Source organism: Legionella fallonii LLAP-10 (assembly GCF_000953135.1).
Lineage (GTDB): Bacteria > Pseudomonadota > Gammaproteobacteria > Legionellales > Legionellaceae > Legionella > Legionella fallonii.
The window spans coordinates 3,343,187-3,400,857 of the sequence record NZ_LN614827.1 but is presented as its reverse complement, the minus strand read 5'-3'; the positions used below and the strand labels follow the sequence as shown (position 1 = coordinate 3,400,857).

Sequence of the window (57,671 nt, the reverse complement as noted above, 5' to 3'; positions counted from 1 at the left end):
GATGGGCTAGAGCTAGTACAACGAAGCAACATACTCATTACCTTACAAAGAGCTCTTCTCCGTTATTTGGAGCAATTTCTTGCTACTTTATTGCCCGAGTTTTTTGATTTAACTGCGGATGAAAAAGTAAAAGCAAAAGAACAGCATAAAAAAGAGTTAGATCAACACTTGGCAGGTTTAACCAGTGAAGAGATTTACACGATATTTGCCACAGATTTTTCTGACCTACGAGCCTCTATAAAACCTCACTTTCACACTGCTAAAAAAGCGCATCAGCAAGTGTATTGCTTTGATGATTTGAGCGGAATGGTTGCTGCGTTAAAACTTAATTTAGTCGAAGTAGCTCCAGGTTTTGGAACAGATCTAAAATTGGGTAGCCGAACTGAACCTTCTTTAAGTGAGAAAACAACGATTAGTTTGCAATATGATAATCAGAGTTGGCATGTAGCAACTGATGAAATGAACTTAGATTTCATTAATCGTGTCGATAGAAAATTGAAAATGTCTGTTAATCAGGGATTTCAAGCGAAAATAGAAATTGCCGCTCCAACAGAGTCGGAGTTAGAAGCGATTGCGGGAACAAAGATAAATATTCGTAGCAAAATTGTTGATAACCCTGGCGGGGGGGATTGTGCATTTTATGCTTTTGCAATCGCTCTAATTAATATCATCAAAGAGGAAAATGTTTATAAAAATAAAAAAATGTTCGAGCGATGGGTTGCATTAGATCCTTCAATAGCAGAACATTTTGGGGCGATTTGTTCTTTTAACTTTAACAGACCTAATAATGAATTATTATATCAATTACAGCGTTCACTAAGAACAATAACTCATTTTAGTCAGCTCAATGAATTAAAAAGAGCATGCTGTGATCCTGAAAATTATACCGATCCTAACAATCCATATAAGATTATAGTTGGTAACAGTACGTACATTAAATTCGCTGAGTTTTATTATAACCTTCAGACCGACGCACGTTTTAATGAGCTTGCTGACTCAGATGCAATTCTTCGTGCAATTTTGAGAATTAAGAGAGGTGACGTTAGAGAGAATTTTGAACATTTAATTCTGGTCCCAGTATTTTTGTCGCTAATCTATGGCGGGGGTGTTGCTCCTAAATCCATAACTCTTGATAGATTGCCAATTAATAGAGCACCTGTAGTTGAAGCTATGGCAGCGATTACTCAAGATGCTTTTTGGGGGACTCATCTCAATTTAGATTATTTAGCCAGAGCGTTTGAGGTGAATTTCCACCCCTTAGAAAATCTAGTGCCTGTTCAAGAGTTCAAAGGAGATGTTCGGGGACGCCATACCGTTACAATTAATAATGTGAACAACGCTCACTGGACTACTGAGGTGACGTATGCAATTGAGTTAAAAGCGCTGATTCCGAGTTTGCGAAGGGTAACCGATGGAGCTAAATTGACCTCTGGTGAAGAGACTGTAGACACCTCTTTACTCTTTGAGCAATCTCAAAAAGGGGGTAAGGGAAATCTTAAAGACAGTCGAGCTATAAAACAGGTCAGATTTTCTTTAACTGCAGAGCAGTTTGAATTGGAGCGATTGGCTGAAAAGAAAGAGCAAGAGAAACTGGAACAAAACGCAAAATTACTGGGATTGGAATGGAGTGAAACTACTGAAAAAACAGCAGCGATGTCTGAATCTGAAAAACGATCAATAGAGTTTTTAAGAGACGTTGCTACAAAAGCCGCTATTTCTTATATTAATTATAGCAACAGCATTTGGTTCTCTTTATTTCATAGACATGGTAATACTGGAAGAGTAAGAGCTCGAGAGTTTCTTACTCAGTTTCTGATGATTGATAGTTTTGATGAGGCAAAGTTTTTTTTAGTTTCTTTTTTATCCAATACTAATAACAATGGCAATACTTATCCTCATTCATTTAGAACTATGTTATTAAATGAGTTATTAAAGGATCCTAAACCAACATTGCAATATACTTCAGAGCATTTTGATGAAATATTAGACGAAGTATCTAATGTTTTAGACGTCAATCTAGAGTTGTTAGAATGTGCAATGTAAACAGTAAGTGTTCGCGCAATGGTGTTCACTTAAGGATGTGTCGCTCGGATTAGATGAAGTCGTAATCCGGACTACGTTATAAAAGCTTAAGTGGACGACATAAACATTTAGGGAATAGCACTGGTTTAAAGTAGGTTGGGCCAAAGCCCAACAAAGAACGCTCTCAATTATTTTTTGAAGAACAGATTGATGACTTTTGTGTCAAAAAAGCGAATATAGGTGGTAGTAGTGAAATAAAAATTATCCCATAAATGACTATGGAAAAATGCTCTTTTACTACAGGGAGCGAGCCTAAGAAGTACCCAAGGCTTAACAGGCTACCAATCCATAATAAGGCACTGATTAAGTTGTAAAGGGTGAAATGAATAGAGTCCATTTTTCCTATGCCAGCTATAAATGGGGCAAAGGTGCGTATTATAGGTAGGAATCGTGCAAAAATTATAGTTTTACCACCATGCTTTTCATAAAAAGCATGAGTTTCTTCTAAATGTTTTTTATTGAGCAACCGAGAGCTTTTTGCGGTAAAGATGCGTGGCCCAATAGCTCTACCAACCAAAAAATTGACTTGGTTACCCAATATTGAAGCTAAAAAGAGTAAGGTGAGTAAAATTAAAATATTAAGTGAATTGCCTGGTTGAGCAGCAATACTCCCTGCGGCAAAAAGCAATGAATCCCCGGGTAAAAACGGAGTGACAATGAGCCCTGTTTCACAGAAAATGACAGCAAATAATATCAAGTATGTCCAAAATCCATAGAGTGAAACAAAACTGTTTAAGTAAATATCGATATGCAGAATCATATCGAATAGATGGTGAAGGTAGCTCATTTTTCCTCTGAGTTATACAAGAAATCTAATCAGTTTCGATTGGGACCAAACTGGCATGTTGTTTATAGCTATTATTAACGAATTTTCGTAATATGTCTAAATAAAAGGGAAAAAGTAGCAAAACCGATATATAATTTATAGACTTAATATATATTTTTCTTCGGTTGATAGATATAGGATTTTGGTCATCATTGCCATGCAATGAAGAGAGCATAAATGAAAATAGAATCACGGAGGATACAAATGAGAATTTGGCAATCAATTGTAGCTGCTGCTTTATCACTACTTTTATTAACTAATGCAAATGCACTGACCACTAATATCATTAATTTTCCTCAACTAGTACAAGCCGTTGAGAATGGCGATGATGTGAGGGCTATTATTCACTTTGATAATTGTCTAGTAACTGAACCGGCAATTCAAACTCAAGTGATGAGAAGGCTAGAAGGGGCTACAACACGATTTAATTTTACTCACTATTTTCATGCCAAAGACAGCATTAATAATCAATTCATCGATACTGTAACCACGTCCATGAAAATTTCTATAGAGCATCCATCAGGGGAGTTTTTAACTCTAACTGGTCGTTTAAGTGTTTTTGAGGATAACACAGCGACTCTTCATGTGGATTTTTTTGATCCTATTTTGAAAAAACAACGATTAGTTGTTGATTGGCTTTGTAATATTAGTAACGGTCAAGATAACAATGGTTTGGTGTTATTTAATTTTTCATAAGATCTTTTAGAGGTCTATAGAATATCGTTTCGATAACTAAACGATGACACTTTCAGTTTTACTTTATGCAAAATCTTAAGGTTCATTAATAAAACCTTAAGATTTTATTAAGACTAGTCTGTTATAATTTCGCGCATTATTCTCAAAATTTATTAGGCGCTATGAAATTAACTGACAACAGCAAAAAGAAATTATTGGCTTCTGCTCAGGCAGTATACTTGGCTTATACTGCTCTCGATTTCTTTAAAACCAGAGTATTTAATACCGCTTCCAGTGGAATGAGTCTTGAAGAGTTATGTAATCAGGCTATAGCGAACCAAACATATGATCAAGTTGTCTTAATTAATAATGTTAATTATCGATTAGTTTTGACTCCCGGAAACAATAATACCTTCAACGTTCAATTGTCTCGTCCCCTAAACGTAGTTACAAACTCAGTAGTTAAAAAAATTGCTGACTATGACGATGAAGAAGTGCTTAATTTACTAGCCAATCAAGAGTTTATCTTGGAAGTTCCTAGGGCTGGTGGTAAATCGGTAGTAAGCAGTAGAATTAATGAGCAGTATGTAATAGGTGGTATAGGAAAAGTCGATTTGTATCGTACTCACCTTGTAACCTTGCATAATATTATTGAAAAAATTCAGTCAGAAGAAGATATTAGTGCTTTATTAGTTGCTTTAGCTACTGGTACAGGGAAAACCTTTGTTCAAGCTCTTTGGATGCTGATTTTATCTCTCTCAGATAATAATGGGGTCTTTGCTATTCCAGGTAAGTTAGTCGGGCAATTCAAAAAAGATTTAAAGCGTTTATTACCGGATAATTTTGTTACTAGCATACTTACCTTAGGGGAAAAAGAGCCGGATTCTCAAGCCAAAGCGGCAATGAAGTCTATGGCGCAACCCTCTGGTAAAAAGAGCATAATTATTGGTTCCGCGGAGCATCTTCTCGATGAACATTATCAGGAGCTAATCGATGCAGATCCAGAGCAGACGTTTTTAGTATTTGATGAACAACATTTGATTATGCAAGTAGAGCGTCGCCGAGTTCGTTTAATTGAATTAGCGAAACAAAAACTATCGATGTTTTTAAGCGCTACTCCTAATAAAGAAACCTATGAGTTATCTGGTAATAAACCAGTGGCTATCATGTCCAGCGGTCAAAAGCAGCAAGCAGGCCAAGGGCAATTCCCTCGATTATTAACTCATCATGCACGCAATGTTTCTGATAGAAATCAATTGAAAGATTTTCGTTTTTGGACGGCTGATTTTTGGAACACTATATTCAATGGTATTTTGCTGAGCTTAACTAACTCCATTCAAGAAGAGCAAAGCTCTGCTGCCGTGTCTTTAGTTGAAGACTTACCTTTTTATTATTATCGTAAAGAGAGTGAGGAAAATGTACGTTGGCGTTTTCAGGTTCCTGCAGCAAGAAAAATGCTTTGTATCATTGATGATAATGAAGACTTAGTTAATTTTTGTCATGCTTTAGAACAACCTTACTCAGATAAGAGCATCGTATACCGTAATGGTAACCTAATTGAAAGAGAAGACGTTGCTCGTTTTTTTGGAATACCTGATGCTGAAGCTGAAGTAGTTAGTGAGGATAAGAGGGATAAAAGAAATAATTATTTGAGCTCATTAAAAGAAGATGAATATGAGATTGGCAATAGCTTAATGAATAAAAGCTTGAGGCAACAATTGCGAGATAACATATTTCATAATCTGATTGAATATGTTTTGACTGATATTACCGGACTTGATGAGATAGAACATAATCGCTTGCGTAAGAAGGACATGAAGGCTTTTAAACAGATGGTGATTAGTCAATTTGCATTAAGAACAGCAGACTATTATCAACAAAAATTAGCAAAGGAAATTGATGCAGATGGGGCTCATGCTTTAGGTGAGTTACTCGCTGGTTTATCTAAAGTGATGAACAGTATGCTCAATGGGACTTTTACAGGTTCTCCAGAGGAAAATGAGAAAGATTTAGAAGATTTTATTGATAATTGGTCTTTATATGATGGCTTAGTGAATAAAATAAAGCGGAAAGATGACCGATTTTCCAGAAATTTTGCGACTTATACCGATTCTCACTTAATAATGGGCTTGATGGCCGGGATGAGTGATGCAGAAACTCCGGTGAAAGAATCATGTCCATTTTCTGGATTAGAGCAGAGAACTTATAATTTATACGATCATAATGGCATCCCAGTCAGTGACGCAAAAAAAAGAAAACATACTTCTTTAGAAATTTTGAACGATACCTCTTCTGAAACTGCATTTACTCCCAATTATTTAAATATTTCAGAAGAAGTCGCGGACAATTATGTTAGGCTAGGTTTTATTGGCGTCTATGTTAGTAACAAAAAAACAGAAGGATTTAGTGATAGAAATTTACATACTGTAATTAATATTGCAGAACATAGATTAAGTCCTACTAATAGCCCTGAGACACAAATTCAGGGAATAGGCCGAAATCGTGGCTTAGATGACACTATTGAACCTGCTTATATTCATAGTTTAGGGCGAGGTGAGAATGGGGTATTTGATCTGGATAATTTGCAAAGTGATGATTATTATCCCGCATTATTCAAATCTCAAGAACAATTCAATGAAGAATCTATTCAGATTTTGGGACAGAATGTTAGTAAAAAAATAATTGCTTGGATTCATGCCAATCAAGGTGAGGACGATACGTTAAATCCGGAGCATTTAAAACGACATGTATTGAAGTATATTGCTCAGGCTCTTCGTGAAATAAATAATAAAAACAGCCACCAACTTGAGCTTAGTCGTGCGCAATTGACTCGCGTTGTCAGTTATGTGATGGAAGGTATTAATCAGGAAATAGAGCGTATTAATAAACCCTATAGCATATCAATATTCATTTCTTTCTTAGGTCATATACTTAATTTTCTCTCTGAGTGCTATTACGCGGTGAAACGGATACCGGCTGCTTGGAAGATGTATCAGTATTCCTGGTTCGGAACAAGAACCGCCGAGCAACATGAAACATCGCCAAAGCATGCGGATGATGTTTATATAAAAATTCTGTCAAAAACAAGCTTTAAAGATATTATTTCCAATTTGTCTTCAGCATTGGAATTTAATAATTGGCTAGTCCGCAAAGTCACTGGAGTAACATCTCATATTACAAAGAACTTAGAGTCCTATGTGAAACAAGAAGTATTAGATGAGTTTGCAATGCATCAGAAAAAATGCATTGAGCCGCTTCTAGTTAAAATGGTTACTGACTCTAAAAAAGAAAAAGTTGCTGCTGCCTTAGCTGCTTTTCCTCACTTAGTCACTTTACTTAAGACTAATACGAAAACCATAACGGCAATTTTAGCCGGTGGCGGGGCTCAATTTGAAGCGACTGTACTCGCTTTGTTACAACAAATTCCAGGTTTAGATGATTTGTCTATTAAAGACATCGTAAATTATCCTAAGAGCCTGTTGCAAATTCAGGGCGTATTAGCTCGCGAACCAGAAAAAACTCTACTTCATAATCCTAAATCTCAGGCAGAGTTATCTCTTCACTTGGGAAATTATTTAAAGGGAGATTTTCTCAAACATCTCTCTTCTTTTATCACTTATCCAAATGTGAAACGTATAGCTCAGGCTCTTGGTAAAGAACAGAATGCTCAATTGTTCGTGCATCATTACCTGACCAAGATAATTAATGAAGAGTTAGAAAGTTCTCCAGAGTCTTTATTATCTGAATTAACGAGTTACTTTAAAATTGATGGATGTGAGCGACTGGATGAGGCGGTAGAAAATTTATTAAACGAATTCAATACGCTACAACTAGAGACTACCGGGAATTTACTCCAATCATTGGATGAAGCGCGCCTTGTTCGATTGAGTACTCTCATTCAGCAACAGCTAGTCCCTGTACTCGTGAATACTTATCCTTTGGAAAGTCGAGACAAATTATTCAATGAAGCCTCTGATCTCTTGAAAATTAAACAATTAATCAAGGAGCATGGAAAGGAATTATTGGCTATGATGCAAAATAATAAAGAAGAATTACCCCGCTTTATTTTTTCAAAACTTTGTTCTAGCCCTTTACCTTCGCCTATCGATATACCCAAGCAGATTGAGGAGAGTAAGGCATTTTTTGCCCAGAAACTACAAGAAATTATGCAAAAAAGCATTACTAGTCTTTTAGCTAGAAAATTGTTTTCCTTTACATCATGGAGTTTAAAACCGGAATATTTGTATGATACGGCTGTTGCTGATTTATTACGTAGTGACGCTTTTCTTAACACTATTTCAATCATGCTTCCTTATGACCAATGGTTGCAATTAAAGACTAAAATAACTGAGGATCAGAGAGAAATGTTGCCTGTGGCTCGAGCCTTAATTGATAAGGCCAAAGCAAATGGGGCGTCTGAACTGTCTTCTGAGGACTTATTGGAGTTATTAAATAAACACTTCGATACTGAATATTTGGGGTCTGAACAAGCATTGACTCGAACGACTCAATCGTTGAGTGGCTTTGCTGCGGAGATTGCTGCTAGTCCTTTGGCTGCATTAGATCCGGCGGTACAAGGTAAATATGCGCAATTAGTATCGCATCGCTTACTGCCTATTTTGGCTAGTTTTATCAATGATGATGTGAATAAAGAGCAATTTCTTTCTATGTCAAAAGATGATAAGACATTGAATGAGTTCATTATCAGAAATTCAAATATATTGGGCACACTTTGGGAACAGGATAATGAGCAGAAAAAACAAACCGCACTGACGTTAATCAATCAATTAGTCCCTGAAGAATCAAAATTCGTTTTGAAAGACATTGTTCATCCCCAAACGAAAGCAGCTGACTCTGCTGAAATATTAGCTAAAGAAGTGGAAAAAATTAGTTTAACTGCTTTTTTTAGAGGTTCTGCTTTTAGCGATTTGATGAAGGATGTCTTAAATACTCAGGATTTCTCCTTGTTAATGGCTTATATTAATGTTCCAGAGCATGTGGCTTTGCTTGTTGATAAAATGTTGGCTCAAGGTATTTCTTCTTTGGATAAACAATCCATTTTTGAGATTATTAGAACTAGTGATCCTAGTCTGAGTGCAATTACTCCTATGGATGAACGAGCTGACTCTTTAATGGATTATATTGAGTCACAGATAAGGCAATCTGAAAATGCTCTTGATACAACTAAGGTGATTGCATCTGTGGCTAATAGTATGACACCTATACTATTTCACCAGCGATTTATTGCTGTCATTGATGAAGTAATAGGATTTCTTGACGAACAGGACATTACAGTATTGTTTGAGGCGATGAATAAAGCAAAACCTGCAGAAGAAGCGAAGCAGTTGTTGGCCTTTATCGACGTGATCAGAAGACAGGATAAAGAGGCGTTGATTAACCAGTTTTTAGTACTACCGGAAGACGTAAAAACGGATGCCCTAGAAAAATTGCCTGCTAGAAAAATGATGGAGCAGATTAAAGATCTTTTTGAGGAAGTTCTAGATTGCCATTGTTATTATCATCAACAAGATCGCAAAGGGCTAGAGGGAAGAGATACAGATCCTAAACTGATTAATAGAGTCTCTGAAGAGTTACGTGACATTAGAATAGGTAGTGACTATAACTTTTTTAGCGGTTTTTCACGAAAAATATTTTATATTCAAGGTATTAAAAATGGAATGGCCGCTGCGGGGCAAGTCAATGCAGATTCCAATCAGCACATTGTTAAAGCGTTGCAACGAGTTAATTCACACATTTTACGACCCTTATGGTGGGGTACTAATGTTTCAAACTTTACGTATTCATTTATTAAATTCTGTCGTGATGTCGTTGATGGAATAGTTGCTGGATATTTCGCTGTCCTTAATGGAGTAAAAGCCACACTTAATTTTATAAGTGGAACTAATTATTTTAATGTTTCAAGTAAGAATCTTGATAGCGAAGATTATAATAATACAGCTTTTGACTATGCCGCAGCAATTAATGAGCTTGAACCATTAAATGCTGAGCAGGTTAAAGAGCATGATTGTCATTCTGATGTAGTGATCGAATTGGAACAGTTTGTAACAAAAAGACCATCTCGCCCCGGATTTTTCAAGGATGTTGCGGAGGTTATTCCTGTAGAGACAGAGGAAAACGTAGAAGAGTTGAGTTTTAAAATTTAAGCGATCTTCTCCGCCTATTATGTTGTCATCCTGAGTACAGCGAAGGATCTCCCTCAAGGCGCATTGTGCCGCGCTCAGGGGAGCCTTCGGCGCAAGTTTCTGGATGGCAACGGTATTCTTAAATTAATGTCAGTTTCGGATAAGAATGTTACCTACATGTGAATCGTTCGTGCTGGTGAGATGCTAGACACTAGCCTCCTTATCCGAAACTGACGTTAATTTTACGGTAGAAAGTAAATTGGGCTCTTGAGTCAATAAAAGGTATGTTGGGTCAAAATGCCTCATGGCTGTTAGGTTAAGAACTAAAAAGCTATCTGAGGCCCTCTCCCTAACCCTCTCCCGCGATTTATTATCGATTTCCAAACATAACTCCTTGCGCGGGCGAAGGGACTTTTCGTTCTATCGACGTATTCCTCCACTTCTTATCCTCTGCCGCGATTCATTATCGATTTGCAAAAGAAACTTGCATGGTTGAGGGGACTTTTGGGGGCATTGAAGTACTATTTCTCTTTTTATTCCCTCTCCCTTGAGGGAGAGGGTTAGGGAGAGGGGGAAATCTACCTCATTTATCCCTTGAGCTGGCATTTATAAGTCAAAATGATTCAACCTATTTTGGCACTCAGACTAGTGGCGAGATTAATGAGCGAGCTTAGTCCCATAAAGTCTGTCGCCGGCATCTCCCAAACCAGGAACTATATATCCGTGTTCATTTAATTCTGTATCTATAGCTGCTGTGTATATAGTGACATCTGGATGTTCTTCGTGAAAGGCCGCAACACCCTCAGGGGAGGCAAGTAAACAAAGGAATTTTATTGATTTAGGATTCATCGCTTTGATTTCTTTGACTGCTGCAATCGCAGAGTTTCCAGTTGCGAGCATGGGATCAACAACAATAACATCTCTATCTTGAGTGTGTTCGGGGAGTTTAAAATAATATTCAACAGCTTCTAAGGTTTTGGGATCCCGATATAAGCCTATATGTCCTATTCGAGCAGTAGGAACTAATTGTAACATGCCATCTACCAGACCATTGCCTGCACGTAATATAGAAACAAACACTAGTTTTTTACCTTTTAAGACAGGAGACATCATAGTCGCTAATGGAGTTTCAATTTCTTCAAATTCTATCTCTAAATCGCGAGTCACTTCATAAGCGAGTAACATGCTGACTTCATGCATTAGTGTGCGAAATTTAACAGTACTTGTGTCCTTTTTTCGCATAATTGTTAGTTTATGTTGAATGAGGGGATGAGTGATTACAACAACACCTGGGTTATCCATTATTACTCCTTTTGAAATCTCAAATTTTTATCGTGATTATCCTAAATGCAGTTCAAGGCCTTTTGCTCATAACTATCTAATTTCCCCTTAACTCAATACCTAGGTCAATGACCTGGCCTCCTTTAAAAAATGGTTCCATCGCTAATGATTTGGATGGGAGGAGTTCCTTGTACTCGCTTCATTTTGGCAATGCGACGACCTGCCTCCCAGGTGCCTCCTTGTAGGATTTTGGCTAGGGGTAGGGAATAGCTATCCATATGTAGCTGTTTTCTGATTAGTACAGCAATTTCGTCGAGCAAAGAGACCGTTAATGCTCGCCATTCGACTATGGCTTCGGAGCCTGGATCTTGTGCTTGAAGTAAAAGATTTTTATTTTTTACCTGTAATAGTTCGCTATCAATGAGTAATCCCCCATTCCTATATTCGGGTAACCCCGTAAGCTGTTCTAAATCAGTTACTTTAATCCCTGCTTGCTCAAGTGGTTCAATGAGAGAGTAAGATAGCCATTGTGATAGTTTATGAAAAGGGACATATTCAGAGCCCGGGGTGTTTGTTTTCAATGCATTATGAATCCATACATCGCCTAAAGATACATCATGAAATGTTAATCGTACCGGCCATATGTCGCTAAAGGCATTTAGAACGGCTTGAAATAGTGTTGTTGCTGAAAGCGTGTTATGGGTATTTAACGAACTAACATAAGAATAAAAGTTCCCTAATCGGCCTTCGTTACCGAAATATTGAGACTTTTGTTGCAACGTAGCACCTAGACGATTGAGTAAGGCAACACGTCCTTTAACTCCTTCAAGAGGATTAGTTGGGGTGACTTGAAATCCTTGCAGTAAATCGTGTTCATTGAAGTTCAGTAAGCCTTGAGCATCAACGCATAGAGGATTTTTTGAGTCATGGCTAAAAGCACCACTTTGGTAGAGTGCTAAACTGGCAAGAGCCAGCCCTTCGGAACGGCTGTATTCTTTATTCGTTTCTTTATCAAAATAACGCCAAGATGAACCTGCTCCAGCATCCAGAAACACACTGATGATCACTAACTCATAAAGGATTTTCCCCAATTCATCAGACGAGAGCGATGATAGTTTATTTTGCATCGCGCTAATTCGAGCTACATTTCCCGCTTCAAAGTGTCGCCAACGACTATGGTAGGGAATATTAAAATCAGGATATTGTTCTTTAATTACATCAATAACAAAAGAGGCGGTGGATGTCATTTTTTCTAAATCGAGAGCAAAATGCTCCAATTGATCTTGTTTCGCCAGATCTAAAATACGGTGGGCTTGTAAGCGTATTGTTTTGGGATCACGTATTTGCGTTAACACTGAATCCACTGGTTGTTCTTCTTTATTCATTAAGACCCCGTCCTTTGGGTTTTGCCAACTCGTTGATATCCACAATCGCATCGGCACAATAGTAACCTGCAGCCATTTTAGCATCAATCTCAACTTGGGCATCCAAGGGGATAAGCTCATCAGGGATTTTAACTCGTTCTACGACATTGATTCCTGAACGTTGCAGCGACTCGAACTTCATATTGGACATGGATACAAAACGATGAATTTTAGTAATGCCTAGCCAGTGCAGTATGTCGGACATTAACTCTTGAAAGCGCATGTCTTGGACTCCGGCCACACATTCTGTCCTTTCAAAATATTTGGCAGCGGTGTCTCCTCCTTGCTGCCTTTTGCGTGCGTTATAGACTAGGAATTTTGTTACTTCACCTAAGGCTCTACCTTCCTTGCGGTTATAGACAATAAGGCCCGCACCGCCTTTTTGAGCGGACTCTATACATAATTCAATTCCATGAACAAGATAAGGTCTACAGGTACAAATATCGGAACCGAACACATCCGAACCATTGCATTCATCATGAATTCTACACGTTAATTCAACTTTAGGATCATGAATGGTAGTTACATCACCAAAAAAGTAAGCGGTTAAACCTCCTATGGGGGGTAAAAATACATCCAAATCAGTGCGTGTGACTAATTCAGGAAACATTCCTGCTGTTTGTTCAAATAGGGTACGTCTTAATAATGACTCTGAAACCTGGAAGCGTTCGGCAATGCCTGGCAAATACCAAACAGGTTCTATGGCTGCTTTAGTAACGACTACATCTCCATTTTCACTCAAGATTTTACCATCAGGCTTTAATCGACCTTTTTGCATGGCGGTATGCAATTCAGGAATATTTATATGTGCTCTGGTCACGGCTATAGTAGGCCGGATGTCATAACCAGCTTTGATTTCATTGGCGAAGACTTCAGCAGCAAGATGGCCCCACGGATCGAGGGAAATGATTTTTCCGGGTTCACTCCATTGATGATGAGGACCTATAGCGACAGGAGGGGTTGTGTTGGTTAGATCCGGGACGTGTTCTGGATCAAGTACTCCTGCAGCTACAGCAAGAGCACGATAGACAGAGTAGGAGCCAGAGTGAGTTCCTACTGCATTACGGTTTTTTATATTAGTAAGAGAAGCTATAACCGGCCCGCGCTCTTTAGGGTTTTCTGCATACCATTTGATTTTTAATGGTGCCGCGGTGTGGCTGGCAGGATGAGACGACAACACAATGTGTCCCTTATGTTTTTTCTTTAAATCATCTGGTGTCATAGTACTAATCCCTATAGTTTCAATGCACTAAATATGGCGCTTCTTGCTTTATCATAACAGAAGAGATTGTTGGGTAGAAGCAACTTACCATATGTGTTTTAAGTGGGAATGTGTTTTAAAAAACAGAACAAATTGAAAATAAATTGATTTGTTTGTCTATAATTTATTAAGTATAGTCGATTTTTTATACTAAATATTGTGATTTTGAGTGTTGATTAAATTTTTTGCACATAGCTGTCGAAGTGTTGTCGATTTAGTCTGTGATCCAACCTACGGTTGCTGGCTTGGAGTACGAAACCTTATTCAAAGGAAGATGGTAAAGGGCGTTGTATTAATAGGGTGTGATTAATGGTTAAGAGGGGTTTTTTAATAATTAGGATTGGGTTGTTCATTTAATGCCTAATAAGAGTGATTGGTTACTTAAATTCATAACATATGGTGTTGGCTGTATTACTGTATTTCTTGGTATGGCAGTAATAATTGGTTGGCACTGGCATCTTTTGTTTATTGTCCAAATAAGTCCTGATTGGATAGCAATGCAATACAATACCGCTATTTGTTTTATATTGGGCGGTTTATCACTTATAGCACTTAATACCTCGGCAATAAAAATAAGTCGAGTGCTTACTTTTTCGTTATTAATTTTATCGGGACTTACCGCATTACAATATTTTCTCAATCATGATTTGGGTCTAGATAGATTATTTATTAGGCTCTTTTTTACGACACTGGTGCACCATCCCGGTCGCATGGCTCTTAATACGTCTTTATCATTTTTATTTATTGGGCTAATTCTTTTGTGGTTTACTAATCCCTACGCAGTGAGCGAAAAAAAAGCCGAAGTAAGCATTAACTTAATAATTATTGGTTTTATTCTTATTCTACTAGTCAATTTGATCGCAGCATTTACTATGCATTATGGGATTCCCAATAGCATGAAAATGTCTTTCAGTACCCAATTAGGATTCTTTATCTTAAGTTTAGGTTTAATTTCATTGACTTATCAAAATAGAATGGGGGAAAAAAGAAGCTTTATTGCTCCCATATTAGTTATCTTTGTTTTTCTCGTGATCAGCTTATGTGGTTGGCAATCTCTAGTAAAAAGTCAGTATGATTATCTTAATAAACTATTGCAGTTAAAAACACAAAGTATCAGTGATTATCTGAGTGTTACGATGCAAGAACGCGCTTCTTCGTTTTTACGAATGAGTTATCGTTGGATGACTCAGAACAATACTCTTGAGAATGCATGGCGTGCCGATGCAACTCATTACATTAAGGATCAACCAGGATATGTCGCTATTGCCTGGGCAGATAAAGACTATATTGTTCGCTGGATAGTTCCTGAAACAGGTAATGAGCGGATGAAAGACTTTAATCTAATGCGGGATCCTAAGAGTCGATTAGTGATTGAAAAATCATTAGCTCAAAGACAACTACAGATGAGTCACTTAGTCAATTTCATAAAGGGAGATAGGGGGATTATGTTACTCAGTCCCCTATTCAAAAAGGAACAGTTCGACGGATTGATTATTGGAGCAATCAATACTCAAATTATGATGTCTCATTTACTCCATAGCTCGTTGATGAATGATTATGAATTGAAAATTTATTCGGATGGACAGTTACTTTATGACTCAGAAAATAAGGACTTCGATTTACATAAAAATTGGACGAAACGAATGGAGTTACTTTTGTTAGGCCAAACTTGGCAAATTGAACTATGGCCCTCTGATCAATTGTTGCAGCAAATTATGGGCTCTTGGTTACCATTAGGGACTTTGCTCGTAGGAATTTTTATTGCCTTACTAGCAGGACTCCTCATTCGAGTGCTGCAACAGGTGAGAGATCACTCCGCTAAACTCAATGATATTAGTTTTGAGTTGGCAGATACTAATGAGCGATTAAATGGGATTTTGGAAGGTTCCACTGATTTAATTGCAGCCATGGATTTAAACTACAATTTCATTGCTTTTAATAATGCGTATAAAGAAGAAATCTATAAATTGTTGAAAGTGAATTTACAAAAAGGGATGAATTTTAGCGTTTTAATGGAGAAAATGACTCCTGAAAATCGAGAGAAATCATTTTCACTATGGCAAAAGGCACTTCAGGGGCAGCCTTTTACGGTTATAGAATCATTTGATGATAAACGGTTTAGTGACCTTGATTTTGAAATTCATTTTAATCCCATTTGTAATGCACGAGGGGAATTGGTAGGAGCCAGTCATACCACCACTAATATTTTCTATCGATTACAAAATGAAAAGAGATTAAGGGCATCGAAAAAAGAACTAGAGCAAATGGTTCTAAATTTAGAAAAGCTAAATAGAGAGTTGGGTTTTCTGGAAGAGTTGATGAGTGTATTACAATCCAGTGATTCTCGAGATGAGATGATTCGACCCATATCTACATTTATCAAAATGATTTTATCGCCTACTTCTGGCGTTATTTATTTTATTGATAGTGACAATGGCAATATGCTTAAAGAAACCTACTGTTGGGGAAGTCCCATTTCTCACCAAACTGAAATCATGAAATCAGATTGCTGGGCTTTATTACGTGGCAAAATGCACCAAGTCGCTCGTAATGAAAAATTAGTTGTTTGTGAACATGTAGGGGCTGATCTGGAACAGATAGCGGTTTGCATTTGTCACCCCTTGTATGCTCAGGGACTCATGTTTGGTTTGATTTATATGGAAATAGATGTAGAAGAAGAGTCCTTGAGCAATCGGTTAATTTATTTATTCCAAATTTTAGCCGAACAAATTAGTCTAACCCTTTATAATATTAATTTAAGAGAAGAATTAAGATTACAAATAACTCATGATGCCTTAACAGGGTTATACAATAGACGTTTTTTCGAAGAGTATTTGGAAAAAGAACTTCTTACAGCAGAGCGTACTTCCTCCTCCTTTTCTATAGTGCTAGTTGATATAGATCATTTTAAACGAATTAATGATAAGTATGGCCATGTTGTTGGGGATAAAGTGCTGCAATCAGTTGGTCTTGAATTACATAATCAATGCCGAAAAAGTGATGTTATTTGCAGATGGCAAGGAAAAGAATTTTTACTCTTTTTGCGTGAATCATCTCTTGATGATGCTGCTTCAAAAGCTGAATTGATGCGTCAGTCTATAGAAAACCTGATTATAGAAACTGATGGTGAGCGTATGGCAGAAATTACCATTTCTATTGGGATTGCTGTTTATCCCCTTGATGGTAAAGATTTAGATGATTTGATCATCCATATTAACGAGGCACTTTATATGGCTAAAAAGCAGGGAGGAAATAGGGTGAGTATTTGCGGCGAAAAGGCCAAAAAGAGAAAGAGAGGGGGAGCTTAATTGAACCGAGCTTGGAATCCCATTATGATGAAGTCTATTATTTAGGGAACGCGTTATAATGACCACTTTAATTATTTGTTTGCTTATTGCTATTATTTTACCTTATTTAGTCAAATTACCTGTCGGGCATGCGATGCAGAAAGCCAGGGGAGGCTACGATAACAAGCATCCACGATTACAACAGGCTAGCTTACAGGGATTTGGAGCTAGAGCCGTTGCGGCGCATCAAAATTGCTTTGAATCATTGACCGTATTTTCAACCGCTGTTTTAACTGCGTTGGTAACCAATCATGTTTCCTTAGCCATTCAGGTTTTGGCAGTTATTTATATTGTTTCGCGCTTTACTTATGTCTTTTTATACTTAATGAATTTGGCTGCTTTAAGATCAACAGTTTGGTTTATTGGGACAATTTGTTGTATTGCAATCATGTCCTTATGTCTTTCTTAGCATAGGGTTACATGACTATTACGGTCATTCAGCGCGCAGCGAAGGATCTCCTGTAAAACGCATTGTGCCATATTCAGGAGATCGTTCGTCGCAAGCACCTCGGATGACAGTATAGGTTGGCCTCTCTTGGCTCAACCTACAATTATTTCTATTTCCAGGGCGTTAGTTGGGTTGAAAAAGGGGATAGGCTAAAGAGTTTCTGTTCCTCTTCTTCTTCAGCTTGCTTAGAAAGTACATCCACCCCTTGAGCTACTTCATTTTTTGTTACAGGCTTGTCTTTATTAGATGGTTTGGGTTCCATAGATAAAGGGGATGGTGCAAAATTTTTAGTTTTGGAGTTATCGTTTTGTGCCTGTAGTTCCGGACGAGGGGTGGGTACTAAATTATTTGCTAGTCGCTGGATAAACGCATCATATAAATCTAATTTCGGTAAATTAATGCTCAGCGACCGTATGTTGCCTTTCTCATCTTGGATTATGTTGACACAATCGTCAGATAAGTGATTTTGCTCTTTGAATTCATTGAACTCTTTAAGGATAGCATTCATGAATTTTTTTAATTCATTTCTTTGCTCTTTGGATAAGGAATTTGGATCACATTGTAGGCTAAGGGTTAGCGTCCTCGATTTACGGTCGTTATTAATGACTAATAGACCTGTAGCAACTAACTCTGCAATTACTTCCGGATTGAACTTTTGCTCTTCTGTTTTAGATAGGGAGTCAAGTTCTTGGGCACTGTATTCTTCTTCTCCTTCTCCTATTATGAATTCCATCTCTGCATCAATAGTATGATGTGCCTCATGGGTTAGCGATTTCTCTTCACTAAGAGCTGCTTTTTCCTCTGATTTGTCAGCACTTCCACTACCACCACCGCCACCACCGCCTCCTCCATGGCCAGAACAGCGACGAACTGGAGCAATTTCTTTAAAGCAAACTCGGCAGCGTGTTCTAGCTGTTTCAGCAGCAGTCTCTTTTTTTTCTGTTTCTTTGTTTAATTCTTGCAGAGTTAGAGCTGTTGAGGTTTTTGGTTTTTCTGCTGTAGCCGTTTCAGTTCCAGTCGTTTCTTTGTTTAATTCTTGCAGCGTTAGAGCCGTTGACGTTTTAGGCTTTTCTGTAGGGTGTGGCGAAGATAAGGCCTGATGTTTGTCTTTGCGCATAGTGAATTTCCACATATAATTTAATATAGATTGATACAAAAGTGCTCCCATTATAAGGGGATATTAATCTTGCTAAAAAAATTAGGAAAAGATTTACAATAAAATTACAAAAAGATGACAAATGGGTAATAGAGTCAGTTTAGGCTAATTGGTTTATTAAATAACAAGTCCATTTGTTTTTTTATCTCATGTTAAGGGCAAGTATTAGATAATTTAGTTGCATCAGGCCATGCTCACTAGTAATGATTGATTGTCTTTATCTCTTTGTGTATAATTTTTGAATTATTTTTGCTTTGTGAGATAATGGGCGATGCCTAAATTAAATAAAATTCTGCAAACAATAGATGACGAATTTGAAAAAGAGAAAGAAAAAAGATTATTTGGTATTTCTGTTAAAGCTACTGATACCAGACAATTACAGATTGCGAAACTACAAGAATTACCTCACAAAAAACAAGCGGAAATCTGCGCACAATTTGCCATTCTTTATAATGAATATCAGAATTTTCCTAGTACGAGAGATAAGCAAACGTATAAAAAATTACTAGGAACGTTGGAGTGGATAATAAATACTCAAGGAACTTTTCTTTACGTGACAATGAAATCATATGAGGAACATCTTGAGAAGACGAAGCCTGTTCATAAAGAAGATGATGCCTATAAAATATGGGATGAAAAAAGAGGTTTGATGGAAAAAGCTATCTCAACTTTGTTGAAATACCAGGAGGATGTGCGCAAGGAATGTGATGAGACCGGAGAAGCATTCAACAATCTTATCGCAATGGAGAAATCCTTTGCCAATGGTAAAAAAGCATTAGAATCTAAGTACATTCAAATGTATTCCTCTAAAATGGAGCTTTTGAAACAAGCTCATAACCAGAATGTGCCAAAAGAAGCAGATGATGAATTAATGAAGCAATTAGATACACTCTTTTTCGAGGAGTACAATGAGCGGTTTTTAGCAAGAGAGCTAGAGCTAACGGATCTGCGTTTGAGTATTGAAGATAGGAAGAAAAATCAGGATAAATTTGCGCTTGAGACATTGCTTACTGCTATCCAAAATACTTTGCTCTTGTTTACGAGCAAACCTAATAGCGATGATTCTCGAACAGGTCTTGAGATTCTAGAACAAGATAAAGATGGATGGTTTGCTAAACTTATTATTGACTTTGTTAATTTTTTCAGAACAATTGGTGCCCAAAGTCCTGAACATGCAGAAGCGATTAGAAGAGATACTCAATGGCAGTTTTGGAAACAACCAAGACATCAAGTGCTTTCTGCAGTTAACCAGAGTGTTTTGCATAAGTCAGAACAATCTACCGTACAAGACGATTCAATATCACTGAATTTATCTAGGTAACATGCACTTGGATAGACAGTTGCGGGCGCCAGAGGCGCCTCGACGATTATGGATTTACCTCGGATTTTATTAACTCACGCAGTTCTTGGGTTGTTTGCATGGAGCAAAATTTGGGCCCGCACATAGAGCAAAAATGAGCTACTTTTGCACTTTCTTGAGGTAGCGATTCATCATGATAGGTGCGTGCGGTATGCGGATCTAGTGAGAGATTAAACTGATCTTCCCAGCGAAATTCAAAACGTGCCTTGGATAGTGCGTCATCATGGGCTCGGGCAGCCGGATGCCCTTTGGCGAGATCAGCGGCATGGGCAGCAATTTTATAAGCGATTAATCCTTGCTTCACATCTTCTTTATTCGGCAGGCCTAAATGTTCTTTGGGAGTCACATAGCAGAGCAGTGCAACCCCATACCATCCCATCATGGCCGCACCAATGGCGCTGGTAATATGGTCATAACCCGGCGCAATATCTGTGACTAGCGGGCCTAAGGTATAAAAGGGCGCCTCATGACAATAATGCAATTGTTTTTCCATATTCTCCTGCAATAAATGTATAGGGACATGGCCAGGACCTTCTATCATGACCTGCACATCATGCTGCCAAGCTTGCTGTGTCAGCTCTCCTAATGTACGTAACTCCGCGAATTGAGCTGCATCATTTGCATCGGCAATACAACCGGGTCTTAATCCATCACCAAGAGAAAAGCTTACGTCGTAAGCACTCATAATCTCGCACAGTTCTTGAAAGTGAGTATAGAGAAAGTTTTCTTGATGATGAGCTAGGCACCACTTGGCCATAATAGCACCGCCGCGAGAAACAATTCCTGTGACTCTCTTCGCTGTTAATTGAATGTAGGACAACAGAACGCCCGCATGAATAGTAAAATAATCGACTCCTTGTTCGGCCTGCTCAATTAAGGTATCACGGAATAAGTCCCAACTTAACTCCTCTGCTATGCCATTAACCTTTTCCAATGCTTGATACAGAGGCACCGTACCTATCGGAACAGGAGAGTTACGTATTATAAAGTCACGTGTGGTATGGATGTTTTTACCGGTAGACAAATCCATTACGGTATCTGCTCCATAATGGATGGCGTGAAGCAGTTTTTCCACTTCATCTTCTACAGAAGAGCAAACGGGAGAATTGCCGATATTCGCGTTAACTTTGACTAAAAAATTGCGTCCTATGATCATGGGTTCCAGTTCGGGATGATTAATATTGGCTGGGATAATGGCCCTACCTTGGGCTATTTCATTACGGACAAATTCTGCTGTAATTAAAGAGTTTCCCTGTCTGTTTTGATTTTCCCTTATTGCCGCAAATTCCATTTCGGGAGTGATGATCCCTTTTTTAGCATAATGCAGCTGTGTGACATTAAAGCCTTTCTTTGCTTTTTGGGGTTGGCGCTGTAGCTGGGAAGCTTGTTGAGCTATTGTCTCTTGTTCTTTCGCATTGAGAGTTACTGATTTGGAGGAAGAGCACTCTGTATCTTGTCTTAAATTAATCCATTGGGAACGTATGTCAGGTAATCCTAGGGTAATGGTTGCTGAATATTGAGGATCTGTATAAGAGCCCGAAGTATCGTAAAGACATAAAGTGCTGGAGTCACTTAACGACATTTCCCTCATGGGAACGTGTAAGTGAGAATGAATAGTACCTGGAATGTAGATCTTTCTTGAGCCAGAATATGAGAAATGAAATTGATTTTTAGTATGCATGTAGGACTCCTATGATGGAAAAATTACAGGGGCCGAGTAAGGAATAAAAATCAATAAATGTCTGAGTTAGATGCAATAAAACTTTTATCGCTTTCATACCCAATAGAATAATTTCACATTCCCTACGCAGGCATTAACCTGTTCAGGTTCAAAGGGACTATCTCAACCTTGCGGTACCCCTAGTGAACAATCTAGGGAATTAAATCACAAATTTATTAGATTAGCGAAAGATATTTCTCAGCAAATTTTATAGCTCTTTTCCCTTAAGGAGCGGGGATTTCTTTATTTATGGTGCCACAATAGAGATGTAAGACGTTATATGCGGAGTTTTTATGCGAAATGCCGCTAATAATCAGATATTGTTAATATTTTGTTAAGAATGAGTCCTTACAATTTGTCGTGACAATATTTTAAAAAAGAGGGTTTCTATTATGGCTAGAGAAAAAGGAGAGCATACTAACGTTAATGGAACTAATAACACAACAGATTCAAAACCAAATACTTATTTTGGTTATACTCCAACTCAAATTAAAGGCACTGCATGGGATTGTGCAAATCTTGCTACGGTGACTTTTCTAACCAGCACAAGTATTGCTGCATTGCAGAGTCCATTTAAGGCATGGATTCTCAATCTCTCTAAAGATGGTTCATTTTCATCTGCTTATAAGGGTGGAGTTTTTGGTTTTGTGCGAGCAGCTTATTCTGGCTATACAGCTTCTTTATCAAGCTCTGCAATCAGAAGCGCTTATGTTACTGGAGCAAAAAATAATAGACCTGTTGAGCTCATGACTGAAGGCATGGCTAAAGAAGAAAACCTAGTTGTTAAAGACGAGGGGCTAAAAAAAGCACTTTTCAGAGCTAAAATGGGCTATGTCACGGTTGCTGCATTGGGCGAGATTTTTGTAACTCAGATTCCTGAATCCTTATCTTTATTGAGAAAAATACCAAGACTTCTTCCTCCGAATTTTAAATGGTATACACTAAATAATGCGTATCAGCTCATGTCTGGTGGTTTTATGGCAAGATATTTGTCTGGTGTAGTGAGTTTTACTTCTCTGTGTATTATTGAAGATCAAATCGCAGAAGCCTTACCTATAAAAGATAAGAAAACAAAGCATTTTATGGCTGGGGCATTAAGTGGAGCAATAGCTGCTACTTGTTCGTACCCTTTTGCTGCCTTTAAAGATTATACCTTGGTGCGTGCAACTGTTAATAATGGTAAATTAGTTAACAAAAAAGCTACTAGCATCATAGTTGATATGACAAAACAGTTTTGGACTAGTCCTAAAGAGGTAGCTAACTCTGTTGTAATCCACGCTTTAAAGCAATTGCCTTTGCGTATCGCATTAGTCGCCGGAATCTTTGGTACAGTAGGATTCGTTAACGAAACCTGTGGTCCAGCACCTTTAGACGAAGTTATCCCTGAGCGTTTTCGACCCTCCTCAACAAGAAATCAGAATTGTTTTTTTAGCAACTCTTCGTCGTCGGTAGTAATTGAAGAAGTCGAGCCAACTAAAGAAGAGGCTGTAGAACAACGTCAAACTGGTCCGAAATAGACGACTCATCTCTTTTTATGACTTAGAGTTTTTTGTTCCAGGAGAAGAAGGGACGTTACTGTGTAGCATCATAAGAAGGTGTTTTTTTGTGTCAATTAATGTACAATCGCCGCTGTTATCTGGATGCCGTGCAGCGGTTGATGTGTCTAAATTTATTTAAGGACCTCGTGATGTTTCGTTTTTTTTATAAGCCTGCTAAGGAGGTTCTGAAGGATACAGGTGTAGTATTAGCTTCTACTGCAATAGGGGGCGGTATCTATACTTTGGGACAGATGACATATAATTTTAGTGCCAATCAGCTCAGTTTTTTTAATGATTATCTTGGAAACTCTTCTATAAAAAGCCGTCAACAGACATCTGACAAGCGATTAGAAAAATCGCTATCCAATACCTTATAAGTTATAATGACTTTATTACATGAACGATTATCGGCCAACTTATTTTGTTGGGCTGGACTACGTAGCAGCAATCTTCCTATTACTTCGAAATACAATATTCCATCGGTTCGTCTATTTGTGTTATTTTAAGAAATAAATTTTTATTTCTTTATTTAATGTAAAAACAGATATTTATGAAAAAATTTATAAACTTGTAATATACTTTAAAACAAATAACTCCATCTATAAGGTGCTTATTATGAACATGAAACAATACATTGTATCGCTTTCTTTAGTTACCCTAGTAAGTACTTCATCCTTTGCTACCACCCAGGAGGGAGAAGAGGCCTATAATCAGAAACATTATGAAAAAGCATTTATTCTCCTTTCTCCTGAGGCTGATAAAGGTGATGCCAAGGCGCAATATTTATTAGGTAAAATGTATTATAACGCGCAAGGCGTGGCCTATAGTGCAGAAAAAACGGAACAGTTATTACTTGCTGCCGCTAATAAAGGAAATGTTGATGCTCAAGTACTGTTAGCCGCATTTTATTGGTATCTTAAAACGCCTGAAGGGTATAACAAAGCCTTTTCCTGGTATCAAAAAGCAGCCAATCAAAATAATCCTGATGGAGAGTATGGTCTAGGTTACATGTATGATACAGGTACTGGAATCCCGCAAAATAGTGAAACAGCTTTGATTTGGTATAAGAAAGCAGCAGCTCAAGGCAACTCCAATGCCGCATTAGCTATTGGCTATGATTATGATAATGGAGTTGGCGTGAAAAAAGATCCGGCGGTGGCTGTAGAATGGTATACCAAAGGTGCTGAGCTAGGTAATGCTAGTGCGCAATATAATCTTGGTCTTATGTACGAGCAGGGCGAAGGAGTGACTGCAGACGTCAATAAAGCGTCACAATATTTTGAAAAAGCTGCAGAGCAGGGACATGCCAAGGCGCAAGTGGAGTTAGGGTATTTATATGATTCAGGGAAGTTAGGTAAAACAGATCTACAGAAAGCAGCCTATTGGTATCAAAAAAGCGCCGATTTAGGTAATCCTACTGCTCAATACAACATAGGAGATATGTACTTCTATGGTGATGGGGTTGGTAAAAACTTGGAGCAGTCTGTCATGTGGATACGCAAGTCAGCAGAACAAGGCTATAGTAAAGCGCAGAATCAATTAGGCGTCTATTATCGAGATGGAATCGGGGTAAATGTGAGTCCAGTTGAGTCTTATGCCTGGTTTTTTGCCGCGAAGAGTCATGGTTTTGATAAAGCAAGCAATAATCTGAGTGAACTTGAGAAAAACATGAGTGTTGATGACATTACCAAGGGTAAAACACTCGGTCAAAAATATGTGGAGCAATATAAAGCAAAAACTGAGTAAGTTTAGCGTTCCAATGATCCTTAAGCTATCAATCGGTTCTGTAGCTAATAATGACGTAAGAGATTTCATGAGGGACAAAGTATGCTTGCATCACCAACTGAACTCTATTATTTCAATGAGGTTTGTCATACCTTAAATTTTTCACGCGCTTCAGAACGATTAGGCATCAGTCAGCCTTCATTAAGTCAGGCAATAAAACGTTTAGAAACATTTATAGGGACACCGTATTTAATGCGGGTAACTTTGCCATACGTGTTCTCTCATAAAATGGTAGCCAACGAGGCGGACTGTTATTCAGTTAAGTCAATCTTTAGCCTAATAGACAGTCCGGAGAAACAAATTAACTATGTCTGCCGCGACAACATTTGCAATGAACAATTCCCTTAGCTAGTTTGGCATGCATAATTTTTTCTATAAGTAATTTTTTCATCTTCTTCTCCCTTTTGTTTTAATGACCTAGAGAGTTTAAGTAAATGAGAATCATTCAACCATAAGGGAGCTCCTATGGCGGCTATAGTTTTTTTTTATACTTAGGGATTAGCCGGTGGATATGCTTTTAAAACAGCAGGGCGTGGGGCATTAGTGCCGGTATTTGTATTGGCATTAGTTTCGAAATGGAGCGATTTATCAATCCGGAATGTTGAGTTAGAGTTTGTTGATAGATAAGGGAAATTAAGCAGAAAGAGGGAGATAACAAAAAATAAGGACGCCCCGATATTGCCTATGCGAATCCAGCTAACTTCCTTATTTTCTGGTAACAAGGCGGTGAGCGCATACGTGAAACTAAACAAAAGGAGCAGCAGTAAGCAAATAATAATATTAATATTCAATGATGTTTCTTTCATTATTTTATAAATTAATAATACAGTCAGCAGTAATAAAACAATGCGATACACGCGAAAGGAGTTATTGAGCCAAGTAGGTGTTTCTTTATCAGTAGTTCCATCCTGAAAATAAGCATTAAAAAATAAAACTCCTAAGATGGTTAAAGGCAATAATACTATTAGTGGATTAATGTAATCGGGTTGGTTAGAGAATGAGTGTACTAAGAAGAGAATAAAGTAAATGCAGCTAATTAGCGCTAAAAAAGGGAAAAGGAAGTACATCATTTTGAGCAGTAAAAAACGCAGATTGTAGATAAGCTCAAGATTTTGTTGGCCAACTCCTATACCTATAAAAAACAGAGTAATTCCGCAAATTAAACGAAAATGAATGTTATCAAAATATAAATTCCATAGATAAAGATTACCTATGGTTTTAAAAATAAATGCAGCGAGCATAATAAGAAGATGTGCTATTGCTGAAAAAATACTGGCTACTACTAATAAGAGAACAGTATTCCACACCGCTGCAAACAAAGTGCTGTAGCTCACTTGCCACGTATTGTCATGATGATAGGCATAATGAAAGCAGTGTCCTATATAAACAAATAGTGGAAATGCTGCTAAAAAAGTTAACCAGCGAATAGAGTCAGAGAGGGAGTGAAAGTTATTTACTCCTAGAATTGGCAAGGATAAAAATAGTGCAGCAATAAAGCTGGAACCTATTAAGCGTACTCTATTTTCTTCATTATAACTAAGTGCGTATAAATAGCAGAAAAGACCAATAAGCGAATAATAAAATAATACGGTATTTTGATGACGTACTAACTGATCAAGAACAATGCCCAAGACCAATCCTAGCAGAGCAAAAATACAAATATCTTTTTTAAAGGCCATGATTATTTCCCAAGGTGATATAAAATGATAATAGTAGATTTTCGCCCATTTAGCGTAATTTAAAATCATCATCAGGATGAGTGGTTTTATCGTTATGGATTCTCTTTGGCTCCATTATTTTTCAACATAATTGACAATATTGATACATGATGGTTGATTATTTTCTCATATGATGTAAAAATATACTCCTTTTGTAGCCAAGGGAACCACCTTATGAAGTGTTTCAAGATATTGTCCATTTTTAACGGCTTACTTTTATCCAGTAATGTAGCAGCAAGTACTTTGCCGACGACTCTATTTAGTCCTTATGTTGATCTGACACTCAGTACTCATTGGGATCCGCAAACTCAAGATATGGAGCCTATGGATCTGGTTACTCCTGCTCAGACCCAAGAAATAAAATCCTATCATTTAGCGTTTATTACTGATAGTGGTAATTGCCAGCCAGCTTGGGGTGGACAAGAAAACTACAGCATCGCAAGGCAGTGGGGAAAACGGCAGACTGATTTATTAGCAAAGAATGGTGTACAACTTACAGTATCCTTTGGTGGGGCAAGTAATAATGATATTTCTCATTATTGCGATGTTAACCAGTTAGTAGATACCTTTAATAAGGTTATTGATATTTATCATGCCGATACTTTGGATTTTGATATTGAAAATGGCACAGCCAATGTTCCTAAATTAATTCAAGCATTGCAGGTAGTGCAACAACAAAATAAAAAAATTAAACTAAGCTTTACTCTTCCTGTGATGCCTGAAGGCTTAACTTGGGACGGGAAAGAAGTTGTGACGAATGCGAGTAAGGCTGGGCTGAATTTTAATGTAAATATTATGGCTATGGATTATGGTCCAGCCTACACTGGTGATATGGGAGAGTATGCAATTCAGGCAGCAACGAATTTGCAACAGTTCTTACAAGAAATTTATCCTGATAAAAAACCTCTAGACCTATGGAAATTGGTCGAAGTGACCCCCATGATTGGCGTTAATGATGTGAACGTAGAACAGTTTACTTTAAACAATGCCGATCAATTAAAGCAATTTGCTGAAAAAAATCAATTAGGCGGATTATCGTTGTGGTCTTTAACCCGAGATAAGCCTTGTGCTGATAAATGGGCTAGTCCAGTGTGTAGTGGCAATAATTTACAAACTAAAGAGTATGAGTTTGTAATGCACTTGCGGTGATTGGTCTAAACATCGGTATCCATAGCCGAGCCATGAGCTAGCAAAGCCCTTTTCCTGCAGCGACACATCATGGATCCCGCGGTCGAGGCCGCGGGATTCGAAATATCTTAACTTAATGGCAGTGGTGCGCCGCCTCTTTTCGCACCCCATCCTCCTCAGTCAGTAGGTCGGACAACCAATTGCCCAATGGCACTACCTTAATAAAAGGAAGAAAAAATCGTAGCCCGTATTAGTGCAGCATAATACGGGAATACCCTAGCTCAGTGCACTGAAATCCCGGATTACGCTGCGCTCATCCAGGCTACAAAAACTTAAGGTAGCGCCATTGGACAACCAATTACCCGACAAAACCTCCTTGCCAAAGCACTTATCTGAAAATCACTGTACTGTGGGAAATCACGTGATATTTCACTCAGGTGAATGTCGTATACCACACTAGACCTCTTTTGAGACTCTGTTGTTTCCGTGAATTGCTTCATCGATACGGCGGGCTTCAAAAGAAGTCTAATGTCGGGCAATAAAAGTAAATAATTTTTACTTAATGTATGTATTAAAAAATGAAGTGGCGCTATTTTATTAGATTGGGAAATCCCATTAAGTACTTTGTGAATCAAGGATTTTTATGCTAACTAAAAGAGAACGTTTTGCCAGATGGCGTGGTACCAAGGCGGACGGTGAACAAGGCCATATTAATTCAGCGCTCCTGATTAGTGATTATGTTCGCTCAGTTAAGCATTTAGATACTATTAAAATGGATTTTTCTAGTTGTGAATCAAAAACCTATAAAGCATTTGATGCTTATGAACAACGTCCTTTTGGCGTTTTATTATATTGCAAGCTTAAAATTGAAGAAGCTATAGAGCAATTACCTGATGCAGCAAAGACTGAAAGGTTATTGCTGACAGAACTAGGGCGTATCTTTGAAGGAATTTATGACGACCCCGCGAGTAATGCATCACAAAAATTTAATAATTTCGTGAATACCATAAAGCAATTGCTTGCGATAAATCCTGGATCAATGGCCGATAAGCCATTGTTGGTATCGTTATATCTCGATCTTTATATCCTATTAAATGTTATTAGTCTTGGCATTAGTGAATTGAATTGGCTCCAAAAATTGGCCGTCAGTGCGGTTCTCGATATAGAGTCAGGCATGAAAGAAATTACTTTACTGCGGCGAATGACAGAGGCTAAAACAAAGCAGTTAAATAAATTAATGGAAACACCTATAACTTGTAGTTTTACTGCAACACCAGATGTAAATGCACATTCCACTAGCAATAAAATAAGCCTCAAACACCGTTCATTGCCTCAATCTTCAAAAGTGGTCAGCGAATTAAAGGACAATTTGCCTGCGGTAAAAAAAACAATACAAGATTATTTTAATCAAGATTTCTTAAGATTAATAAACATGAAGGGGGCTGAAGAGTATGTTCTTTCTTTATTAGAAGAGAAAATAAATGAAGTAAAAGAGGCTATTAATCGCTTAATTATTAAAAGAAATAAAAAGGAAGAGATAAGATTAAAAATAGAAAGAATACGCGCTTTACTTCATCTCATCGAAGAAAATGATAAAAAAGAGAGTGACAAGCATTCTTTTATTGAGTTAATCAACTCACATGTGGATTGGTTTCATGTCCTTGTAGAAAGCTCTAATAAAATAAAGAGAGAAAAATTAGTTGAAAAAGTAATGCAGCTTAATGTGCCTGATCTCTATTCGGGACTTTCCTCCCCAGTACTTTATGGTATGGGAAGAATAACTTCATTGCTGAGTGTGGTGTATCGTTCCTACACGCCACAAACAGTGCAGGATACACTTGATGCAAAAATACCTAATGCAGAAAGAGATTGTAAGCGTCAATTAAAAGACTTAGCTCAAGAGACCCTTGCTACTTTGAACCATGAATGTTCTGTTATAGACAAAGATATTGCTAAATTAAATTATCAATTATCTGATGAGCGTACTGAATTAGAGGAGCTAATAGCTCATGAAACTACCGCTAATTTGGTTGAGTTAGCTAAAGCTAACGCTGCGGTAAAAGTCGCACTTCATGAATACAGACGGATTTCAAATTTTTTGTTAGGTGTAGTGTGGCATTTTCATGTTACACGAGAGTCTTCCAGTATTTTAGATCAATTTATTCAAGAACATGATGGCTTTTGGGTTAGACTTTCTAATTTTCTTGCACAAATTTTCTCTTTTTTTAAATCAGATACGGCAACTATGATTGATCAGGCTTATGAAATGAAAAAACATTTAGCACGTTTTGAGTCAGAGTATCAGGCTGAATTCGTGAAAGAAATGGCGACGATAGAGAACAATCCGGATATTGATCAAACCTTAAAAATTAATTTGCGCAAGAAAATTGCATTTGAAATGAGAAGGAAAACAAACATTATTCCTTATACTACTCCTAATAAGGACGTCGTGCGTTATTTGACGAAGAGCTTAGAAAAGCTATATGAAATTGGTCGAGGAACTGAATTACCAGAAGAAAATGAACCCGTTATTGATGACTCTGCGTTGCTTTTTTTGAATTAAATCATTAACCTAGAAAAAGCTGTTGTAACTTCTTAATAAGTACGGGAGATCCCCAGTTATTGCACCGTGCTTGGATTCGGAGATCCCTCACGTCGTTCGGGATGACCTTTTTTCCGGGGTTATTGAGACGTTACAAGCCGTTGAGTCCTGCTGTTACCACTATTAAGTTAAGAAGTAATGTACTATGAACTAATCAGGGAGAGTTAGTCTATTGTGAATATTTTAATTGCAGGAGCATCCGGGCTAATTGGACAGGAGTTGATTCATGGTATGTATCACGAACATCAGTTCACTGTTCTAGGCCGACATAAAGATTCATTACGTCAAGTTTTTCATAATGGAATTATTTCAGTATCTTGGGATGAACTAAATACTTTAGATGCAAAACAGTTTGATGCGGTAATTAATTTGTGTGGTGTTAATATAGCTGCAGCTCGTTGGAGTCCTAAAGTTAAAGATGAAATTATTAATTCACGCACTAAAACCACCCGCACTTTAGTACAATGGATTCTGCAACAAAAAGCTAAACCACATATTTATTGTGCTAATGCAGTTGGTATTTACGGACTTCAGGAGCTCAACGATAGCACTGTACTAGATGAATACTCTGTAATTGATTACTCTCACCCAAAAGACTTTTTAAGTGAGGTAGGTATTCGCTGGCAACAACCTTTAAAAGAAGCCGAAGATGCTGGTCTTGCAGTAACAACCACTCATTTTGGTGTGGTATTAAAAAAAGGAATGGGGTTTTTAGGTAAACTATATCCCAGTTTTATATGTGGATTAGGAAGTGTTATTGGCGATGGTCGTCAAATATTATCTTGGGTGCATAGCGAAGATCTGGTGAGTGCATACCGATTTTTACTGGAACATCCTAATGTGGTTGGTGCAGTGAATATTACTTCTCCTAATCCATGTACTCAAAAAGAATTCGCTAAAGCCTTTGCTCAATCCCTCCACAGACCATTATTATTAAAAACCCCTGCTTTTATAATTCGTTCATTGTTTGGTGAAATGGGAGAGTGCCTTATTAATAGAGGACAAAGAGTGGTTCCTAAACGTCTTTTAGAAGCAGGTTTTTCCTTTAAATGGGCCGATATTCATAAAGCTTTAGAGCATTGTGAATGATTACTGATCAGATCAGGGGGCAACTTAAGAAGTAGGTTAGGCCATTCTGCCCAAAAAATTGTTTACAAATCTTAACGTTGGGTCAAAACGACCCATAGCCATCAAGCTAAGAACGAAATATCCTTCTAAGGCCCTCTTCCTAACCCTCTCCCGCGATTGAGTATTAGGTTCTAATCAAAATCCCTTTCGCGGGCGAGGGGATTTTTCGTGCCATCTGAATATTATTCTGTCTCTGTATTCCCTCTCCATCGAGGGAGAGGGGTAGGGGGAAATTTACCTCATTTCCTCCTTAGCTTGATGGTTATGGGGCGTTTTGACCCAACCTACTAAATTGTAACGTGGGGTTTTGTGGTTTACATTATTAGCGAGCTTTATGGGCTTGTAACCAATATTGTTTTAGTTTTGTTGGCGACATTACAGAATCATCTTCAATCGCGGCGGCCATGATGTTTGAATGTCCAGTTTCATAAAGACACATCATAGTGCCATGATATTGGGTAGGGACACCTGGAGCATTCATAATATTCAAAATTTCATTGGCTGTTTCTAAAGCATTTTCAGACGAATTACCTTCTATAGGAGCAAGAAAAAAACCATAGGTATTAGGAGTATTGTACTTGCTGATCTGGTAAGTAAGATACATGTCAGCGCCTATTGGCTCAGCATTACTTAGGCCTACGGATTTAATATCATTAATATCAGGACATGTGATTTGTGAATTAGCAAAAGCAGAACCAGCAAGAATTAAAGCACCAGCTAAAGTGGCTAATTTGGATTTTAACATCATGTTACCTACTCCTAATTATTTATTGAAAAACCGAGAAAAGAGTATCACTTGACCCCAAGATTTACAACTGATGAATAAGAAGGAACGATAGAGTTAAATTGAAGCATTTGACGGGATAATGTTAGTTTTCGATATAAAAAACAGTCTCTTGTTTTTTATATCGAATTCACCTTACTGAGGAGGACTATTAGAAATAATAGGGGTTATTGATACCTGAATATTTATTATTTTCCATTGCCCATTTTCTTTAATTAATTGATAGGATATAGGTATTTTTGCCCCATCTTTTCCAGTTAAGATACCGCTCACATACCCATTATTACCTACCATTCGTCGCGTAGGAAAATTAGCTCCGGTGTTATTGAACAAAACAGGATAGGAATAAACAAAGTTTTTGAACGCATTAATAGAGTTATTTTTCTGATAGCTTTGGGTAGTATAAGAATAAGCTTGTTCCATTTGACCTTTTTGTAAAGCAGTTAATTGATTATTAACTATAGTTACTAAGCCTGAGCTTGAATAGTTTACAAACAATGCAATGGCAGCAAAGAATAGAGCAACCCAGAGCATGACAGAACCCATGACGATGAGGGTTTCTTTCACCGGGGTTATGTTATGGATCAACTCCAATTCATTTTCATTTTTATCTGAAAATTTGTTTCTAGCAATAGATGTAAGATCGATAACTACCCATACGCCCATTAATCCACCGGTACATAACATGAGCAGTCCAGTCCAATATTTGCCTACATAAAAACGATGGGCTCCCAACATTCCCATAAAAATACAAAGAAGCAGCGCTGTTGTTCCCGATTTTTTACGACTGATGGGGACTGGCTTTGGAGAGCCATGAATGGTTTTTGAGTGAATGGTCTCTGCTTTTGTTTTCGTACCACAACTGGGGCAAAATCGAGCCTCAGGTTCAAGTTTATTGCCACAATGTGTACAAAAAATTGTCTCGTTCATGTTTATTCCTTTACCGATACTAAATTAACTTTACAACGCTTTTTTAGTGCTCTTTGCTCTTATTAATAATGCATTAAATATACAATCACAAGAAATTATTACATGATATTTTAAAAAGTAAATTATGGAGGACTGAATGACGGTTGATTCGTTACTTGCAAAAAGGGTTGTTGATGAATCGTTTGTAACATCAGTTTGAGTTGTTGCGCATACATTGTAGGCTCGTATCCTCCTTCTAGCCCCCAATAAATTCCTGCAATATGTTCTTGGTTGGCATTATATAAATTTAAAATGGACTCAAAAAAATAGCTGATATCTCCATTGCTAAAACGAGAAATACTAGCCTCATATTGTGCCATCATTTTACTATTTACTAATTTACCACATGGGGCCGTTTCTTCTTGGTGAGAATCCCAGCCTGTAGGCAATACAAGAAAGATTTGCGTGTTTTGTTCTTTTGCATGAGCAATATTCTCTTTAATTTTTGCTAAGGCAAAGAGAAGTGCGGGATGTGCTGAAACTTTATCTCGTTGGGTTAGACTTAAGTCTACTGCATAATAGTCAAAATTATTCTGACCCCAGTGCATTATTTTTTTACCAACATTGACTCCTTCGGTATCGAATTCCTGAGCTATGTAATCGTGATCGTGGTGTGGATAGACTCGCGAGTCAAAAATATCGATATGACATACTGCGGTGTCAGAGGCAGATATACGCAAAATATCGCATAAGCCATTATCTCTATTCACATCAGTTCCCACGATGACGAATTTGAGAGGGGCTTCATGCGTCATTTCTATATGCTTCATGAGTACAGCCGTTTTATTAATAATACAAAATCCAGATCCTTGTTCACTATATGCATGGTGTGTAGGCAAACCAAAAGAAAAATACACTTTTGCCGGATTTAATAAAGTGGTTGCAAGGTCTTTTATTAGAATTTCAAAAGTATTGGGCTTGATCACTATATCGGAGTTTAATGTTTTTGCCCCAGTATGTAGTGCATCAATAGAATAGGAAATTAATTTTTTTAAATATTGTTTAGGATGAACGGCAAGCAGTGCTTTAAGGATAACATCATCTTCTGGAATTTGATTAAATAATTCAAATGCTTGTTTCTTTTTACCCATATTAATGGCAGTAAATAGGTTTGTCCATGTAACATCCAGCTCACTATCTTCTGTTGTTATTACTGGAAGATTAGTATGTTGCGCACGATCATCTTCTATCACTGCACACATGTGGGTTAATCGCAACGCTTGATCTTCTTCTCCACCGGCTGGCATGAAGGTCATTTTTTCTAAATGTTCTTTTGCAGGGATCTGAATGAAACATTCTTCTGGCACTATTTCTACTTTTTGAGATTGGGCTAAATGCATTTCTGTAACCATCTTGAGTATTTTTTTTGTTTCTTTTTGTAGTTTTTCAGGTATTTCTTCAAATTCATGTGAACTAACCAATTCATTGCCATGATCAACATAGGTTGCCAACTTAGGACTTTGTTTTAACTCCAATAAATCATGCTTTTTTATGTCTCTGATGAAAGAGCGAACTTCACTGGCAAATGAGACTTGTCTTTGTTCCTTAAAACGAGCTGATTTTTTTTTATCAAAAAACGTTCCTTTCATTTCTTGTTCCTAGCGATATTAGTCCATTATCAGACCAGTTTATCTATTATATTAAGTCTAGGCTATAGCTGAAATAATGTAGAAATAAAGCCATATTCTGCTAAAAAATTATGAGGGCATTTTTTCCCTACGTACCGCGACTTGTTAGCGGCATCGATGTAATCTAGAGAACTTAAGTGATATTATAGATATTGAATCCAATCCTGGTTTAGAGGGAAATAAGATGCGATCATTTAATCTAAAACAGTGGGATACCACAAATAAGCCGTGGAACGTAGGTGAAAATCGGACAAATTGTCAACTCGTCCTAAAAGAGTTCCTATTAAATCGTACAAATCAGTTTTGTTTTAGAGGTTAGTAAAAAATGATAAGTCATAAGATCATCCAAATACCAGCTAAACCTTATGGGGTACATTTGATTACCAAGGAAATTACTAATTCATTGGAATTAAATGGATCGGGCATTCTTCATCTGTTCATTCAACATACGTCTGCGGCACTGGCCATCAATGAAAATGCATCATCAGATGTTTTATTCGATACACATGATTTTTTTAATGCCCTTGTTCCCGAAAACGAGCTTTATAGGCATAGTGAGGAAGGAGCTGATGATATGCCGGCACATATCAAATCTATATTGTGCAGTACCTCTTTAACTATTCCTTTTGAGGATAATAAATTATTGCTCGGTGTATGGCAGGGAATATACTTACTGGAATTTAGAAAAAAAGCTGGCCCTAGGAATATTGTGGTTAGTCAATGTTTTTGAATTAATTTTTTCTACTCTTCTTCATCAATTTGGACGTTAAAAGTGCTTGTTACTGTGACACGAGCTTTTTGGGCAGCATTTTTTCTTCATTGTTACTTTATTGATGGATTTTATAGGTCGGTGAGTCATTTATGAATATTGTGGATGCTGCAATAGTATGACTTTATAATTGTTTTTTACCCACGTTTAAGAAAGGAATCGCATGAAAGCTATAGGTTATTATCAATCGCTCCCCATCGATCAAGAGCAAGCCTTAGTTGATTTGGATTTATCTAGTCCTAAAACTACAGGTCACGATATTCTCGTTGCAGTTAATTCTATCGCGGTCAATCCTGTGGATACTAAAGTCAGACGTAGAACTCAACCTGAAGGCGGTATACCTCAAATTTTAGGGTGGGACGCAGCAGGAACAGTTATTGAGGTTGGCCCTGAAGCCTCCTTATTTAAACCGGGTGATGAGGTTTGGTATGCTGGGGATATCACTAGACCTGGATGTAATAGTGAGTTCCATTTGGTTGATGAACGAATAGTTGCTAAAAAACCTGAGTCTCTACGTTTTCAGGAAGCAGCGGCTCTGCCTTTGACTAGTCTAACCGCTTGGGAGCTTTTATTTGACAGGTTAGAATTATCCCCTAAATCTAAAGGCACTTTATTGATTACAGGAGCTGCCGGAGGGGTTGGATCTATTTTAGTACAATTGGCACGGCAACTGACAAACTTAACAGTTATCGGTACCGCTGCGCGACCAGAATCAATTGTTTGGATACTTAACAATGGAGCGCATCATGTCATAGATCATTCTAAAGATATGAAAGTCCAATTGCAGGAACTAAATTATCCGGAAGTAGATTGTGTGATTAGCCTCACTCATACCGATGAGCATGCCCAGTCATTAGTGGATGTGCTAAAACCACAAGGTAAATTTGCTTTGATCGATGATCCGCAACATGTGGACATGAGACTATTTAAGCCCAAGAGCATCTCTATTCACTGGGAAATGATGTATACCCGATCTATGTTTAAGACAGTGGATATGATCAGACAACATGAAATATTAACTGCAATAGCCCGTTTGGTCGATGAGGGGAGAATTAAAACAACAATCGCAGAACATATGGGGTTGATTAATGCCGCTAATTTGAGGACGGCTCATGCCTTGCTTGAAAGTGGCAAAGCGCGAGGAAAGATTGTATTAAGTGGGTTTAAATAGAGAATGAGCGTATAGGGGCATTATTGCCCCATTTTTATGCATTAGACTTTTTTCCAAACTCTACTGCAGCGGGAAATTGCTTCGTCGATACGGTATTCGAATCCTCATATACTGGCATGAACACTGCTGCTCTGCGCTCCGAGTCGCCTCACATCTACTTCTTGTGTTTCTGACGTCATAAGTGCTTTTGTTAGTTATAAAATTCAAAAAATAACTTGCATTATTTTATGATTTTTGATTGTTATTCGCTCAATTTTAATCAACATAGGGAATAATTACGTGGGGAAATTGGGGTTTAATACAAAAAACTATTGGAAACTTGGATTACAAGCGGTTAACGTAGCGGCATTTGCTTTATCGTATCCTAGTTGTTCGCAACTGAGTCGTCTACACAAACTTCATCCAGTTCACATAAAAAATCAATATTTCTAATAGACACAATATGTTGAATTTTGATCTATATTAATTATATAGGAATAATAAGAATACAAAACCAAGGACATATCATGAGCCATTTTCTGCTATTGTTTTTAGCAGTAACCTATTCTGGTTTCTCTCTTCCTCCTTTAGAGCCTATGCAGGAAAAATTAATTGCTCAAGGAAATATACTCATTAATGAGATACCTTCAGTCACTATGCCGCTTAGTGATATCAAAGAAATGCTGCATCAGGAGGCACCGGATTTAAGGGAGCCCGTGATTAATAAAGTGCTTACTACTTTAAAATGTGCCATGGAATATGATATTGATCGTAATAATATTTTAACCATCATTGATTATTCTCTGCCCTCCAATGAGAAACGTCTGTGGGTTTTTGATCTGAAGGCGAAGAAATTATTGTTTAATACCTATGTATCACATGGTATTAAGTCTGGAACATTACTAACTAATTATTTTTCGAATAAATTCAATAGCAAAGCCAGTAGTATTGGCGTGTATAAAACTGAGAAAGCTTATTATGGTCGTGAAGGACTGTCTTTACGTCTCGATGGTTTAGACGCAAGTTTCAATGATAATGCATCTAATCGTTCGGTGGTCATGCATGGTGGTTGGTATGTTGATGAACAATTCATCAAGCGTTATGGACGACCAGGTCGTAGTTGGGGATGCCCCGCACTACCTTTAAATCTTTACCAATCCATTATTAATACAATTAAAGATAGTTCTTTATTAGTGGCTTATTATCCAAGTGATGTTTGGTTTGAGAAATCAAAATTTTTGAATTGCGATAGAAGTAAAACTGCAGCAAAACCCGCGATTTTGCGCTCTGAAACCCCAGTATCTAATAGTGATGAACATAGAGAAGAAGTCCTTTTTGCTACCAGTGGCGGGATAAAACATGCGGATGATAATCCTATAGTAGTTATGTCAGCAGATGATTATGAGCGAATCTTTCATACTAAAGCCCCTTTAGATCGTATGTTAAGGCGGCAAATCAACCATGCAGAATACATTGCTTTAAGTAATAACGAATTTCACAATTTAGCAGTTCATAGTAGCGGAAATAATAAAGAGGCTTTAAATGCTATTAATTTTGTTGTGCCCGTTCTCATTATGGTAAGAGGATATTATGAAACCCAAATGAAAATTGTAGATATGGGAAAAATTAAAGATATTCGATTTAACGCTGACTCATCCAAAAATCAACCTGTAACCAGCTATTCGGTAAGTTTTGACACAAAACCCACCGTTAATTTGAGGGCTACTAATCGGTTTATCCGCTGGTTAGGGTTATAGGAATTTTATAGGGTATTGCGAAAGACGAGTGGAAACAGAAGCATCCAAACTAATCCCAAAACAATACTACTTGGCGTGCCTAAAGGAAAGATGGCTACTTTATAGGCAACGCCTCCTAAATAAACTGCTGGAAAAACTAATAAAGCAATAATCCATAGATAATGTTGCAATTGTTTGAGCAGGGAATTTAATCCAATACACAGTACACTAAAGTTTATCCAAAGGCCCAAAATCCATGGAGGAGCAAGGAATGGTTGCCAAGGGTTAAAATAAAAGCGAATAAAAGAAGAGAAACTGAATAAACTATCAACACAAAATCCAATAAAAGTCATGCAAAAGAAGAATTTTTTCCAAGTAGGCACTGACGATAAGTCACTGAAATAATACAATTGAATAGCACTGATCATTATTGAGAAGGCAAGGGCGAACCATGGCAAATTGTAAGAGGCCAAAATAAGGCTTCCGAGCCAGACGAGATAATAAGCTAAAATAAATAAAAAATTGTTCATTAGATCACAAATATTTAAAAAGGGCATATAAAAAGAAAAATGTTAACAGTCCCTCAAATCAATATCTCAATTAGGTACGCATTGACGTAATGGTGTCAGCGGTCATTCTATCAGAGGTTCAGAGGTATGGAGTTCACTCCATTGTATTTGCCTTCATTACTTTATTCTGCAGTATATTTTGTCAAACTTAATAAATCAATTTCAATATGATGCTTTTTGCTTGATTTTTCGTTGGATCATTTTGTTTATTGCCTTTTACCTTAAAATTTATGATAAATTTCTAGCGCGTAAGTCCAGTTTGCGTAGTAATTTAGTTTTTACTTCATGATTGATTTTTTTCTCATGCCATAAGCGCATTAATTCGGCTCGTTCTACCTCAAGAATTTTTAATGACAACAATATGGTGTTATTGGGAGCCATTTTTTGGGGGTGAATTTGTAATGTTTGACGACTTTTGATGTCCTCTTCTAATTGAGTTTTGTATTCACTGTAGAGGTGGATGCGAAATTTAATCTCTTCATCAAGTTTTTTATTATCTTTGGATAATTCTTTAAACTCCTCTAACCAGCGAAGTACCGCTTTATTTAATTCAAGTTGCGCTAAAACTTCACCAATTTGTTGGTTTAGCTGTTCTCGTCTTCCGTATTTCGTGATGCCTAATACCCGAAGTAGCCAGGGAAGAGTAAGGCCTTGGATTAGTAGGGTGGCAACGATAACCGCAAATACAAAAAGAATGACTAGATCTCGTGGATCTATGTTGCCAGATATTAACGGTAATGATGGCACAGCTAAAGCCGCGGCAAGCGAAATCCCACCGCGCATTCCAGACCAGGAAATAATAAATAATTCTTGCCAACGGGGAGAGGCGGCTTTTTTATTGTTTAGTAATTGAAAATTAGTCATATAGGTAGAACACCATACCCAAATAAATCGTCCTGCTATAACTACAAGCACAATGAGTAAACTATATAAAAAAATAGTTGTTGACGCTTCTGCTGAAAAACGCTCGAGAATATAAGGTAACTCAAGGCCAACCAATAAGAATAGAAAACTTTGCGTGATATATCCTAACGTAGTCCATACAGTCCGTATAGTTAACCGTACTTCCGCAGTGAATCGTTCTGAGTAGAAATGTCCCATCAGTAATCCACATACTACAGTGGCAATTACGCCACTACAACCTAGTTTTTCGGCTGGGATATAAGCCAAAAAGGGCGTTAAAAGGGAAATGAGTATTTGTAAAATGGGATCTTGGATCTTTAGTCGCAGTTCGCCTATTAAATAGGCCAATACAACGCCATAGAGTATTTCACCAGCTACAACAGCTACAAAATTAGTGACTACACTAAAAATAACAAATTGATGACTAATCACTGCTGCTAAAGAAAAGCGAAATAGGATTAAACTGGTCGCATCGTTAAACATTCCTTCGCCTTTCAAAATAGTGATGATGCGTTTAGGCAAATGAACTTTTTCCGCAATGGAAACGATAGCCACATCGTCCGGTGGCGATACGACAGCCCCTAAAACACAAGCAAGTGGCCAGCTAATATCAGGAAAAAGGTAGTGAACCGAAATTGCGACAAGAATGGTTATAAAGACTACATGGCCTATAGAAAGTAACAAGATAGGTTGAATGTGTTTAAAGACATCCCGTAATGAGGTATCGGCGCTAACTTGGTAAATTAATAAAGGAAGAAAAAGCTCTAAAACAAGATTAGGATTAAGATAAATATGTGGGAATGAGGGTATAAAGCTTAATCCCATGCCAATGAGCACTAGTAATAGCGATATGGGAATAGAGGATTTTTGAAATACTATGCCTACTAGGGCAATAATACCCAATAAAATAATGCCGACTTCAATCTGGTCCAAATTGTGTATCAAGAGGTAGAGAGCATAAAGTCAATCTAACAAATAAATGAATTTTAGGCAAAATTTATTATGTCATGTTAACCATTTAGTAATTTAGCGTGAGTTTCGGGTAAGGAGCTCAGATTTCACCTTAAGTTAATGAATTTATATACTCTGAAAGCGAGATACTTTGTCAGGCAATTTGTTGTCCGATCTACGGCGAGAGGAAGTCTTACGAAGACTTTGCCTGATATTTTTGCCATAGCGTGTACACTGGCCCTTCATGATTTAACAATTCCTGAGTTGAGCCGTCAGCTACAATAGTTCCATGATCTAGCATGATGATGCGATCGAATTTAGGCAACAAATGAAGTCTATGAAGTGAAACTATGAGTGTTGCTGAAGGAAAATTATCAATGACACCAGAAAGGATGGTTTTTTCTGTTGCTAAATCGACACTGGAGGTTGGCTCATCCATTAAAATTAATGAACTAGACCTCTTCGGGGCTGCTAATTGCTTCGTTGATCCAGCGCTCGAATCCTCCTCAGCGAGTTTCCGAGAGGGGCTATTGAATCGAGCAGCAAAAAGCCCCCTTGCCAAAGCCAGACGTTGTTTTTGTCCTACTGAAAGATTAAGCCCCTTTTCTCGAATATCAGTCTTAAGTCCTGAGGGGAGAGTTGCCAGCACGTTTGCAAACCCTGCTAAAGTTACTACTTGATCTATTTCAGAGGGTTGGGCATCTAAATCCATGGTGATATTAAAAGCGATAGTATTTTCAAAAATTTCCGGCTCTTGAGGAATGAGAGTGGTCATTGAGTGTAAGGGCTCTAGAGAATCAAATGTTATATCATCTATGGCCATTTGCACTGATTCTGGGGTGTAAAGACCAGATAAAATGTTCAGTAGGGTGCTTTTTCCTGCGCCACTAGTGCCAATAAGCGCTATTTTTTCTCCTCGCTTTAGGTCAAAGCTAATGGCGTGTATGCTGCCCCTTGAGCTATGGCTTGCGTGATGAAAACTAAGAGAATTAATTTTAATATGATGCCAATGGCTTGCCAACGAAGCTCCTGCAGAAGGGTGTGCTAATTGTTCTATATCATCTAATACAGGCTGCAACCCTCTAATATCAGTATCTTTGCGTACCAGATCACTATAATGAGCGCTTAGATTATAAAATACTTCGCTGAGATCCCACTGGTAACGGAATATCATGACTACTGTACCGATTAAAATCGTATCGGTGTGGCGCAAAATAAAAACGATATAGCCTATTAAAATAAGAGACTGGGTCATCGATAAAGCGATCCCCATAGAGAACCACTTCACTTCATTTAAAACCGCTTCCTTGTTGAAGAAGGGCCATACCGACATAATACGCTGCATTAAATTGGACCGAGTTAATTCACCCAACCTTAAGGTAAGTACTGTGGTCATATTACTGATATAATCAAAAAATACTGCACCAACATGGTTATCGATTTCATTTTCAGCTTCATACAAGGGGATAAGTCGGCGATCGAATAAAATAACAACTCCCGTTGCCAAAACACAGCTAAATAAACTGATTAAACCAACAGGCAAAGAAATCCACATTAAAAAGCCTATTGAAATAAAGAACTTGACTATGGTTTCTATATAAATGAATTGATCTTCGGCAAAGGTATGTAGGGCTGTGGCTGCTCGATTAACACGAGTAATAATATTCCCTGAGTGATGATCTTGGTGCCATTTTAAGGGAAGTTTGGTTAGCTGTTCATAAATAGTGATGCGAAAGCGTTGTTGAATTTTAAGGGCTACTTTACGTTCAAGAACTCGTGCAGGTCCATGGAATAGCCAGAATAGGGGAACCAATACAACACCAAATACCAGCCAAAAAATAACATTCCAAAATAGCTCAGGGGTGAAATGTTGTAACAAATCTATGGTTTTTCCGAAGGCATAAGGACTTAGACTCATAAATCCTTGGGCAATAATGAAAGCCAGATAATAACCTATGATGGAACGATGCCAAGGTGTACCATGATGCCATACGCTACGAATTAAACTAAAATAGGGATTTCTCATTATCTTTGATCTTACTTGGGAAATAATATGGTTTTGAGTTCGTCCTCAAAGCCAAAACAGTGCATATCTTTTAAACGTTGAGGGTACAAAATACCGTCTATATGATCGCATTCATGTTGTACTATTCGCGCATGGAATCCTTTCGCTTCTCGTGTAATCAGCGTACCACTCAAATCATAGCCGCTGTATTCAATATGATGGTAACGAGGAACAAGACCTCTAATACCAGGGACACTCAAACATCCTTCCCAGCCATCGATCATTTCATCTGAAAGCTTCTTGAATGAGGGATTGAGCAAGATAGTAAAAGGGACTGGCTTTTCATTGGGATAACGTGCGTTGGCCTCAAAACCAAACATAATAACCCTTTTATTGCATCCGATTTGTGGCGCAGCAATTCCTACACCTTGCATTTTTTCCATGGTGTCCTTCATATTTTGAATCAGGGTCAGTAATTCCGGATCAGCGGTTGTAGCCTGTTCTATGTGCTGAATGGGTAAGGAGGGGGTAGCCAACTGCTTGTTCCCCATTTTTACAATAGGTTGACTGGGCATATTTTTTATCCATTTGGATTGTATTGACAAGATAGATAATAAGATAAGCATGTTGCTTAGGGCAACGGAAATTTTATTAGGCCTCTTCCAAACTCAACTGTTGTGGGAAATTGCTTCGTCAATACGGTGCTTAAATTATGCACTCCGTGTTTCCTCGCACTTCCCGCACCACAGCGGGTTTGGAAAGGGGGCTATTGTTTTGTATTGCTAACGACCATCTCGTAGAGAAACAAAGCCTTTAATTTTTCCCAAAAATTTCCACCAAGAATGAATAAGCTAATGAAAAATAGAAAATCTAAGATAAAAATAGAGTGGTAATGATAGTTTTTCATGGGTATAGAGGAAAAATAATTAACATAAGGCATTAAAAAACCAGCGATAAAAGTAATTGAAAATAAGAGAATCCCTATTCTATAACGTGTACGACTGATTTGATTAACCATTACTGTTTGTTTTAGCCAAAAGAGAATCTGCGTTTTTAAGTATAAATACCCATCTTTACCCAAAATAACCACGGCCAGAAGCATTCCAATTTCTGGTATACCAAAAACTAATAAACCAGAAATAATTGTTTTTAAGACCGGTGATATACCGAGCATTAATATTGCTGGAATAAACAGAGGTGCAGCAAATGATAAGACAAACACAATAAGGCCACAAAGCAATTTTTTTCGTGGTATTTTTATTGGGTCTTCGCTGTTAGTTTCGTGTTGTTCATCATCGTTCTTGTTCATTTGCTAGGTTTTCTCTATGAGGGTGAACTCAATAGAGTATAACTGTTGTCAGGTTAAGGAATAAAGACCTTCCTAATATCCTTGAGCTTTAATCACGTTATAGAAACTATTTCCGCCCCCTCTTTTTGAGAGTCCTCTTCATTTTCAATAAGACTTCTGATCTTGGGTGCAATAAAATAGAGCAGCATCGCTGTAATGAAAGCCCAAAAACTTAATTGCTTAAATACTTTAAGAAAATCATCATTAGTGGCTAGAGGATTTATCGATTCTATTTTGGTCATAGCATTTGAGAGATAATGTGATAGGGAAGCCGCAACCCCGGTAACTAGCATCCATGTGCCCATTAAAACTCCTTGTAATTCTGAGGGGGCTATTCGTCCTATCATTGCAAAACCAATAGGTGCAATGAGTAATTCAGCCATGCCTTGTAAGATAACGTAACCTATTACCCAATACAGACCAGTATATCCTTGAGTATTAGAATACATAATTCCGCACGAAAGCAGAAAAAACGATAAGGCCAGTAAGAGAAAGGCAGCAATAAATTGCATCACTATCGTCGATTTATACCCTTTGATGATGAGTTTATTAATGAGCAGCGTAAGCAGTGGTGCACATAGCACTATAGCTAATGGATTAATATTTTTAACCCACTGAGTGGCCAATTCAAAGCCTAAAAAACTTCTATCCACATTATTTTTGATAAAAAGAGTTATGCCTACTGGACCAGTCAAATAAATCATCCAAAAAACTATAGAGCTTGCTGCCAAAATCAAATAGGCCATGATTTTTTGTTTCATTGCTGAGGATTTTTGTTTAAGTCCTATAGTAATCACTATAGAAAACATAATAAGACTAAGTAACACGACCAGCCCATTGCTAAGATGGGCTGAATGAAAACATAAGAACATGCTGGGAATAAGAAGCAGGGTAATGGTTAACCCAATTAGCTTTTTGTTGAGTAAGCGAGCAGGATCTTTGATTTGTATTAGTGGTGTATTTTTATCGGTAAGATAAGACCATGATTTGGTGATTAGCAATAAGGTGATGGCATTAGTCACCATGCACAAATAAAACAAGTATTGATATTGGTTGGAGTAATCAAAAAAACCACTGGCAATATAACCGGCACAAAAACCTATGTTCATGGCTCCATAACTTAGAATAAATGCATTTTCTCTGCGGTTATCCTCTGCGGTAAAACGCTGAGTCATCATATTGTTGTAGCACGTCGTATTCAGTCCACAGCCTACGAGAAAAAAACTAAGCCCTAAGTATAGGACGGATGCATGACTTAGGGCTAAAAATACTAATCCTATAGTTTGGATAATAATAGTGATAAAAAACAATGTTTTATTGCCAAGGTAACGACCACCAATCAATCCACCTAGTAATTGTAATAGGTAATTGAATGCTAAAAATAAGCCGACAATACTATTAGATAAGGTGTTGGATAGACCAATTTGTTTGGTGATATATAAGGGGAGAGAAGAATATAAAATAGCATATGAAAAAGTTGAGAATGCTTGAATAAAATAGAGAGAGGTTACTCCTTTAGGCATGGTCTCAATGGTTTTTAGCATAAATGGACTCAAAATCGGCTTTAATTGATGACTTTATCAAGAATTAGGTTATTTTGGCAAAATAAAAGCCCAATTCCGTATGACCATAATATCTCACAGGGTCACTAAATCCCCTTACTTAGTAGACCTCATTTAATCCATCAAATCGGCCATAGTAAGAAATATGCTGATTGTGTTTTCTGCTAGAGAGTAACAAAAGCGCGGTAAGTTTCCAGATGGCATTTGATGAAATTTACATGGAATTATTTTTCAAAACAAAATGATTATATTTTATTTATTATGTATAATGCCAGCCCTTAAAGGCTGGTTTGATCCCACCTATCCGGTTATATCTGACAAACAGTATCAATGAGTATGGAATTCAGCTACAAACTAGCGTAGCTCTAGCACTTAAGCTAATGATTACAGGGAGCATTTTAATGAATTGATAAAAAGACAGTGGTTCATATTGGAGGACAGCAATGTTGTATTTATTTAATAAAATTAAAGATTATATTTCTTCTCTAATAAGCGATTTATGGATGTATTGTTTTGGATACTCTATAAAAGAAGATGATGAACCACAACCAGAAGCTGTTACTGCAGATCAAACCGAAGTAGTTGCTCCATTGTCTCCTCCAGTAGAGGTGGGTAGTGCCTCACTCGATCTTGATAAGCAATCACAAATGGCAACTAAAAGCGACGGGGATAAAAAAACAAAATTCCGCCTCGATCCTAAAGCTCTAGAATTTTTTCCTTCTCATTATAAGGCAAACTTACCTAAGTCATTGACTATTAAAAGAAGTCAATTTCCTCCGCAGATGATCCAACTAATTGATGAGTTACGTGTTCAGTTTCCTGATGCTAAATTTTATCTCACTGGAGGTTGCCCAGCGAATATTCTTGATGCTCTAAAACCTAATGATTATGATATTTTGGTTATTAATGCAGATTTGGATTTGATTCAAAAATATCTGGAAACTAAGAAGATCAATTCGGAACGAAGAAGTAACAAATTTCCCATACTATTCTGTGATTTAGGGCAGGGAGTTACCCTGGATTTTTCTGTAAAAAAATGTGAACAGTCAAAGGATATAGGCAAAACATTAGAGGCAGACTATTTAACTCGAGATTTCAATTTAAACGCGTTGTATGTTGAGTTTACTGTAGAGAGTGAGTTTTCCGTGTTTAGTTTTTTCAATGCATTAAAAGCCCAGCAGGGAAAAGTAATAACCTCTGTTAGTGATCCTCTAGATGCGTTTGCTAAAGATCCTATCCGTTTATTTCGTTTGGCGAAATTATTAATTACTAATCCAACTTATAGTTTGGAATGGAAATTGCGGCAAGCGCTTAAGCAGATAGGCGAAGTTAAAGAAGGACAACCTCAATGGTTGTGGTTGTTTCAAGCATTTATCAAGGCAGAATTCGGTAATTGGAATAGACTAGATTATGCGATGAGAAAATTATTCGAGCGTTACAATTATCAAGAGATCAATAAAGCATTTGAAACAATGGGATTATTAACGGCATTTACTGATAATACCTATGACGATGTCGAACGGGCTTGCTCCAAAATTCCACTAGTTGGCTCAAGCAATAAATTTATTTATTGGATTTTAGCTAATGTGCTACAGCGATTTGAAAATGGAAAAGAACACCAGTTATTTTCATGGCATTCTATTCTTAATTTAAGTTATTATGAGGAGGAACTATTGGATTTTATATATGCTCAGGGGGCAAAACAGTCATTCGGGATCCATGTCGTGGCTCCTGAGATACAAGCTTTAATTGGTGGTTTTCAATTGTCTCCCGAAAATGAAGAGAAACAGCAATTGGTCATGAGCTAAGTTGGGCTATGTCCCCGTAATTATGTTTTAACGCAGTTTAACCCAACAATGCTGTTTCGGCTCAGCTATTTCCATTCTAGAATAATGGGGGGTTGGCGAGGAGGGGCTAATGCTTTTCTCGCTGGCCAGCCAAGAATAATTGGCGCAACGGCAGTCATTTTTTTAGGTATTCCTAACTCCTCCTTCCATTCAGGGAGATTTAGGGCAGGTATAGCAAAGCCAATCACGCAGGATGCAAGATCATAGGTAAGGGCCGAAAGCATTAGGTTCTCAGCGGCTAACCAGCAATCAGCATTAACATGGGGCCCTTTAAAACGACTGCATATCACAATTAGCGTTTGTGCATTGTAAAAAACATTAAATTCTTTTTGCTGTACTGTTTCAAGAACGTGGGCGAGTTGTAAATCTTTACTATTTTTGCTGTCCTTAGTTGTTATCTGTTTGGCGCTTTCTGATATGCGATCGAGTATGCGTTTATTCTGAATAACTACAAAGGCTCTGGATTCCTCATGAAGGGCTGAAGGGGCTTGTGTTGCTGCATCCAATAATTGATGAATAATAGCGGAATCAACTTTCTTCGGTAAATAATCCCTTACTGCCCGGCGATCGTATATGGCTTCTGTCACATCCATTTTATGATGATGGATTAACTCTGGATTTTCCATGGCTGGCTCCTAGCATGTCCGCTATAAACTGAGTTTTTATTGTTATACCTTAAATTAAAACTATAGTATAGCAAATTTGGAAGGGTATGAATTTTATAAAGTTCTGCAAATTAATTCCGTGGAAATAAACAAATAAATAGATGCGATGAAAAATGGGGAAGTATCCTCAAGGGAATTAAAAAAATAATAGTTTCTTATAAGGATTTAGACGGTTCGTCTAAATCCTTATAATGTAGATTTAGTTTTTCACTTCGCAAGTTATTTTTGTGCAGTCACGGCAATTTTGAGCTGCAAAAGAAAAGGATTTGTGTGAAGACCCTTGAGTTTTTGCCATTTTATCATCTGCAGCTTTATCTGCAGATGTATCGCTACTGCTCGCGTTGGTAGTACAAATCCATTGCGCATTCATGTCAGTGTGAGTCGCAGCAAAACTGACAGATGAGCTTAAAATAAAAGAAGCTATAATCAATTTTTTCATGATATGTCCTTATTTCATTTAATAATTAGTGTCTAGTTTCTTTTTGAAAATCTTTGATAGCTTTTTCGGCTTCATCTTTTGAGTAGCCATAATGCTTTTGAAGTATTCCATAGATTTCTTGATGTGTCCCTTCAATAACTTTAAGGTCATCATCTGTTAATTTACCCCAAGTTTTTTTCATTCGTCCCTTTATTTCTTCCCATTTTCCCTGAAATATATCTGTATTCATTTTATCCTCCTTGAGTTGAATAGTTGACGATTAAAGTATAGTACATTTTGTTTTGAAAGCGAGCTTATTTTAAAATATTAAGTCAAAAAATACATTTTATGAGTAGATGCATTCGACAGAGTTGCGGTAAATGGCTTAATCAATAATAGAGAAAATATTCCCTTTTTGTTCTATAATTTTCTAACAAAATGGTTAAAATTTGATTTTTTTGGACGCCATTTTAAGGAGGATATCATGGGATATATCATTGCATGGCTGCTAGGTGTTCCGGTGAGTTTATTAGTATTAATTTGGTTAATTTCTCACATTTAAAAAGAGGATATTATTATGATTACGGATGATCAAAAATGCTATAAAACAACCCTGACTCATATTTATTGGACAGCGATTTTGGCTGGGGCATTTGTCGGTGTAGGACTTGGATTTTTACTCAATATTTTTAGCATGGCAATTGGTTTAAGCGCATATACCGCAACTGCCAATGGTGCCACAGCTATTGCTATAGGAGGTATCTTAGGTTTATTAATTGGAGTTATTGCTGCAATGGGGACCGCTGGATTTGTTGCAGGCTATTTAGGTCGGTTCTATCATTGTTATTGTCATGGAGGGGTGCTTTATGGATTTATTACTTGGAGTATCGCATTGATGTTGAGTGCCATATTACTAGTGCCCATCGCTCATTATGTTGATTTTTATGAAGAAAATTTAAATCCCGCGTTAACTGCCCCCACTGAAGTGTCTAACACAAAAATGTCTGACACGGATGTAAGTGCGTCAGCTTCTGAACAAAAGGTAACGTCACAACAAACGCTGAATATGAGTTCTAAACATTTAGCTTGGAGTGGTTGGATTCTGTTTATTTTATTTTTTATTGGTGCATTATCCAGCTGTATTGGAGCTTGTTATGGAATGCGTTGTAAAAGAGAAGAACAGAATATAAGTTCTCCTTCATAAGGCACTTAAGTGTTATGGTTCTTAAAAAAAGGAGAGCATTCTCTCCTTTTTTAAGAACCACGACGTAGGAGCAATATAAGAATAACAATAAGAAGAGCTAAGCCTATACCTCCACTCGGATAATATCCCCAATCACCACTGTAAGGCCAAGTGGGCAATGCCCCTAATAGAAGTACAATTAAGATAACTAATAGAATTAATCTCATAATAAAATTCCCTTTTATATTATCCTTTAAAGCATAGGTGATAAATAAATGGATAATTTGATTTATTTTTATCCTGATACTAATATTTTAATAGATAGGAGGTATGTAAGTCTAATTTCAACGAGACAAGGAGTGTTAAAATGGAAAATAGAGGAATAGTCAAGTCAGGCGAAATTACTGGCGCTAAGGTAATAAATTCAGATCATGAAAAATTAGGGGAAATTGCAGAAGTAGTTATTGATAAACAATCAGGGCGGGTGAACTATTTAGTCCTGGATTTCGGTGGTTTTCTAGGATTTGGAAATAAATTCTTCGCTGTACCTTGGAATTTATTTTTATACAACAATCAAGATGATTGCTTTGTCCTTAATGTGGATAAACAACGTTTAAAAGATGCTCCTGGATTTGATAAAGATCACTGGCCAGATTTTTCTGCTGCAGAATTTACAACGACTATTAGTGGTTTTTATTCTGGGGATAAATTATAAAAGACCTCTTCAGAATAGTATTTATACTGAATTTTCTGCAAACCATCGTCGTGATCACACAAAAATTACTAATGATACTAAATAGAGGGAACGCGACTATAAAGGGTATAGTTGTGTTTCCTCTTATCAAAATAAGAGTTTTTTTATTTCTTTAAGCGGTTCTTGTGCTTTCCACTTAGGTATTGCAAACCATTCTTAATCTGAGGCCAAAATGCGATTGAGAGAATTAAAAAAGTAAATAAAAGTACAGCAATAACCATTTGTATTATAGGGAAATGTAATGCATCGCGAGCAACAAACCAGCTTGCAATGGCACCTGAAATAACAAAAAGAAATCTAATAAATAACTGAACCATTTTTTATTCACTCATGTTGGTTAATACATCTCGATAATTATTTTTCTAGATGGTTCACCTTTAAAATATTATTTCTCTATTGGAGTATCTGCAAATTCAGGGCTGATTCTTATAGGCACCTTAAGTGAGTTAGCAATAAAACACAGATTATGTGCCTCATCAAACAATTCCCGCATGGTTGTTTTATCTGGTTTGCTGCCTTGCTCAAATAAAACTATAGGACTTAAAACAATATCAGTGATGACTCGTTCATGTTCATTAATATGACAAAATCCTTGATCGAGATAGCTGTTCACAATATATTTTTTTTTGGAGCAAAGGGCTAAAAAGGTGAGGAGAAAACAACTGGAAAGAGAGGCAATTAATAGTTCTTCAGGAGAGTGGAATTGAGGATTACGGATAAAATTAGACGATGAATTAATTTCAATTTTAGGCCCACCATTAAAAAATACGGTATGTTTTCTATTATAAGTTCTATAATTAAAATCTTCTGTTTCACGTTCCCACTGAAGATGAATATTATACATCAGCATAATTTAATTCCTTATAAAGGCTTCATCAATTATTTGACCTCTTTCCAAACTCTATCGTGCTCTAATTTAAGTTTAATCCATTTGCTAGACTATTCCAGAAAAAAACAATTAAACGATAGATTCCAATATTTCCTGTACGATTATCTTATTTTCCCCCTCCATTTTTGCCTGATAGAGCGTTTTATCAACCTCTGCAATGATTTTTTGGATTGAAATTTGAGAGCCTTCGTGAATATATAATGCTCCCAAGCTTAATGTGATTTCATTGAAAATTTCTTTTTGCTGCATATCCTTCAGAGGAGCTCCTGAATGTGGCGCAATGCGTTATGCGGTGTCAAGAAAGCCTATTTAACATATTCTTTCTTAGGCACATCAAAATTATAAAGAACACCAAAAGCAACTTGGGCTGAATTAGGGAATATTTGAGTACTTTTTGTAACACCACCAAAGGGTTCAAAAGTCAAACTATCGATACTTTGATAATTGATTTGACTGTAATCCATCATCACAGTCAATCGCTCTGTTATATTTTGTCTGAGCCCTAATCCATAACGAATACCGTTACGGTTTTTTGTCGCACTTGCTATCGTTGGATCGGATTCGTTAATTTTTACTCGGCCATTGATGTAGCCGATTCGACCATAAAATAAGGTATTTTCAGTAAGAAAGAATCCAGGTAAAGCACTAATCCCTTCACTATTTTTAATCGTAAATGTTGTTTTAGAGAGTGTTCCATGAAGATATTCTTTGTTAGTTAATTTATATTCAAGAGAACTAATATTCGCATTAATCTCGCCTGCTAAATAAAAACGCTTATAATTCCAACCATATCCTGCGAATAAAGTGCCAAATACTCCTATACCTGAGAAATTTTCTCTATCGATAACATCAAAAGTACCTGGTCTTGTTACATGCGAATTTTGATTAAATCGCGCACCCTCAGGACCGACACCGGCACCAATATATAGCCCAGAAAAACATGGGGATGCTACCAGTAAAGACAGGGCACTGATGATCATGTTCTTTTTTGACATTTTATTCCCTTAAAAAGCGTTAATTTGAATCGCTCAAGAGAATAACCTATATGTTCCTATTTTGATAGAAGTAGAGCACATAGAGCATAGCCCACTAAACTTGATACAGCGATGCAAGCTCACTCGGCTTCAGTCATGTATTATTGATATAAATATTTTATTTACAATAGGTTAGAATCACAATCTCAATAATAGTGCTGAGGCAGGGAGCCTATAACCCGATGATTTACCCTCATTAATTTAAGTAATTATTTAAGCGGCCTCGGCCGAGGGGATTCGAAATATCTTAACTTAACGTCAGTTTTGGATAAGAAGCATATTAGATCCAGTCTCTATCTCGATCCGTTCGCTCTGAGGTGTCGCTTTAGCGACGTCTCGCAAGGGTTTTGGTACAGTGCCTAGCCTTCGGAGGGGCTAAAGCCCTCCTCAGGCCGAACGGGGCAAGGTAAAATCTGAGTCCCTTATCCGAAACTGACGTTAACTTAAGGGCAGTGATCCGATGATTAGGTCTAGATTACATGAAGTTCTGAACTACAACAGCAGCAGCGGCTACACCAGCTGCTACCAGAACTTCCCTGCTGGGTATATTTCTCTTAAAAAACTCATAATAACTAGTATGAGATGATTCTGAAGAGGATGTGGTTTCACTGGCTTTGGATGATGTTTGTTCAAGGGATAAAGTATCACTCGTTTTAGGCTGTACCTCTATAGAAGGTATCGTATCACTTGTTTGGCGTGCTACTTCTATAGGAATGGGAGATGACGTGTCGCTTGTAGGAGCGGAGATGTCACTTATTTCATTTGTATGAGGTGGTTCACTCAAAGGGACAATATTTAATTGAGGTTCTACTTGGGGAGGAGTATTGAGCGCAGAGAGTTCAGTTGCTCTTCTCATTTCTTCTTTTTGTTTCTCTTTTTGCATTTCTAGATGTAGTTCACCTAGAAGACTTACTTGCTCCTGTTTTAATTCCTTCGCTTGTTTTTGCAATTTTGCATTATAAGATACTGTAGTATGGTGGGGTATTAACTGGTTCAAATCCTGTTCTGCTTGAGTCAATTGTGTTTCAGCTTCTTTTAAGTTTTTAAGCTCAGTGACTTCAAAGAAAAACGAAATACACCAATAAAAGAATCGGACGAGAAAGAATTGATTGTTCCATTTATCAGTTAAGATACGATGGTTTTCTGTTGCTAGCTCAAATGCAGATGATTTTTGTTCAAGAGCATCAATTTTATTTTTTAATGAATTTCTTTTATCCTTTAGTTTTTCCAGGGATTGTTCTAGTGTCGTTATTTGCTCCGATTGGCCAAGAAGGCCTATTTCATCGGAATGCGGTGGATTTGCTACCACTGTAGCTAATTTCTTAGCCAATAGGACGTTTGAAGCCACAGGTACTAGAGTCGGCACAGGGGGGATATACCCTACCTCTTCTTCTAAAACAGAAGGTATATTGTTTGACGGTTCTTCGGGTTTATGAACCATCTCTGATATCCTGGCGACATAATCTTTACCTGACTCGCTTGCATTTTTCAATAATAATGCTTCGTCTATAGTGATGTTTTGTTTTTGGCAATAGTGACGAATGGCATCTAGCAATATTTTTGCTTTAAGCTCCATTGTAGCTTTCTTTTCATTGATACCGTCTATTACCATTTGTCTAAACCAATTGATTGAGCCTTGATAGCTGACGTTTTGGTAATTAGATAAATGTTGGTAATACACGATGGCGAAAATTAGATTTTCTCTAGTATTGATTTTAGGCAAATGAAATGTATATTCCTTATCAGCGCCATAAGTCACTGCTGGTCCAAATTGCTCAGACTTTGCTGTAAGCTCACCGGTTATCCCTTTTATTTCCATAAGCCCCAAGTTTTCTATGGTTGCACCCAGTGCGCTCAATTCTATCGCGGTCTTAATTTGTTTGGTGTATTCTTCGTCTTGAGTTGATGCTCGAAGATTATCAATACATTCCTTAAATTGTTCCCAATATGCAGTCATTGAAATCATGGCAAATGATTCTCCCAAAATAGTAGTGTTTTTTAAAAATATCTTTTATTCGTTCCCTTGAATAGATATAGATATTTTTTTGTACGGCCTAGAAGTAAAAAATTTTTTGAATTATAACCTATTTATAACCTAATAGTAATATTTTTTGACAAAAGTGTCGAAATATTTATCTATTATTTAACAATAGGTTTACGTATAGGCTGTGTTATTCGCCGGATTTGTATCTCATTTATTTGTTTGCGCCCATCTCTTTTTGAGTGTGGACAAAACTATGCGGCGAAGGGGGAATTTGAAGTTTATTACATCAAAAGACAGCAGCTTTGTTCCGATTGAGCCTGGGGTGATTTTTTTTCTTCAACTTTGAACACCCCCAATTGGTGTAGGAGTTTAATGTGATCAGGTGCTAAAAGAGGGTTATCTTTTTCGGTTTCATGCTGTTTTTGTATGTCATGTCCCGAACTTGTCATAGAGATGAGCTCTTTTTCCATATCAATAATTCGATCAGCCCCAAATTCTTGTTGATCCTGGGTTGATTTTTTTTCTTCAACTTTGAACACTCCCAATTGGTGTAGGAGTTTAACGTAATCAGGTGCTAAAAGGGGGTTATCTTTTTCGGTTTCATACTGTTTTTGTATGTCATGTCGCGTACTTGTCATAGAGATGAGTTCTTTTTCCATATCAAGAATACGAACAGCCCCTAATTCTTGCGAACTATATCGATTCACTAACATTTTTTTCTCAGTTTCATTCCGAAAATAGTGCATCTCATTGGTGACAATAATTGTAGTGCTGTTAATGCATGCAACGCCGCTATACCCTTCTGCAACACTGATGCGGCTTACATTTTCATCATTGAAGAGTACCGCTAATTTCCCTGCAATCGTGGGTGCTTTTAAATGACTTTTATATACCTTAGGATTTTGCATTACTATGGTAAAATAGGAACCTTGTCCGCTCTCTATGCTTTCCACAAAGTCACCTATTGCTCCTGAATTTCTGGCTACAGAGGTGCCGGTTAGATGAGCAATAACAAACTGCTTGTCGATTTTTCGTAGGCCAATAACTGGATTACATGGCCCGAAATCCTTGGAGTACACATTTCTGCCAGTTCTGGTTTTTGCAATCCCAGCCTCATTGCCCAGGTTACTGGAGTTCCTGATATATCCAATAACGCGCTCTATATCCCCTGTGTTGCTTTTATGACAAATCACTTTACCGTTATTGTTTATTCTAAATTGCTCAATGATATATAGATAAAGCTCGCAGTCGATTTCCAGAGGTTTAGAGGAAAAAAGAGAGTTGTTTTCGATAAAATAGGCTTTTCTTATATTGAGATTCCCCACCAATATCAATGCATTTTGTTCTTGCTGTTGTATGTTATCTATCTTAGCTTCTAGGTCATCTTCATTCTGAATAAGATAAAGAGCATAGTCTTTGTAAACTAATGGTTGTTCTACTAAAAGTACGGGAACAGAAATAATAGCAAGTTCTTTATCATGATCTAACAAAGATAATGATTCTCCATTACTAGTTCTGCTTAGAACATTTCCTTCATTTGCAGCCGAAAGAACAATGATAGGGGGGACGTTATTGAGTTGTGTCATCTTCGGTTTTCCTTGTAGATCAAGAGGAACAAGTATAACCTTTTTTACTAAAAGGACTCTCTGTATGATATTGTACACTAAAAGACACCGATTGCGAATATTTGATCGATCTGCGTTATTTTTATCATGACAACTAGATTACATACTGTATTTTACCTATTCACTCTAATCCTCCCATGAAGTAGTTAATAAACTTCATTGCCGGGCAGGTCTTCCCCTTCGTCAATTTCATCACTTCACATTTCATAACGTGTGCTATAATTTTACCAGTAACTTCAAAATCTAATAATAAATTATTAATAATTTTATGGGGTTATAATGATTAAACCAGAGAAACCCAAAAATGAGGCACGAAGATTACAGGCTTTGCAGAGTCTCCATATTATGGATACCCAGTCAGAAGAGCGCTTTGATCGTATAACACGAGTTGTCCAAAATTTATTTAATGTTCCCATTGCTTCCGTTTCCTTTATTGATCAAGAACGAGAATGGTATAAATCCAAATACGGCATACAATTAACTGAGATGCCAAGAGAAATTTCCTTTGGTGCTCATGCTATCCTGCAAGAAGACATTATGATCGTTAATGATGCCTTAGAGGATGCCAGGTTTAATGATAATCCATTAGTTTTGGGGGAACCTGTTATTCGCTATTATTTAGGTTGCCCCTTAAAAATTAAAGACCAATTTAATGTTGGGACTTTATGTTTAATGGATCACAAGCCGCAGCGATTTAGTGATGTGGATTTGGATATCATTAAAGAACTGGCAGAAACTATTGAAATAGAGTTTGAGGAGCAACATCGCTCTACAGTCGATGAGTTGACACAAATATCGAATCGAGATGGTTTTATTTTAGTTGGAAAGCAGATCATTAAGCGTTGTAATGAATTTGATAAAAACATTTTATTAATTTATTTTGACTTAAGCCAGTTGAAATCTATCAATGAGCATTATGGGCATGATGCAGGGAACGATACTTTAAAGATATTCTCACAACAATTATTAAAAAACTTTCGTCATACGGATGCAGTAGCACGTTTGGGAGGAGATAAGTTTTGCGTCTTATGCTCGGGAATGAATCAAGCACATTTTCCTAATGTAATAAAAAGATTCAAAAGCAAATTATCATTAATGCAAACGAGACAACCCATTAAATTTACTGTGGGCACCGTGGAGTATAAACGTTGGCGGCACCATTCAATTAATTCTTTGATCGAGGAAACGTACGAAAAAATATATGAAAATAAACGACACTCTCATTAATGCTTGTTTTTAAATTCTCTTGCTGATTAGATTATTTCTTATGATCCCT

Annotated in this window: 46 protein-coding genes and 1 riboswitch (1 of these 47 cut by a window edge); of the genes, 20 read left to right on the top strand and 26 right to left on the bottom strand. The window is 37.3% G+C overall.

Annotated features, from left to right (window positions below; all coding sequences use genetic code 11):
- Positions 1 to 2,043 carry the 3' portion of a hypothetical protein gene (locus tag LFA_RS14200; protein WP_045096762.1) on the top strand. It extends 411 nt beyond the left edge of the window, so the window shows 2,043 of its 2,454 coding nt (coding positions 412-2,454); its start codon lies off the left edge, out of view; the stop codon is at positions 2,041 to 2,043.
- 163 nt (positions 2,044 to 2,206) lie between these two features.
- On the opposite strand, the gene LFA_RS14195 is transcribed toward LFA_RS14200, so the two are convergent.
- Entirely contained in the window at positions 2,207 to 2,869 is a 663-nt protein-coding gene (locus LFA_RS14195; RefSeq protein ID WP_045096761.1) for a DedA family protein, read from the bottom strand.
- A gap of 243 nt (positions 2,870 to 3,112) precedes the next feature.
- Between LFA_RS14195 and LFA_RS14190 the strand changes: the two genes are divergently transcribed.
- The gene (locus LFA_RS14190; protein WP_045096760.1) at positions 3,113 to 3,604 is read left to right on the top strand and encodes a hypothetical protein; all 492 of its coding nucleotides are present in this window, start codon (positions 3,113 to 3,115) and stop codon (positions 3,602 to 3,604) included.
- A gap of 161 nt (positions 3,605 to 3,765) precedes the next feature.
- The gene (locus tag LFA_RS14185) at positions 3,766 to 9,747 is read left to right on the top strand and encodes a DEAD/DEAH box helicase family protein (RefSeq protein WP_045096759.1); all 5,982 of its coding nucleotides are present in this window, start codon (positions 3,766 to 3,768) and stop codon (positions 9,745 to 9,747) included.
- A gap of 636 nt (positions 9,748 to 10,383) precedes the next feature.
- On the opposite strand, the gene upp is transcribed toward LFA_RS14185, so the two are convergent.
- From upp to LFA_RS14165, 3 genes are all read right to left on the bottom strand, one after another.
- Entirely contained in the window at positions 10,384 to 11,028 is a 645-nt protein-coding gene (gene upp, locus LFA_RS14175; RefSeq protein WP_045096757.1) for a uracil phosphoribosyltransferase, read from the bottom strand.
- A gap of 122 nt (positions 11,029 to 11,150) precedes the next feature.
- Entirely contained in the window at positions 11,151 to 12,392 is a 1,242-nt protein-coding gene (locus tag LFA_RS14170) for a URC4/urg3 family protein (RefSeq protein WP_045096756.1), read from the bottom strand.
- A complete protein-coding gene (locus LFA_RS14165) occupies positions 12,385 to 13,653 on the bottom strand; it encodes a GTP cyclohydrolase II (protein ID WP_045096755.1) in 1,269 nt (422 codons plus the stop codon). The genes LFA_RS14170 and LFA_RS14165 overlap by 8 nt, the downstream gene beginning before the upstream one ends.
- Before the next feature lie 395 nt (positions 13,654 to 14,048).
- On the opposite strand from LFA_RS14165, the gene LFA_RS14160 reads away from it, so the two are divergent.
- Together LFA_RS14160 and LFA_RS14155 are read left to right on the top strand one after the other, a co-directional pair.
- Entirely contained in the window at positions 14,049 to 17,000 is a 2,952-nt protein-coding gene (locus tag LFA_RS14160) for a sensor domain-containing diguanylate cyclase (RefSeq protein WP_045096754.1), read from the top strand.
- 58 nt (positions 17,001 to 17,058) lie between these two features.
- On the top strand, positions 17,059 to 17,448 hold the full coding sequence (locus tag LFA_RS14155; RefSeq protein ID WP_045096753.1) for an MAPEG family protein: 390 nt from the start codon (positions 17,059 to 17,061) through the stop codon (positions 17,446 to 17,448).
- A gap of 148 nt (positions 17,449 to 17,596) precedes the next feature.
- On the opposite strand, the gene LFA_RS14150 is transcribed toward LFA_RS14155, so the two are convergent.
- Complete coding sequence (locus LFA_RS14150) at positions 17,597 to 18,604, bottom strand: hypothetical protein (RefSeq protein WP_045096752.1); 1,008 nt, start codon at positions 18,602 to 18,604, stop codon at positions 17,597 to 17,599.
- 310 nt (positions 18,605 to 18,914) lie between these two features.
- Between LFA_RS14150 and LFA_RS14145 the strand changes: the two genes are divergently transcribed.
- The gene (locus LFA_RS14145) at positions 18,915 to 19,964 is read left to right on the top strand and encodes a hypothetical protein (RefSeq protein WP_045096751.1); all 1,050 of its coding nucleotides are present in this window, start codon (positions 18,915 to 18,917) and stop codon (positions 19,962 to 19,964) included.
- A gap of 46 nt (positions 19,965 to 20,010) precedes the next feature.
- Here the strand turns inward: LFA_RS14145 and thiC are convergent, their stop codons facing one another.
- A complete protein-coding gene (thiC, locus tag LFA_RS14140; RefSeq protein ID WP_045096750.1) occupies positions 20,011 to 21,684 on the bottom strand; it encodes a phosphomethylpyrimidine synthase ThiC in 1,674 nt (557 codons plus the stop codon).
- A gap of 101 nt (positions 21,685 to 21,785) precedes the next feature.
- Positions 21,786 to 21,875, bottom strand: a riboswitch (TPP riboswitch).
- 240 nt (positions 21,876 to 22,115) lie between these two features.
- On the opposite strand from thiC, the gene LFA_RS14135 reads away from it, so the two are divergent.
- From LFA_RS14135 to LFA_RS19590, 4 genes are all read left to right on the top strand, one after another.
- Positions 22,116 to 23,240, top strand: coding sequence for a hypothetical protein (locus LFA_RS14135; RefSeq protein ID WP_052673983.1), 1,125 nt, complete (start codon positions 22,116 to 22,118; stop codon positions 23,238 to 23,240).
- A 170-nt stretch (positions 23,241 to 23,410) separates the two neighbouring features.
- Positions 23,411 to 23,638, top strand: coding sequence for a hypothetical protein (locus tag LFA_RS14130; RefSeq protein ID WP_045096749.1), 228 nt, complete (start codon positions 23,411 to 23,413; stop codon positions 23,636 to 23,638).
- A 238-nt stretch (positions 23,639 to 23,876) separates the two neighbouring features.
- Complete coding sequence (locus tag LFA_RS14125; protein WP_045096748.1) at positions 23,877 to 25,007, top strand: tetratricopeptide repeat protein; 1,131 nt, start codon at positions 23,877 to 23,879, stop codon at positions 25,005 to 25,007.
- An 81-nt stretch (positions 25,008 to 25,088) separates the two neighbouring features.
- Complete coding sequence (locus tag LFA_RS19590; protein ID WP_084602198.1) at positions 25,089 to 25,394, top strand: helix-turn-helix domain-containing protein; 306 nt, start codon at positions 25,089 to 25,091, stop codon at positions 25,392 to 25,394.
- Between the two features lie 143 nt (positions 25,395 to 25,537).
- Here the strand turns inward: LFA_RS19590 and LFA_RS14120 are convergent, their stop codons facing one another.
- On the bottom strand, positions 25,538 to 26,725 hold the full coding sequence (locus tag LFA_RS14120) for a hypothetical protein (RefSeq protein WP_197541191.1): 1,188 nt from the start codon (positions 26,723 to 26,725) through the stop codon (positions 25,538 to 25,540).
- A gap of 213 nt (positions 26,726 to 26,938) precedes the next feature.
- Between LFA_RS14120 and LFA_RS14115 the strand changes: the two genes are divergently transcribed.
- From LFA_RS14115 to LFA_RS14105, 3 genes are all read left to right on the top strand, one after another.
- Positions 26,939 to 27,913 (top strand): chitinase, encoded by a 975-nt coding sequence (locus LFA_RS14115; protein WP_045096747.1) that lies wholly within the window; start codon positions 26,939 to 26,941, stop codon positions 27,911 to 27,913.
- Positions 27,914 to 28,535: 622 nt separating this feature from the next.
- Entirely contained in the window at positions 28,536 to 30,455 is a 1,920-nt protein-coding gene (locus tag LFA_RS14110; protein WP_045096746.1) for a hypothetical protein, read from the top strand.
- Between the two features lie 213 nt (positions 30,456 to 30,668).
- A complete protein-coding gene (locus LFA_RS14105) occupies positions 30,669 to 31,583 on the top strand; it encodes a TIGR01777 family oxidoreductase (protein ID WP_045096745.1) in 915 nt (304 codons plus the stop codon).
- Positions 31,584 to 31,944: 361 nt separating this feature from the next.
- Here LFA_RS14105 and LFA_RS14100 read toward each other — a convergent pair whose 3' ends face one another.
- The 3 genes from LFA_RS14100 to LFA_RS14090 all read right to left on the bottom strand — a co-directional run bounded on the left by LFA_RS14100 (position 31,945) and on the right by LFA_RS14090 (position 34,964).
- Positions 31,945 to 32,370, bottom strand: a complete 426-nt coding sequence (locus tag LFA_RS14100; RefSeq protein ID WP_045096744.1) for a DUF4949 domain-containing protein — start codon at positions 32,368 to 32,370, stop codon at positions 31,945 to 31,947.
- Positions 32,371 to 32,541: 171 nt separating this feature from the next.
- Positions 32,542 to 33,336, bottom strand: coding sequence for a DUF4864 domain-containing protein (locus LFA_RS20080; protein WP_052673982.1), 795 nt, complete (start codon positions 33,334 to 33,336; stop codon positions 32,542 to 32,544).
- A 122-nt stretch (positions 33,337 to 33,458) separates the two neighbouring features.
- Positions 33,459 to 34,964, bottom strand: a complete 1,506-nt coding sequence (locus LFA_RS14090) for an arginase family protein (RefSeq protein WP_052673981.1) — start codon at positions 34,962 to 34,964, stop codon at positions 33,459 to 33,461.
- A 364-nt stretch (positions 34,965 to 35,328) separates the two neighbouring features.
- Here LFA_RS14090 and LFA_RS14085 point away from each other — a divergent pair, with 364 nt between their 5' ends.
- The 3 genes from LFA_RS14085 (at position 35,329) to LFA_RS14075 (ending at position 38,679) form a co-directional block, all read left to right on the top strand.
- Entirely contained in the window at positions 35,329 to 35,733 is a 405-nt protein-coding gene (locus tag LFA_RS14085; RefSeq protein WP_045096743.1) for a secondary thiamine-phosphate synthase enzyme YjbQ, read from the top strand.
- Positions 35,734 to 35,935: 202 nt separating this feature from the next.
- Positions 35,936 to 36,943 (top strand): zinc-binding alcohol dehydrogenase family protein, encoded by a 1,008-nt coding sequence (locus LFA_RS14080; RefSeq protein WP_045096742.1) that lies wholly within the window; start codon positions 35,936 to 35,938, stop codon positions 36,941 to 36,943.
- Between the two features lie 506 nt (positions 36,944 to 37,449).
- Complete coding sequence (locus tag LFA_RS14075) at positions 37,450 to 38,679, top strand: murein L,D-transpeptidase catalytic domain family protein (RefSeq protein ID WP_045096741.1); 1,230 nt, start codon at positions 37,450 to 37,452, stop codon at positions 38,677 to 38,679.
- Positions 38,680 to 38,684: 5 nt separating this feature from the next.
- Here LFA_RS14075 and LFA_RS14070 read toward each other — a convergent pair whose 3' ends face one another.
- From LFA_RS14070 to LFA_RS14045, 6 genes are all read right to left on the bottom strand, one after another.
- Complete coding sequence (locus LFA_RS14070) at positions 38,685 to 39,188, bottom strand: DUF2878 family protein (protein ID WP_172653478.1); 504 nt, start codon at positions 39,186 to 39,188, stop codon at positions 38,685 to 38,687.
- 267 nt (positions 39,189 to 39,455) lie between these two features.
- Positions 39,456 to 41,063: a Na+/H+ antiporter gene (locus LFA_RS14065; RefSeq protein ID WP_045096739.1), complete on the bottom strand. Its 1,608-nt coding sequence runs from the start codon at positions 41,061 to 41,063 to the stop codon at positions 39,456 to 39,458.
- Between the two features lie 211 nt (positions 41,064 to 41,274).
- Positions 41,275 to 43,107, bottom strand: a complete 1,833-nt coding sequence (locus tag LFA_RS14060) for an ABC transporter ATP-binding protein (protein ID WP_045096738.1) — start codon at positions 43,105 to 43,107, stop codon at positions 41,275 to 41,277.
- 11 nt (positions 43,108 to 43,118) lie between these two features.
- Positions 43,119 to 43,661, bottom strand: coding sequence for a peptide deformylase (gene def / locus LFA_RS14055; RefSeq protein ID WP_045096737.1), 543 nt, complete (start codon positions 43,659 to 43,661; stop codon positions 43,119 to 43,121).
- Between the two features lie 191 nt (positions 43,662 to 43,852).
- Complete coding sequence (locus LFA_RS14050) at positions 43,853 to 44,395, bottom strand: hypothetical protein (RefSeq protein WP_045096736.1); 543 nt, start codon at positions 44,393 to 44,395, stop codon at positions 43,853 to 43,855.
- Between the two features lie 92 nt (positions 44,396 to 44,487).
- Entirely contained in the window at positions 44,488 to 45,978 is a 1,491-nt protein-coding gene (locus LFA_RS14045) for a peptide MFS transporter (RefSeq protein ID WP_157010373.1), read from the bottom strand.
- A 461-nt stretch (positions 45,979 to 46,439) separates the two neighbouring features.
- Here LFA_RS14045 and LFA_RS14040 point away from each other — a divergent pair, with 461 nt between their 5' ends.
- Positions 46,440 to 47,804, top strand: a complete 1,365-nt coding sequence (locus LFA_RS14040; protein WP_045096735.1) for a nucleotidyltransferase family protein — start codon at positions 46,440 to 46,442, stop codon at positions 47,802 to 47,804.
- A gap of 65 nt (positions 47,805 to 47,869) precedes the next feature.
- On the opposite strand, the gene LFA_RS14035 is transcribed toward LFA_RS14040, so the two are convergent.
- From LFA_RS14035 to LFA_RS14025, 3 genes are all read right to left on the bottom strand, one after another.
- Complete coding sequence (locus LFA_RS14035) at positions 47,870 to 48,469, bottom strand: nitroreductase family protein (RefSeq protein WP_045096734.1); 600 nt, start codon at positions 48,467 to 48,469, stop codon at positions 47,870 to 47,872.
- Positions 48,470 to 48,707: 238 nt separating this feature from the next.
- Complete coding sequence (locus LFA_RS14030; protein WP_045096733.1) at positions 48,708 to 48,947, bottom strand: hypothetical protein; 240 nt, start codon at positions 48,945 to 48,947, stop codon at positions 48,708 to 48,710.
- Positions 48,948 to 48,972: 25 nt separating this feature from the next.
- On the bottom strand, positions 48,973 to 49,176 hold the full coding sequence (locus LFA_RS14025; RefSeq protein ID WP_045096732.1) for a CsbD family protein: 204 nt from the start codon (positions 49,174 to 49,176) through the stop codon (positions 48,973 to 48,975).
- 327 nt (positions 49,177 to 49,503) lie between these two features.
- On the opposite strand from LFA_RS14025, the gene LFA_RS14020 reads away from it, so the two are divergent.
- Complete coding sequence (locus LFA_RS14020; RefSeq protein ID WP_045096731.1) at positions 49,504 to 50,130, top strand: hypothetical protein; 627 nt, start codon at positions 49,504 to 49,506, stop codon at positions 50,128 to 50,130.
- A 50-nt stretch (positions 50,131 to 50,180) separates the two neighbouring features.
- Here LFA_RS14020 and LFA_RS19580 read toward each other — a convergent pair whose 3' ends face one another.
- A complete protein-coding gene (locus tag LFA_RS19580; protein WP_084602196.1) occupies positions 50,181 to 50,336 on the bottom strand; it encodes a DUF3309 family protein in 156 nt (51 codons plus the stop codon).
- 140 nt (positions 50,337 to 50,476) lie between these two features.
- On the opposite strand from LFA_RS19580, the gene LFA_RS14015 reads away from it, so the two are divergent.
- Positions 50,477 to 50,824 (top strand): PRC-barrel domain-containing protein, encoded by a 348-nt coding sequence (locus LFA_RS14015; protein ID WP_045096730.1) that lies wholly within the window; start codon positions 50,477 to 50,479, stop codon positions 50,822 to 50,824.
- A gap of 143 nt (positions 50,825 to 50,967) precedes the next feature.
- Here LFA_RS14015 and LFA_RS14010 read toward each other — a convergent pair whose 3' ends face one another.
- From LFA_RS14010 to LFA_RS13985, 6 genes are all read right to left on the bottom strand, one after another.
- Positions 50,968 to 51,180 (bottom strand): hypothetical protein, encoded by a 213-nt coding sequence (locus LFA_RS14010; protein ID WP_045096729.1) that lies wholly within the window; start codon positions 51,178 to 51,180, stop codon positions 50,968 to 50,970.
- A gap of 68 nt (positions 51,181 to 51,248) precedes the next feature.
- Entirely contained in the window at positions 51,249 to 51,713 is a 465-nt protein-coding gene (locus LFA_RS14005; RefSeq protein ID WP_045096728.1) for an OsmC family protein, read from the bottom strand.
- Between the two features lie 108 nt (positions 51,714 to 51,821).
- Positions 51,822 to 52,001 carry a diguanylate cyclase gene (locus tag LFA_RS14000; protein WP_045096727.1) on the bottom strand — a complete coding sequence of 60 codons (180 nt, stop codon included), beginning with the start codon at positions 51,999 to 52,001 and terminating at the stop codon, positions 51,822 to 51,824.
- Between the two features lie 56 nt (positions 52,002 to 52,057).
- On the bottom strand, positions 52,058 to 52,747 hold the full coding sequence (locus LFA_RS13995; protein WP_045096726.1) for an outer membrane protein: 690 nt from the start codon (positions 52,745 to 52,747) through the stop codon (positions 52,058 to 52,060).
- Positions 52,748 to 53,261: 514 nt separating this feature from the next.
- Complete coding sequence (locus tag LFA_RS18980) at positions 53,262 to 54,752, bottom strand: hypothetical protein (RefSeq protein WP_052673980.1); 1,491 nt, start codon at positions 54,750 to 54,752, stop codon at positions 53,262 to 53,264.
- Between the two features lie 299 nt (positions 54,753 to 55,051).
- On the bottom strand, positions 55,052 to 56,356 hold the full coding sequence (locus tag LFA_RS13985) for a hypothetical protein (RefSeq protein ID WP_045096725.1): 1,305 nt from the start codon (positions 56,354 to 56,356) through the stop codon (positions 55,052 to 55,054).
- A gap of 318 nt (positions 56,357 to 56,674) precedes the next feature.
- Between LFA_RS13985 and LFA_RS13980 the strand changes: the two genes are divergently transcribed.
- Positions 56,675 to 57,622 (top strand): sensor domain-containing diguanylate cyclase, encoded by a 948-nt coding sequence (locus LFA_RS13980; RefSeq protein ID WP_045096724.1) that lies wholly within the window; start codon positions 56,675 to 56,677, stop codon positions 57,620 to 57,622.
- The last annotated feature ends 49 nt before the right edge of the window (positions 57,623 to 57,671 follow it).

Excerpts from the sequence above, each read along its gene's own strand:
- LFA_RS14195 (WP_045096761.1), bottom strand. The coding sequence starts at position 2,869 with ATGAGCTACCTTCACCATCTATTCGATATGATTCTGCATATCGATATT.
- LFA_RS14190 (WP_045096760.1), top strand. The coding sequence starts at position 3,113 with ATGAGAATTTGGCAATCAATTGTAGCTGCTGCTTTATCACTACTTTTA.
- LFA_RS14185 (WP_045096759.1), top strand. The coding sequence starts at position 3,766 with ATGAAATTAACTGACAACAGCAAAAAGAAATTATTGGCTTCTGCTCAG.
- upp (WP_045096757.1), bottom strand. The coding sequence starts at position 11,028 with ATGGATAACCCAGGTGTTGTTGTAATCACTCATCCCCTCATTCAACAT.
- LFA_RS14170 (WP_045096756.1), bottom strand. The coding sequence starts at position 12,392 with ATGAATAAAGAAGAACAACCAGTGGATTCAGTGTTAACGCAAATACGT.
- LFA_RS14165 (WP_045096755.1), bottom strand. The coding sequence starts at position 13,653 with ATGACACCAGATGATTTAAAGAAAAAACATAAGGGACACATTGTGTTG.
- LFA_RS14160 (WP_045096754.1), top strand. The coding sequence starts at position 14,049 with ATGCCTAATAAGAGTGATTGGTTACTTAAATTCATAACATATGGTGTT.
- LFA_RS14155 (WP_045096753.1), top strand. The coding sequence starts at position 17,059 with ATGACCACTTTAATTATTTGTTTGCTTATTGCTATTATTTTACCTTAT.
- LFA_RS14150 (WP_045096752.1), bottom strand. The coding sequence starts at position 18,604 with ATGCGCAAAGACAAACATCAGGCCTTATCTTCGCCACACCCTACAGAA.
- LFA_RS14145 (WP_045096751.1), top strand. The coding sequence starts at position 18,915 with ATGCCTAAATTAAATAAAATTCTGCAAACAATAGATGACGAATTTGAA.
- thiC (WP_045096750.1), bottom strand. The coding sequence starts at position 21,684 with ATGCATACTAAAAATCAATTTCATTTCTCATATTCTGGCTCAAGAAAG.
- LFA_RS14135 (WP_052673983.1), top strand. The coding sequence starts at position 22,116 with ATGGCTAGAGAAAAAGGAGAGCATACTAACGTTAATGGAACTAATAAC.
- LFA_RS14130 (WP_045096749.1), top strand. The coding sequence starts at position 23,411 with ATGTTTCGTTTTTTTTATAAGCCTGCTAAGGAGGTTCTGAAGGATACA.
- LFA_RS14125 (WP_045096748.1), top strand. The coding sequence starts at position 23,877 with ATGAACATGAAACAATACATTGTATCGCTTTCTTTAGTTACCCTAGTA.
- LFA_RS19590 (WP_084602198.1), top strand. The coding sequence starts at position 25,089 with ATGCTTGCATCACCAACTGAACTCTATTATTTCAATGAGGTTTGTCAT.
- LFA_RS14120 (WP_197541191.1), bottom strand. The coding sequence starts at position 26,725 with ATGGCCTTTAAAAAAGATATTTGTATTTTTGCTCTGCTAGGATTGGTC.
- LFA_RS14115 (WP_045096747.1), top strand. The coding sequence starts at position 26,939 with ATGAAGTGTTTCAAGATATTGTCCATTTTTAACGGCTTACTTTTATCC.
- LFA_RS14110 (WP_045096746.1), top strand. The coding sequence starts at position 28,536 with ATGCTAACTAAAAGAGAACGTTTTGCCAGATGGCGTGGTACCAAGGCG.
- LFA_RS14100 (WP_045096744.1), bottom strand. The coding sequence starts at position 32,370 with ATGATGTTAAAATCCAAATTAGCCACTTTAGCTGGTGCTTTAATTCTT.
- LFA_RS20080 (WP_052673982.1), bottom strand. The coding sequence starts at position 33,336 with ATGAACGAGACAATTTTTTGTACACATTGTGGCAATAAACTTGAACCT.
- LFA_RS14090 (WP_052673981.1), bottom strand. The coding sequence starts at position 34,964 with ATGAAAGGAACGTTTTTTGATAAAAAAAAATCAGCTCGTTTTAAGGAA.
- LFA_RS14085 (WP_045096743.1), top strand. The coding sequence starts at position 35,329 with ATGATAAGTCATAAGATCATCCAAATACCAGCTAAACCTTATGGGGTA.
- LFA_RS14080 (WP_045096742.1), top strand. The coding sequence starts at position 35,936 with ATGAAAGCTATAGGTTATTATCAATCGCTCCCCATCGATCAAGAGCAA.
- LFA_RS14075 (WP_045096741.1), top strand. The coding sequence starts at position 37,450 with ATGAGCCATTTTCTGCTATTGTTTTTAGCAGTAACCTATTCTGGTTTC.
- LFA_RS14070 (WP_172653478.1), bottom strand. The coding sequence starts at position 39,188 with ATGAACAATTTTTTATTTATTTTAGCTTATTATCTCGTCTGGCTCGGA.
- LFA_RS14060 (WP_045096738.1), bottom strand. The coding sequence starts at position 43,107 with ATGAGAAATCCCTATTTTAGTTTAATTCGTAGCGTATGGCATCATGGT.
- def (WP_045096737.1), bottom strand. The coding sequence starts at position 43,661 with ATGCCCAGTCAACCTATTGTAAAAATGGGGAACAAGCAGTTGGCTACC.
- LFA_RS14050 (WP_045096736.1), bottom strand. The coding sequence starts at position 44,395 with ATGAACAAGAACGATGATGAACAACACGAAACTAACAGCGAAGACCCA.
- LFA_RS14045 (WP_157010373.1), bottom strand. The coding sequence starts at position 45,978 with ATGCTAAAAACCATTGAGACCATGCCTAAAGGAGTAACCTCTCTCTAT.
- LFA_RS14040 (WP_045096735.1), top strand. The coding sequence starts at position 46,440 with ATGTTGTATTTATTTAATAAAATTAAAGATTATATTTCTTCTCTAATA.
- LFA_RS14035 (WP_045096734.1), bottom strand. The coding sequence starts at position 48,469 with ATGGAAAATCCAGAGTTAATCCATCATCATAAAATGGATGTGACAGAA.
- LFA_RS14030 (WP_045096733.1), bottom strand. The coding sequence starts at position 48,947 with ATGAAAAAATTGATTATAGCTTCTTTTATTTTAAGCTCATCTGTCAGT.
- LFA_RS14025 (WP_045096732.1), bottom strand. The coding sequence starts at position 49,176 with ATGAATACAGATATATTTCAGGGAAAATGGGAAGAAATAAAGGGACGA.
- LFA_RS14020 (WP_045096731.1), top strand. The coding sequence starts at position 49,504 with ATGATTACGGATGATCAAAAATGCTATAAAACAACCCTGACTCATATT.
- LFA_RS19580 (WP_084602196.1), bottom strand. The coding sequence starts at position 50,336 with ATGAGATTAATTCTATTAGTTATCTTAATTGTACTTCTATTAGGGGCA.
- LFA_RS14015 (WP_045096730.1), top strand. The coding sequence starts at position 50,477 with ATGGAAAATAGAGGAATAGTCAAGTCAGGCGAAATTACTGGCGCTAAG.
- LFA_RS14010 (WP_045096729.1), bottom strand. The coding sequence starts at position 51,180 with ATGGTTCAGTTATTTATTAGATTTCTTTTTGTTATTTCAGGTGCCATT.
- LFA_RS14005 (WP_045096728.1), bottom strand. The coding sequence starts at position 51,713 with ATGCTGATGTATAATATTCATCTTCAGTGGGAACGTGAAACAGAAGAT.
- LFA_RS14000 (WP_045096727.1), bottom strand. The coding sequence starts at position 52,001 with ATGCAGCAAAAAGAAATTTTCAATGAAATCACATTAAGCTTGGGAGCA.
- LFA_RS13995 (WP_045096726.1), bottom strand. The coding sequence starts at position 52,747 with ATGTCAAAAAAGAACATGATCATCAGTGCCCTGTCTTTACTGGTAGCA.
- LFA_RS18980 (WP_052673980.1), bottom strand. The coding sequence starts at position 54,752 with ATGATTTCAATGACTGCATATTGGGAACAATTTAAGGAATGTATTGAT.
- LFA_RS13985 (WP_045096725.1), bottom strand. The coding sequence starts at position 56,356 with ATGACACAACTCAATAACGTCCCCCCTATCATTGTTCTTTCGGCTGCA.
- LFA_RS13980 (WP_045096724.1), top strand. The coding sequence starts at position 56,675 with ATGATTAAACCAGAGAAACCCAAAAATGAGGCACGAAGATTACAGGCT.